Origin of the sequence: Mangrovibacillus sp. Mu-81 (assembly GCF_036867415.1) — a bacterium.
GTDB lineage: Bacteria > Bacillota > Bacilli > Bacillales > Bacillaceae_B > Rossellomorea.
The window spans coordinates 1-57,671 of sequence record NZ_JBAJHU010000006.1 but is presented as its reverse complement, the minus strand read 5'-3'; the positions used below and the strand labels follow the sequence as shown (position 1 = coordinate 57,671).

At 45.5% G+C, this 57,671-nt stretch carries 55 protein-coding genes and 1 riboswitch (1 of these 56 running past the window's edge); of the genes, 8 read left to right on the top strand and 47 right to left on the bottom strand.

All coding sequences use genetic code 11. The features are described 5' to 3' along the window. The 3 genes from rlmD to V6B33_RS13650 form a co-directional block, all read right to left on the bottom strand. Positions 1-652: the beginning of a 23S rRNA (uracil(1939)-C(5))-methyltransferase RlmD gene (gene rlmD, locus V6B33_RS13660; RefSeq protein WP_334218310.1), read on the bottom strand. Its footprint begins 722 nt before the window's first position; only the first 652 of its 1,374 coding nucleotides appear in the window; it begins with the start codon at positions 650-652; its stop codon lies beyond the left edge, outside the window. Positions 653-778: 126 nt separating this feature from the next. Further along, positions 779-1,153, bottom strand: a complete 375-nt coding sequence (locus tag V6B33_RS13655) for a hypothetical protein (RefSeq protein ID WP_334218309.1) — start codon at positions 1,151-1,153, stop codon at positions 779-781. After that, a complete protein-coding gene (locus V6B33_RS13650; RefSeq protein WP_334218308.1) occupies positions 1,153-1,458 on the bottom strand; it encodes an antibiotic biosynthesis monooxygenase family protein in 306 nt (101 codons plus the stop codon). Before V6B33_RS13650 ends, V6B33_RS13655 begins: the two co-directional genes overlap by 1 nt. A gap of 289 nt (positions 1,459-1,747) precedes the next feature. Between V6B33_RS13650 and V6B33_RS13645 the strand changes: the two genes are divergently transcribed. After that, a complete protein-coding gene (locus tag V6B33_RS13645; RefSeq protein WP_334218307.1) occupies positions 1,748-2,098 on the top strand; it encodes a hypothetical protein in 351 nt (116 codons plus the stop codon). 44 nt (positions 2,099-2,142) lie between these two features. On the opposite strand, the gene V6B33_RS13640 is transcribed toward V6B33_RS13645, so the two are convergent. Beyond that, positions 2,143-3,057 (bottom strand): diacylglycerol kinase, encoded by a 915-nt coding sequence (locus V6B33_RS13640; protein WP_334218306.1) that lies wholly within the window; start codon positions 3,055-3,057, stop codon positions 2,143-2,145. A 323-nt stretch (positions 3,058-3,380) separates the two neighbouring features. Here V6B33_RS13640 and V6B33_RS13635 point away from each other — a divergent pair, with 323 nt between their 5' ends. Then, complete coding sequence (locus tag V6B33_RS13635) at positions 3,381-3,836, top strand: DUF2269 family protein (RefSeq protein WP_334218305.1); 456 nt, start codon at positions 3,381-3,383, stop codon at positions 3,834-3,836. A 129-nt stretch (positions 3,837-3,965) separates the two neighbouring features. Here the strand turns inward: V6B33_RS13635 and V6B33_RS13630 are convergent, their stop codons facing one another. From V6B33_RS13630 to V6B33_RS13610, 5 genes are all read right to left on the bottom strand, one after another. Then, a complete protein-coding gene (locus tag V6B33_RS13630) occupies positions 3,966-4,763 on the bottom strand; it encodes an arylamine N-acetyltransferase (protein WP_334218304.1) in 798 nt (265 codons plus the stop codon). 276 nt (positions 4,764-5,039) lie between these two features. Then, positions 5,040-5,420 carry a helix-turn-helix domain-containing protein gene (locus tag V6B33_RS13625; RefSeq protein WP_334218303.1) on the bottom strand — a complete coding sequence of 127 codons (381 nt, stop codon included), beginning with the start codon at positions 5,418-5,420 and terminating at the stop codon, positions 5,040-5,042. Positions 5,421-5,671: 251 nt separating this feature from the next. Continuing rightward, a complete protein-coding gene (locus V6B33_RS13620) occupies positions 5,672-6,238 on the bottom strand; it encodes a thioredoxin family protein (RefSeq protein ID WP_334218302.1) in 567 nt (188 codons plus the stop codon). A gap of 432 nt (positions 6,239-6,670) precedes the next feature. Beyond that, positions 6,671-6,856 carry a hypothetical protein gene (locus V6B33_RS13615; RefSeq protein ID WP_334218301.1) on the bottom strand — a complete coding sequence of 62 codons (186 nt, stop codon included), beginning with the start codon at positions 6,854-6,856 and terminating at the stop codon, positions 6,671-6,673. Continuing rightward, on the bottom strand, positions 6,822-7,250 hold the full coding sequence (locus V6B33_RS13610; RefSeq protein ID WP_172249885.1) for a DUF4257 domain-containing protein: 429 nt from the start codon (positions 7,248-7,250) through the stop codon (positions 6,822-6,824). Before V6B33_RS13610 ends, V6B33_RS13615 begins: the two co-directional genes overlap by 35 nt. A 101-nt stretch (positions 7,251-7,351) precedes the next feature. Here V6B33_RS13610 and V6B33_RS13605 point away from each other — a divergent pair, with 101 nt between their 5' ends. Then, on the top strand, positions 7,352-7,504 hold the full coding sequence (locus tag V6B33_RS13605) for a hypothetical protein (protein ID WP_334218300.1): 153 nt from the start codon (positions 7,352-7,354) through the stop codon (positions 7,502-7,504). Between the two features lie 611 nt (positions 7,505-8,115). On the opposite strand, the gene V6B33_RS13600 is transcribed toward V6B33_RS13605, so the two are convergent. The 4 genes from V6B33_RS13600 to gatC all read right to left on the bottom strand — a co-directional run bounded on the left by V6B33_RS13600 (position 8,116) and on the right by gatC (position 13,277). Further along, positions 8,116-9,738, bottom strand: coding sequence for a M4 family metallopeptidase (locus V6B33_RS13600; protein ID WP_442915534.1), 1,623 nt, complete (start codon positions 9,736-9,738; stop codon positions 8,116-8,118). Between the two features lie 332 nt (positions 9,739-10,070). Further along, positions 10,071-11,501 (bottom strand): Asp-tRNA(Asn)/Glu-tRNA(Gln) amidotransferase subunit GatB, encoded by a 1,431-nt coding sequence (gatB, locus tag V6B33_RS13595; RefSeq protein ID WP_334218298.1) that lies wholly within the window; start codon positions 11,499-11,501, stop codon positions 10,071-10,073. Positions 11,502-11,513: 12 nt separating this feature from the next. Next, positions 11,514-12,974 (bottom strand): Asp-tRNA(Asn)/Glu-tRNA(Gln) amidotransferase subunit GatA, encoded by a 1,461-nt coding sequence (gene gatA, locus V6B33_RS13590; protein WP_334218297.1) that lies wholly within the window; start codon positions 12,972-12,974, stop codon positions 11,514-11,516. A gap of 12 nt (positions 12,975-12,986) precedes the next feature. Beyond that, complete coding sequence (gene gatC, locus V6B33_RS13585; protein WP_334218296.1) at positions 12,987-13,277, bottom strand: Asp-tRNA(Asn)/Glu-tRNA(Gln) amidotransferase subunit GatC; 291 nt, start codon at positions 13,275-13,277, stop codon at positions 12,987-12,989. Between the two features lie 234 nt (positions 13,278-13,511). On the opposite strand from gatC, the gene V6B33_RS13580 reads away from it, so the two are divergent. Next, positions 13,512-14,570: an AbrB family transcriptional regulator gene (locus tag V6B33_RS13580; RefSeq protein ID WP_334218295.1), complete on the top strand. Its 1,059-nt coding sequence runs from the start codon at positions 13,512-13,514 to the stop codon at positions 14,568-14,570. Here V6B33_RS13580 and V6B33_RS13575 read toward each other — a convergent pair. From V6B33_RS13575 to V6B33_RS13565, 3 genes are all read right to left on the bottom strand, one after another. Continuing rightward, positions 14,567-15,076 (bottom strand): YueI family protein, encoded by a 510-nt coding sequence (locus V6B33_RS13575; protein WP_334218294.1) that lies wholly within the window; start codon positions 15,074-15,076, stop codon positions 14,567-14,569. The two genes, V6B33_RS13580 and V6B33_RS13575, sit on opposite strands and share 4 nt — an antisense overlap. Positions 15,077-15,149: 73 nt before the next feature. Further along, positions 15,150-16,352, bottom strand: coding sequence for a hypothetical protein (locus tag V6B33_RS13570; protein ID WP_334218293.1), 1,203 nt, complete (start codon positions 16,350-16,352; stop codon positions 15,150-15,152). Positions 16,353-16,413: 61 nt separating this feature from the next. Next, a complete protein-coding gene (locus V6B33_RS13565; RefSeq protein WP_334218292.1) occupies positions 16,414-17,106 on the bottom strand; it encodes a hypothetical protein in 693 nt (230 codons plus the stop codon). A gap of 251 nt (positions 17,107-17,357) precedes the next feature. Between V6B33_RS13565 and V6B33_RS13560 the strand changes: the two genes are divergently transcribed. Further along, positions 17,358-17,492 carry a hypothetical protein gene (locus V6B33_RS13560; RefSeq protein ID WP_334218291.1) on the top strand — a complete coding sequence of 45 codons (135 nt, stop codon included), beginning with the start codon at positions 17,358-17,360 and terminating at the stop codon, positions 17,490-17,492. A gap of 161 nt (positions 17,493-17,653) precedes the next feature. On the opposite strand, the gene argF is transcribed toward V6B33_RS13560, so the two are convergent. The 16 genes from argF to V6B33_RS13480 form a co-directional block, all read right to left on the bottom strand. Further along, complete coding sequence (argF, locus tag V6B33_RS13555) at positions 17,654-18,592, bottom strand: ornithine carbamoyltransferase (RefSeq protein WP_442915533.1); 939 nt, start codon at positions 18,590-18,592, stop codon at positions 17,654-17,656. Between the two features lie 23 nt (positions 18,593-18,615). Further along, positions 18,616-21,699 (bottom strand): carbamoyl phosphate synthase large subunit, encoded by a 3,084-nt coding sequence (locus tag V6B33_RS13550; RefSeq protein ID WP_334218289.1) that lies wholly within the window; start codon positions 21,697-21,699, stop codon positions 18,616-18,618. Next, entirely contained in the window at positions 21,692-22,756 is a 1,065-nt protein-coding gene (locus V6B33_RS13545; protein ID WP_334218288.1) for a carbamoyl phosphate synthase small subunit, read from the bottom strand. The genes V6B33_RS13550 and V6B33_RS13545 overlap by 8 nt, the downstream gene beginning before the upstream one ends. A 68-nt stretch (positions 22,757-22,824) precedes the next feature. Continuing rightward, the gene (locus tag V6B33_RS13540; RefSeq protein WP_334218287.1) at positions 22,825-23,985 is read right to left on the bottom strand and encodes an acetylornithine transaminase; all 1,161 of its coding nucleotides are present in this window, start codon (positions 23,983-23,985) and stop codon (positions 22,825-22,827) included. After that, entirely contained in the window at positions 23,982-24,788 is an 807-nt protein-coding gene (argB, locus tag V6B33_RS13535) for an acetylglutamate kinase (RefSeq protein WP_334218286.1), read from the bottom strand. Before argB ends, V6B33_RS13540 begins: the two co-directional genes overlap by 4 nt. Continuing rightward, complete coding sequence (gene argJ, locus V6B33_RS13530; protein ID WP_334218285.1) at positions 24,751-25,983, bottom strand: bifunctional ornithine acetyltransferase/N-acetylglutamate synthase; 1,233 nt, start codon at positions 25,981-25,983, stop codon at positions 24,751-24,753. The genes argB and argJ overlap by 38 nt, the downstream gene beginning before the upstream one ends. 12 nt (positions 25,984-25,995) lie before the next feature. Next, on the bottom strand, positions 25,996-27,030 hold the full coding sequence (argC, locus tag V6B33_RS13525) for an N-acetyl-gamma-glutamyl-phosphate reductase (protein ID WP_334218284.1): 1,035 nt from the start codon (positions 27,028-27,030) through the stop codon (positions 25,996-25,998). 169 nt (positions 27,031-27,199) lie between these two features. Beyond that, a complete protein-coding gene (aceA, locus tag V6B33_RS13520) occupies positions 27,200-28,483 on the bottom strand; it encodes an isocitrate lyase (RefSeq protein WP_334218283.1) in 1,284 nt (427 codons plus the stop codon). A 427-nt stretch (positions 28,484-28,910) separates the two neighbouring features. After that, positions 28,911-29,171, bottom strand: coding sequence for a DUF3949 domain-containing protein (locus V6B33_RS13515; protein ID WP_334218282.1), 261 nt, complete (start codon positions 29,169-29,171; stop codon positions 28,911-28,913). A gap of 157 nt (positions 29,172-29,328) precedes the next feature. Beyond that, positions 29,329-30,483 carry a CamS family sex pheromone protein gene (locus V6B33_RS13510; RefSeq protein WP_334218281.1) on the bottom strand — a complete coding sequence of 385 codons (1,155 nt, stop codon included), beginning with the start codon at positions 30,481-30,483 and terminating at the stop codon, positions 29,329-29,331. Positions 30,484-30,498: 15 nt separating this feature from the next. Continuing rightward, a complete protein-coding gene (gene ligA / locus V6B33_RS13505) occupies positions 30,499-32,505 on the bottom strand; it encodes an NAD-dependent DNA ligase LigA (RefSeq protein WP_334218280.1) in 2,007 nt (668 codons plus the stop codon). Between the two features lie 168 nt (positions 32,506-32,673). Continuing rightward, positions 32,674-34,908, bottom strand: a complete 2,235-nt coding sequence (pcrA, locus tag V6B33_RS13500) for a DNA helicase PcrA (RefSeq protein ID WP_334218279.1) — start codon at positions 34,906-34,908, stop codon at positions 32,674-32,676. Positions 34,909-34,991: 83 nt separating this feature from the next. Then, positions 34,992-35,678, bottom strand: coding sequence for a heptaprenylglyceryl phosphate synthase (locus tag V6B33_RS13495; protein ID WP_334218278.1), 687 nt, complete (start codon positions 35,676-35,678; stop codon positions 34,992-34,994). Positions 35,679-35,832: 154 nt separating this feature from the next. After that, positions 35,833-36,135: a YerC/YecD family TrpR-related protein gene (locus V6B33_RS13490; protein WP_334218277.1), complete on the bottom strand. Its 303-nt coding sequence runs from the start codon at positions 36,133-36,135 to the stop codon at positions 35,833-35,835. Positions 36,136-36,156: 21 nt separating this feature from the next. Beyond that, complete coding sequence (locus tag V6B33_RS13485; RefSeq protein ID WP_334218276.1) at positions 36,157-37,188, bottom strand: DUF3048 domain-containing protein; 1,032 nt, start codon at positions 37,186-37,188, stop codon at positions 36,157-36,159. A gap of 44 nt (positions 37,189-37,232) precedes the next feature. Then, positions 37,233-38,972 (bottom strand): adenine deaminase C-terminal domain-containing protein, encoded by a 1,740-nt coding sequence (locus V6B33_RS13480; RefSeq protein WP_334218275.1) that lies wholly within the window; start codon positions 38,970-38,972, stop codon positions 37,233-37,235. 221 nt (positions 38,973-39,193) lie between these two features. Here V6B33_RS13480 and V6B33_RS22060 point away from each other — a divergent pair, with 221 nt between their 5' ends. Beyond that, on the top strand, positions 39,194-39,685 hold the full coding sequence (locus V6B33_RS22060) for a YgaP family membrane protein (protein ID WP_442915528.1): 492 nt from the start codon (positions 39,194-39,196) through the stop codon (positions 39,683-39,685). Positions 39,686-39,761: 76 nt separating this feature from the next. Next, positions 39,762-39,875 (top strand): EYxxD motif small membrane protein, encoded by a 114-nt coding sequence (locus V6B33_RS13470; RefSeq protein WP_334218274.1) that lies wholly within the window; start codon positions 39,762-39,764, stop codon positions 39,873-39,875. Here V6B33_RS13470 and purD read toward each other — a convergent pair. The 15 genes from purD to V6B33_RS13395 all read right to left on the bottom strand — a co-directional run bounded on the left by purD (position 39,853) and on the right by V6B33_RS13395 (position 56,128). Continuing rightward, positions 39,853-41,124 (bottom strand): phosphoribosylamine--glycine ligase, encoded by a 1,272-nt coding sequence (gene purD / locus V6B33_RS13465; RefSeq protein ID WP_334218273.1) that lies wholly within the window; start codon positions 41,122-41,124, stop codon positions 39,853-39,855. The two genes, V6B33_RS13470 and purD, sit on opposite strands and share 23 nt — an antisense overlap. Before the next feature lie 36 nt (positions 41,125-41,160). Beyond that, complete coding sequence (purH, locus tag V6B33_RS13460) at positions 41,161-42,696, bottom strand: bifunctional phosphoribosylaminoimidazolecarboxamide formyltransferase/IMP cyclohydrolase (RefSeq protein WP_334218272.1); 1,536 nt, start codon at positions 42,694-42,696, stop codon at positions 41,161-41,163. Positions 42,697-42,802: 106 nt separating this feature from the next. Further along, positions 42,803-43,378: a phosphoribosylglycinamide formyltransferase gene (purN, locus tag V6B33_RS13455; protein WP_334218271.1), complete on the bottom strand. Its 576-nt coding sequence runs from the start codon at positions 43,376-43,378 to the stop codon at positions 42,803-42,805. Between the two features lie 13 nt (positions 43,379-43,391). Then, the gene (purM, locus tag V6B33_RS13450) at positions 43,392-44,432 is read right to left on the bottom strand and encodes a phosphoribosylformylglycinamidine cyclo-ligase (protein WP_334218270.1); all 1,041 of its coding nucleotides are present in this window, start codon (positions 44,430-44,432) and stop codon (positions 43,392-43,394) included. 14 nt (positions 44,433-44,446) lie between these two features. After that, positions 44,447-45,868, bottom strand: a complete 1,422-nt coding sequence (gene purF / locus V6B33_RS13445; protein WP_334218269.1) for an amidophosphoribosyltransferase — start codon at positions 45,866-45,868, stop codon at positions 44,447-44,449. Beyond that, positions 45,844-48,078, bottom strand: a complete 2,235-nt coding sequence (gene purL, locus V6B33_RS13440; RefSeq protein WP_334218268.1) for a phosphoribosylformylglycinamidine synthase subunit PurL — start codon at positions 48,076-48,078, stop codon at positions 45,844-45,846. The genes purF and purL overlap by 25 nt, the downstream gene beginning before the upstream one ends. Next, positions 48,062-48,748 (bottom strand): phosphoribosylformylglycinamidine synthase subunit PurQ, encoded by a 687-nt coding sequence (gene purQ, locus V6B33_RS13435; protein ID WP_334218267.1) that lies wholly within the window; start codon positions 48,746-48,748, stop codon positions 48,062-48,064. The genes purL and purQ overlap by 17 nt, the downstream gene beginning before the upstream one ends. Next, positions 48,745-48,999, bottom strand: a complete 255-nt coding sequence (gene purS / locus V6B33_RS13430) for a phosphoribosylformylglycinamidine synthase subunit PurS (RefSeq protein WP_334218266.1) — start codon at positions 48,997-48,999, stop codon at positions 48,745-48,747. The genes purQ and purS overlap by 4 nt, the downstream gene beginning before the upstream one ends. Next, the gene (gene purC / locus V6B33_RS13425) at positions 48,987-49,712 is read right to left on the bottom strand and encodes a phosphoribosylaminoimidazolesuccinocarboxamide synthase (RefSeq protein WP_334218265.1); all 726 of its coding nucleotides are present in this window, start codon (positions 49,710-49,712) and stop codon (positions 48,987-48,989) included. The genes purS and purC overlap by 13 nt, the downstream gene beginning before the upstream one ends. A 108-nt stretch (positions 49,713-49,820) precedes the next feature. After that, positions 49,821-51,119, bottom strand: coding sequence for an adenylosuccinate lyase (gene purB / locus V6B33_RS13420; RefSeq protein ID WP_334218264.1), 1,299 nt, complete (start codon positions 51,117-51,119; stop codon positions 49,821-49,823). Next, entirely contained in the window at positions 51,116-52,276 is a 1,161-nt protein-coding gene (gene purK, locus V6B33_RS13415) for a 5-(carboxyamino)imidazole ribonucleotide synthase (protein WP_334218263.1), read from the bottom strand. The genes purB and purK overlap by 4 nt, the downstream gene beginning before the upstream one ends. After that, positions 52,263-52,742 carry a 5-(carboxyamino)imidazole ribonucleotide mutase gene (purE, locus tag V6B33_RS13410; RefSeq protein ID WP_442915532.1) on the bottom strand — a complete coding sequence of 160 codons (480 nt, stop codon included), beginning with the start codon at positions 52,740-52,742 and terminating at the stop codon, positions 52,263-52,265. The genes purK and purE overlap by 14 nt, the downstream gene beginning before the upstream one ends. Positions 52,743-53,055: 313 nt before the next feature. Next, positions 53,056-53,157: riboswitch (purine riboswitch) on the bottom strand. Between the two features lie 87 nt (positions 53,158-53,244). Next, entirely contained in the window at positions 53,245-53,445 is a 201-nt protein-coding gene (locus V6B33_RS13405) for an NETI motif-containing protein (RefSeq protein WP_334218262.1), read from the bottom strand. Beyond that, positions 53,442-53,972, bottom strand: a complete 531-nt coding sequence (locus V6B33_RS13400; RefSeq protein WP_442915531.1) for a DUF2179 domain-containing protein — start codon at positions 53,970-53,972, stop codon at positions 53,442-53,444. The genes V6B33_RS13405 and V6B33_RS13400 overlap by 4 nt, the downstream gene beginning before the upstream one ends. A 641-nt stretch (positions 53,973-54,613) precedes the next feature. Then, complete coding sequence (locus V6B33_RS13395; protein WP_334218260.1) at positions 54,614-56,128, bottom strand: DHA2 family efflux MFS transporter permease subunit; 1,515 nt, start codon at positions 56,126-56,128, stop codon at positions 54,614-54,616. Positions 56,129-56,288: 160 nt separating this feature from the next. Here V6B33_RS13395 and V6B33_RS13390 point away from each other — a divergent pair, with 160 nt between their 5' ends. Continuing rightward, positions 56,289-57,161: a TetR/AcrR family transcriptional regulator gene (locus tag V6B33_RS13390; RefSeq protein WP_334218259.1), complete on the top strand. Its 873-nt coding sequence runs from the start codon at positions 56,289-56,291 to the stop codon at positions 57,159-57,161. Positions 57,162-57,671 lie beyond the last annotated feature (510 nt).

Sequence of the window (57,671 nt, the reverse complement as noted above, 5' to 3'; positions counted from 1 at the left end):
GGACAACCATGACTTCACCTGTTGTATACGCGGTTCTGGTCATGATATGGCGGAGCGTCCCTTTATGTTTCTTTTCATCGTAAGGACGGATTCCCTGCTTTTCGCAGATATTTTTTACATGCTGGATCACTTCATCATTTTTTTCATATTGAATGATGCATTTATCCATGTCGATGATTTCATGACTTCTTTTCTGATAGAAGCCCGCAACAAAGCGCCCGTCCTTTTCACCGACCGGTACCTGTGCTTTATTTCGATATCTCCAAGGCTCTTCCATTCCGAGCACTTCATGGATCGTCACGGCTTGGAGCTTACCGATTCGCTGCATCACATCGCGCACATTCTTCTCTTTTGCCAGCAGCTGGCCTTCGTAAGTCATGTGCTGAATCTGGCAGCCTCCACATTCCCTGTAGATCGGGCAAGGCGGCTCCTGGCGATGGTGGCTTTCCTTCGTACGTTCCACCATCCGGCCGAAGCCGTAGCCTTTACCCGGTTTTACAACCTTTACCCTGCCTTCTTCCCCTGGAAGGGCATCGGGAACGAACAAGGGATAGCCGTCCACCTTTGTCACACCGTTACCGTCATGCGTTAAATCCTCAAAATATGCGTCATCTATATAATCATTCTTTTGAACAGGTGTTTTTTTACTCATAACGATCTTCCTTTTCTGCTTCCTAATTAAGACTCTACTGATTGTACCATACAAGGATGAACATGTTGAAATCCAGCTTCAAAACAGAAAACACCGGACACATTCCGTCTCCGATGCAGTTCTGCGTTATTCACTTTCCAGCTGATGTGCTAAATCATTCTCACGGATGGCCCTGATCCCGGCATTTAAATAATGCTGGAAATCATCAGTTTCTTCGCTGCCGCTTTCGGATAAGGCTTCCAGTATACAGACAAAGTTATCGATTAGATGATCGGATTTCATGCCTCTGCTGATCAACACATTGTTCAGCCATAGTGCATAGTCGATAAAAACCTTTTCATCGCCTGCAGCAGCCGTGGTCTGGAGGTAATTAAAATGATGGACATTGTCCTCGTAACATTTCTGCTTTCCCATCTCCCCGAAGCGTTCCTCGAGTTCCGGATAGCGCTCATACAGTCTCATTACCGCGCTTTCAATGACCGGTTTATATTTATTTTCCATCAGTAAGCCACCACCTTATACTTATCAATCGACGGGATGATTGATGCGAGTTCCTGGTCAGGATACTTTTTTTCAAGATCATGGATCCGCTTGTAATCCTCGCTTTGAACCCACTTCATGAAATGATCTTTCGTATCCCATTCCATATGCACGGTGATTTCCCCCTGCTTCTTTTCATTTTGCAGCAGCAGGAATCGCTGAAACCCTTCTGCTTCATCTACGAGCCCGGAACGTGAATGATAGATCGAGATGACTTCATCCGCCTTCTCATCAGGGACGACGAATGTTGAATGAACGATATACATGAAATCCACTCCTCCATCGACTTGTGCTTCCGACTTTCTTTTCCCCACTTTAACACAAGGACAGGCTCTGGGAAACAATCCTTCATGACTATTTCTGGAAGTCTTATGTTATCACTTGAAAAGAATCGAAGAGAGTTGCTAGTATAGAAAGATATTTTAAGAGAGACTAACTGAGCATCCTGTCAAAACTTACCTCGTTTCAAGAGTCGTACAAAAAATAGGGAATGCTGTACCTCATTCTTTCTTAAATTAATCTTAAAATAAGAACTATAAAAAGAAGGTAGATCATATGGAACCAGACATCTTAGTAAACCTGATCCTGGTAGGCAACGTATTTCTCGGTGTGCTTTTTACGTTGAAATCACGCCGCTGGTGGCTCCCTTATATTCTGATGGGGATCACCTTTTTAACTTTGACTATTGGATTCGGGCTGTCACTTGTATTGAACAAACAATCGATTCTGTCTTATTTGTTTGTATTTGTCGTTGGTCAGCTGATTTGGGCATTTGTCTTTGTGATCATCGCACATGTTCTTTCGTTCATTGTCAGAAAGGTGCCCTTCCGTCATAAACAGCAGATCGGCTGGGGGTTTCTTATCGGATTCCCATTGTCATTTTTAGTGTTTTTACTAATTCATTAAAAATATAAAAAGGAATGCCTGTTAAAATGGCATTCCTTTTTACGTTATAGCGCCTTATCTTCGGGACGTATCTTATCCACGGGGACAAATACATGAAGGTGGCGGTACAGGTTTTCAAATTCGGCAGGCAGGACGCCTCCCAGTTCGCCGTCCACGTTCAGCTGCACTTTTTCTTTGGCGTGAATCTTGATTCGGTTCGCTTGGGTGTAGATGACGTTCGGGTCCTTCACATGCTCTCCGCGTACGGCAAGTGTGGCGATGCGAATGAATTCAGCAAGATTTGTTTTCTTGAGAATCAAGAGAGAGAATAAGCCGTCGTTGATGGACGCATCCGGTGCGAGTTTCTCAAAGCCGCCGACCGAATTGGTAAGTCCGATCAAGAATAGCATCGCTTCACCTTCAAATAGTTTTCCGTCATATTCGATCGATACATCTGTCGGTTTGATGGAAGGCAGCATTTCAATCCCTTTCAGATAATAAGCAAGCTGGCCCATCATGGTCTTGAGTTTGCTCGGTACTTCGTATGTTAATTCCGTGATTCGGCCGCCACCCGCGATATTGATGAAATAGCGCTCATTCATGCGGCCGATGTCAACCGGTATGGATTCACCTTTTGTGATGACATCGATAGCCTGTCCGATATCTCTTGGTATGTGAAGTGCCCGCGCGAAGTCATTGGTCGTTCCCATCGGTACGATTCCCAGCTTCGGACGGTAGTCCTGTTCCGCCAAACCGTTCACAACTTCATTCAGCGTGCCGTCACCGCCTGCAGCAACAACAATATCATATTTACGCTCGACAGCGATTCGCGCCGCTTCTGTAGCGTCACCCTCACAGATAGTGGCGTGAACGGACGTTTCGAACCCTGCTTGTTCAAGTTTAATTAATACCTCGGCAAGATGCTTTTTGAAGAGCTCCCGGCCTGAAGTAGGATTGTAAATGATTCTTGCGCGTTTCATACCCCATCATCCTAATCTTTAGTTTAAATTCCCTGATCTCGGAGTTATGTTGTAATTCCATCTTTTAACATCATATTAAAATCAGACTGAACTTGCAATATTACGTAAGGTCCTTCTTTCATACATGCACATAGTGCCCTGGTTTCACCAATAAGCATCTACCGCTCAATATCATAACTCTTTTCATGAAAAAAATCTAATAAAATTACAGGCATTTCTAGAAGGTTTTATGACTTTTGCAGAAACCGTTCTTTCTTTTCATAAATATTCCACATGCTGCGTAATAATAAGAGAATTTAAATATCGTGTATGGGAGGTCATTTATGAGCGTATTGATACTGATCCACGTGCTTTCCGCCATTGTCGGAATCGGACCGACGTTCTTCGCCCACCTTTTGACGAAACCGAATAAGAATGTAGGGGAATTGCGCATTGCGATGAACTACATGAGGTTATTAGAATTCTTCCCAAAAATAGGCGGAAGTATTGCAGTTTTGACAGGGATTGCCCTGTTCCTGGTGGGAGAATACGGACCGTTCACTCAACTATGGCTTCTTGGTTCTCTCATTCTCTATATACTCATCCAAATCATCGTGATCGGCTTTATCACTCCTCCTGCAAAGAAGGTGAACGAATGGCTTGATCAGCCGGAAAACCTCGAGCTTACCGGCGCTCCTCCTGAAGAAATTCAAACCGCACTCGTAAGTATTTATCGACGATTCTATCTTGCTTCATCGCTCGGACTGCTTCTCTTTATCTTTATGATTCTTAAACCATGATTAGAGTAGTTCTTAAGGAGTGAAATTTGATACATTTCATGAGGCACCGCCCAAATCCATAGTGACGTTGGACGCCATACTCCATAACAAAAAAAGCCGCCAGGGAATGAACGAATCATTCAAGGCGGCTTATGAAAACAGTTTTATATTACGGTGTTCAAGAAATTGCAAGGAATCTTGAAGAGAGCTTGAGTCGAAGTGATAGACCTCCTGGATCATTTCTCTCCATTTGTCGAGGTCTCTCATTTGATATTCCCGGATATTGCGGTACGTCATGACCTTAAGCGTATGATTGCGGAGGAAGTAGCATTGATTCCCTTGAAAACGCACAGCTGTAATCCGTCTCATTGTGATGTTATCATCTGTATCAAGATAAGACGCTTCTATGTCCTTTATGAGATCTCCTTCCTCAAGGGGCACCCACTCGATCACTTTCTTCACGAATGATTTACCATTTGAACGGCGGTCCACCTCGAACTCAAACTGGTCACGCTGAGTAAAGATGATCTCTTCCCCGAACCCGTGAAGAAGATGTTTATGTCTGGCCTCGAGTTCTACCGGTTTCATGATGGGAGATCCGTATCCTACGTCGACGTATAGTTTTTTACCGCCGATGTTAATCATCAGCCCAAGATGCCCCGGGTTCACCCTTACATACCGGCAATCAAAGCCCAATTCCTTCAAGAGCCTTCCGAAGTTGATATTCAGGGTAAAGCATGTACCTCCCCAGCCTTTTGTATACAGATGATCTGTGAAATCTGCAAGCGAAGGGACATAGGAGCCCCCTTTTGAAAAATAATAAAATTTACTGAAGGTTTCATATGGAATCCGAATAAGATGCTGTTGAATCAATCGTTGTAAATAATTCATGGTAGGCTGCTCGATCTCCATGTTCAAGTAGTTTACGTATTTCTCTACAGCGTTCATTCAATCACTCTTTCTACTCCAAGCTATGTATATTATGATAATCCCGCAAGAATCGAGATTCAACCCAAGATTACAATGGCATTCTGCATCTCTTACTCTTTCCCCTATCATAAACCAAATCCCTCCCAAAACACGTTACGTTTTCATGTCAACTTCACATCCGCTTTAGCACAGTGAGGGACTGGACATTATCTGAGTAAAAGACTGTCCTTAACTCTGCTAAAAGGCAAGAAAAAAAGGCCGATCAAAGTGATGGCCCGGGAATAGGTCGGTGATTTAGTTTTTGACTCCAGCTGCGATGCGTTTTACATTCGTTTCTGCTGTTTTGGTCAGGTCTGGAGTAAATCCGTTTTTCATTCGCTCGTTTTCTTCTTTGAAGTAGGCTTGTACCTCTTCATCGAATTCGATTTCAATAAGATCACAAATATCCGTAATACGAAGAGCGATCATTATAGAAACAAGGTGAGCAACCGTTAATGATTTCTTCTTAAAATTCACTAATTCATTAATCGTAGCTACCCGTAAACCTGTCAAGCGATGCAAATCACCTTGTGTCAATCCTCTTTCACGGAGGATCTCTCCCAATTTAATGTGAATTTTATGGGGAAATTTATCCAGTGATTCTATGACAATCGTATTTGTTTTTTGGTGAATCATGATGCTTCAACTCCTCATCCTATACCATAGTACCGTGAATTACGTCATTCGTGAACCGGGAAAAAGTTCCAATCTAAAGGGCATTTTTTACCATCCCTTTTTTAATGGCCGTTTTCTTTGTTTCTTGAACACCGCAATCCACTATCGTTTACATAGACAAGGAAACTACACGATTGAATTTAAGCAATCAGCTGACAAATGCCCTTTAAAAAAAGCCGGAAGTCTAAAACCTCCTCGGCTTCCTTGAAACGTCACATCAATACTTTCTGTACCAGGGTTGTTTTAAGGCTTTCATACACTTCACTCCAGATGTTCTTGTCTTTTGTATATTGAGAGGTTAAGCGTTCTAACATTTCTTTTTGTTTATCCGGAAATTTCTCATGATCCTTCGGCGGTAATTTCGCTCTCTCATCATCGACGATCTTTTTCACCATTGGCGCCCTTGGGCCCCATACGGTCTTCTCTTCTCCATTTTCGTCAATGAAGATAAAGATCGGAATCGCTCTGGAAGTGCCGTTTGTGAGATATTGATCCATCAGCTCGAGATTGTCATCACGGAGAACCATTTTCACTTCAATATCAGCCTCTTCAGCGACTTTCAGCAGGATCGGGATGTTTAACATCGCATCTCCGCACCAATCTTCTGTAAGGACGATCACACGTAAAGATTCATCAGCAAGCGAAGCCAGTACTTCTTTATCCACCCGGGGAACCGTAAATTTATTTAAGATGGACAGTGTATTTTCTTTATGAGTCTTCATATATTCTAAATATTGACTTGGTGTCATTCCTTTGTCAAACCAGTCTTGCAAAGTCATGCTTACTCCTCCTTGAGTGCGTGTCTGAAAAAATGAAATTTGTTATCTCTCTATATCTTATTCATGTTCACTTCATTCCACAAGTATTATCCTTTTTCATTTCCTCATAAAATTCAATTGTGTGATTATGCCTGTAGGAATATAATATAAGAAAGCAGACCACCTGACAGTGCCGGGAGCCTCGCAGTCCGGTCCCAAACAGGTTGGATCATCACTCGCATTCCTTCAGTTTATACAGCTAACAAAAAAAGGAATAGCCATAACGGCTATTCATAAGTAGAATCCAGTGGGGGAATAGATTGTTCTTAACATAACCGTCCTATGCAAATATGCGCATCATACAGAATAACGAAAAGTATACTCTCACAAAAAAAGCTGACTCAAAAGTCAGTTTAATCCTCTCCATTTTGGTTAATGTATATGGTTATAGGATTATTTTTCAATTGAACCATCTTCAAAATGTGTGGAACTCTCTATTATCTGTGCCATTTTTTTGTAGTAGTAGTTCAGCTCGATTACACTTTCTGCCTCCTTCAGTCTTTTCATATAGTGATTTGCTTTCTCGTAATCTTCAGGCGGCAGTTCAACCTTGATTCTTTTTTTCTTCCACTTTGCCAACAGGTTTCACCTCATTGTGATTTGAAGATCCTCCCTTAGAGGTCAATTCGAGCTGATATTGTGATAGCTCTTGGATATAGGATGCTTTCGTGGTAGCCAGGTTTTGTTCAATTTTTCGGGTAATGACGGAACTTCCTCCGATTCCTGATAATAAACTAATGTAGATCGCATACCACATCGGGATCGTCTCTATGACTGGAAGTACAGAGAGATAACCTGCCAGAACGCCTATGATGATATCCTTTGTTGAGCCAAAAAGGTAGTGCTTCTCACCTTGGTCATCGACGAACTTCCTTGGAAAGGTGAAATGACCATTTTTGAAAATCAGAATATGTCCTAAGCCCCCGATACCGCCCATCAACATTGGCAACAAGATCACTTCAATTAAGGACATTCTATCCACCCTCTGGAATCATTTACTATTATTATACATTATTTACAGAATATTCAGAATAGATAATTGGACACATATTTGTCCACCAAAGGAGAGCCAAAATGAGAAAAATTGTGATGAAAGTCTCGTCTGTCGACAAACTTCGATTTCAAAACTATATGATGCAGCTAAAAGGTGCTGAATCAAAAGCGGAAGCCGAAACGTATTATCGGTTGGCAAAAAAGATATTGGAAAAAAGCAAAAAACAGGCTTAAAGGGTCTGCGTAAAATGCTGCATTCAGTTCTGCCGGCGTTTAGTTAGCAGGTCCATTTCATCCGTTTTTACGGATCTGACTTTATTTGTCTATGTATATCAGCCAGCGCGATCCGAAACTTTACCCATCAATTCCGTCAGTGGATGAAACTGAATATAAGTTGCGCATACCAAGTATTTTGTACTTGGTTTTTATTTTTGCTTTAGTTTTCATGGCCGGTGCTTCGATTGGGTGGCGGGATTTATTTAGAATGATTCTTGTAAGATCATATATTTTGAAAATGGATCATAAATTCTGAGAATGGATCGTACTTTTTCAAAACGGATCATATATCCTGAGATTGGATCATAACTCTCCAAAATGGATCAAAAACGATGATAAACAAGGAATTAGCCCCCCTGCTAAGATAAGAAACACGGTATCGATTTCTTTCTGCAGCCGCTTTTGTGAAATTTGATGCAATATAGTGAGTAATACGCGGAAAATTTGAAGTTGAACCGGCAATTTCCCTTTATACCGGGAACATCCGGCATTCCCGCCAGTTTCGCATCCCCTCTTCCCCATAAAAAAAGGAAGAGCCGAAGCCCTCCCATTTTTATTCTAACATTGGATTAATAAACACCCACTGCATCAAATGCAGCATTTACACTTGCCACTTCTGCGCTTCCAGAACCGTAGAGATCAGTCGCTGACTGAATCGCCGCTGAGCGAAGCTGGCTGAATGTTGAAGACGGAGTCAGATATTGAGTCAATGCACGATAGTAGATGTCCCCAACTTTGTCTGTTCCGATACCGGTCACCTTCACACCGTAGTGGGTACCTCCCTGGCTCAATAAATAAGCCGCTTTGTTTCCGATACCGCTGTTGATATGGACACCGCCGTTATCTCCTGTACCCGTGTATCTGACTGAATAGTGGTCCGGATCATTATACTTCGTTGGATCTGACATGGAACGCAGTGCATCGCCGCCTTGTCCTGGTGTGTAGATGTCTTCGCCGATCTCCCAATCTGGATTATTTCCAGTATGGTACTCAAGGAGAGTTCCAAATACATCCGACATCGATTCATTGATTGCACCTGACTCGTTTTGATAGATCAGGTCAGCCGTTGTATCTGTCACGGCATGAGTCAATTCATGCGCTACAACATCCAGTCCTCCGGATAATGGAGCGAATGTCGACCCGTCACCATCACCATATACCATTTGCTGCCCGTTCCAGAACGCGTTGTTATAGCTTCTTCCATAGTGAACGGTAGACTTTAAAGCTCCACCATTGCCATCATAGCTGTTGCGGTTATGAGTATCTAAATAATAATCGTATGTTTGTCCTGCATAATAATGAGCGTCCACTGCCGCTGCATCGTAGCTTGAGTTGAATTGATTGTCCGCATCTGACCAAAGCGATCCAGGCAGTCGCTGACGGTTACTCGCATCAAACGTAAAGACCCCGTCTCCTCTGGTATTATCCTGTAAATAGTAAGTAGAAGATGATAGATACGTATTCAGAGTTTTCGTATCACCGAGTACCCCTGTCCCTGAACCGACCGTGTCAGAGCCCGTCTCCCCCGGTCCGCCAGGTTTTCCGCCCTTTCCGTTAGCGTCATGGATTTCATTCACCTTATCTAAGATTTCTCCGCTCTCAGCGTCTATGAAGTAATTCCAATTACCAGGCTTTGGATCTAGGAAATTGTAGTTTACTAGATAAGCCTGATGGGCATTTCCATCTATTACATACACGACTGATTTGGATTTAGGCGCATATTCATACGCTGGCTCGCTGCCAATTTCGGCAATTAAATCCTTTTCCCCCGCTGCTGCTGCATCTTGTTTCGAAATGTTTTTCGCTGCTTTAAGAGATTGCTTGTCTGCAAGATTTGGAACCGGTGCACCGGATACCGCCGTCAATACTCCGTCATTGTTTACATGAGCCGTCATTACGGCACCGTACACCGGAGTTCCTTTATACATTTGCTGAACGCGCAGATATGTAAACCCTAGTTCATCTTTCTTTTTTTCTAGTACTTTGAAAGACTGAGACACATCTCCCTTGAATTTAAATACGTCTTGTTTTTGTGCGAGATAATTCATCACGATTTTTTCAGGTGCAATAGCTGAAGGCTTTGTCAGCTTTCCTGAAATAAATTGTGGAGCCCCGATCTTTTCATTGAAATTTATTTTCTGGCTTAAATCAGAAGCACCCAATGCCTCTGAGGAGAACACAGGGCTCATCATCAACCCTGCAGTTAAACTTAAAGCTACGACTTTTTTCTTCAATTACAACACCTCTTTTTTGGAATTTTCTAACTTTTAAAACTGTAGACATACTATAGTACAAGCCTGATTGTCTAGAATGAGGCAATTGACCCAAATAGTCTCTTATTCAACCCCGTGTCTCTACACCTACAAAAAAAGCAAGAAAATCATCCGTTTCAGGAAAACTTGAACTAAAAAGAGGCCGACAACTGCATCCTTTCATAACTTCCATTAAACCCCATAACAAAAAGCCCGTCCTTTCACCACTTTAAAGCAGTGAGGGACGGGCCTTCGAACTCAAGTTTCAGGTTTTAACGTTTCTGGATTTCCTGTTGTAATAGTTTGTTAACGAGCGGCGGGTTTGCCTGCCCTTTTGTCGCTTTCATGATCTGTCCGACCAGGAAGCCGATCGCACGGTCTTTACCGTTTTTGAAATCATCAATCGATTGTGGATTGTTATCCAGGGTTTCAGTTACGATCTTCAGAAGAGCTCCTTCGTCAGAAATTTGAACCAGACCTTTATCTTTTACGATCTGCTCAGGGTTTCCGCCGTTTTCAACAAGCTCTTTGAATACCTTCTTCGCAATCTTTGAAGAAATCGTACCTTTTTCAATCAGTCCGATCATACCGGCAAGACCTGCAGGTGTCAATTTACTATCGTGAAGCTCTTTTTGCTGAGCATTCAGATAGGCTGAAACTTCACCCATCAGCCAGTTTGATGCGAGCTTCGCGTCTGCACCTTCGCTGACCGTTTCTTCGAAGAAATCGGACATTTCTTTCGTTAACGTCAGAACCATCGCATCATATGCAGGAAGTCCAAGCTCCTCGATGTAACGTTTCTTACGTGCATCCGGCAGCTCAGGAATTTCTGAACGTATACGGTCCATCCACTCTTGATCGATGTGCAGGTGCAACAAATCAGGTTCAGGGAAATAACGATAATCGTCTGATCCCTCTTTTACACGCATCAGGATCGTTTTACCTGTCGATTCATCGAAACGGAGTGTTTCCTGTTGAATCAGTCCTCCGGATAGTAGAACCTTTTCCTGACGGACGATTTCATACTCCAATCCTTTTTTGACAAAGTTGAAGGAGTTCAGGTTCTTAAGCTCAGCTTTAGTACCAAACTGTTCCTGACCGATTGGACGAAGAGATATATTTGCATCGCAGCGAAGGGACCCTTCTTCCATCTTACAGTCGGAAACGCCTGTGTATTGAATGATGGATTTCAGTTTTTCAAGATACGCATATGCTTCTTCAGGTGTACGGATGTCCGGCTCAGAAACGATTTCAATCAAAGGAGTACCTTGACGATTGTAGTCGACAAGGGAATAACCGTCGCCAGAGTGAGTCAGCTTACCGGCGTCTTCCTCAAGGTGAAGGCGGGTAATGCCGATGCGTTTCTTCTCGCCGTTCACTTCGATCTCGATCCAGCCGTTTTCACCGATCGGTTTATCAAATTGAGAGATTTGGTATGCCTTCGGATTATCCGGATAGAAATAGTTCTTACGGTCAAATTTCGTATCCTCCGCGATTTGACAATTCAATGCCATTGCAGCTTTCATCCCGAACTCAATGGCACGTTTGTTCACCACTGGAAGTACACCGGGATATCCAAGGTCGATTACGTTCGTATTCGAGTTCGGCTCAGCTCCGAAATGATTCGGTGCCGGCGAGAACATCTTACTGTCCGTCTTTAATTCTACGTGGACTTCAAGTCCGATTACTGGTTCAAAGTTCATTGATTTCACCCCTTACAGTTGTGGTCTTTTTGTATGGAAGTCTGTAGCCTGTTCAAATGCATGAGCTACGCGATAGATTGTACTTTCGTCAAAGTGCTTTCCGATGATCTGCAGTCCAAGCGGCAGTCCGTTTGAAGAGAAACCGTTAGGAACAGAAATCCCCGGCACACCCGCAAGGTTAACCGGAATCGTCAGGATATCATTTGCGTACATCGTAAGCGGATCATCAATCTTTTCTCCGATTTTAAACGAAGGAGTCGGTGTCGTTGGTCCAATGATGACATCATACTTCTCAAATACATCTTCAAAGTCTTTCTTGATCAATGTACGTGCCTGCTGTGCTTTCTTATAGTAAGCATCATAGTAACCGGAGCTGAGTGCAAACGTACCAAGCATGATACGGCGCTTCACTTCGTCACCGAAGCCTTCCGCACGCGTCTTTTTATAAAGATCAAGAAGGTTATCCGCATTCGGCGTGCGGTAACCGTAGCGGACTCCGTCAAAGCGGGCCAGGTTTGCTGAAGCTTCAGATGAAGCCAGCAGGTAGTAAGTCGCTACGCCATATTTAGAGTGTGGAAGGGACACTTCTTCCCAAGTAGCGCCAAGGCTTTCCAATACTTTTAATGATGCAAGGACTGATTGGCGTGCCTCTTCCCCGACACCTTCACCAAGGTATTCTTTCGGAACGGCAATTTTCAACCCTTTAATATCCCCCGTCAATGCTTCCGCATAGTTAGGCACTTCAACGTTTGCCGAAGTGGAATCATTTGGGTCCAAGCCGGCGATTGCCTGCAATAGATACGCATTGTCTTCAACATTGCGTGTAATCGGTCCGATCTGGTCAAGTGAAGATGCAAATGCCACAAGACCGAAACGGGAAACGCGGCCATATGTCGGTTTCAATCCTACAGTACCTGTGAAGGCAGCCGGCTGACGGATAGATCCACCTGTATCCGATCCAAGCGAGAATGGAACTTCACCTGCTGCAACCGCTGCTGCAGAACCACCTGAAGATCCGCCCGGAACCGTTTCAAGATTCCAGGGATTGCTTGTTTTTTGATAACCTGAGTTTTCGGTGGAGGAACCCATCGCAAACTCATCCATATTCAGTTTTCCGATTGTAATGGTATCGGCACTATGTAATTTATTGATAACTGTTGCATCATAGATTGGATTGAAATTCTCAAGGATTTTACTTGCACACGTCGTACGAAGACCTTTTGTGACGATGTTGTCCTTGATTCCGATCGGCATTCCAAAAAGAAGACCTTTCGACTCATCCGTCCCAAGCTTCGCATCCATATCTTTCGCTTTCGCACGTGCATTTTCTTCATCTAATGTGAGGAATGCCTTTACTTTATCCTCAACAGCATCGATACGCTTGTATGATTCGTCCACTAGATCTGAAACAGAAACTTCTTTCGTATGTAAAAGCTCATGAAGCTCTGATAATTTATGATCAAATAATGACATGAGTGACCCTCCTTAGTCCAAAATCGATGGAACGCGTACTTGTCCATCCTGTTTGTCTGGTGCGTTCTTTAACACTTCTTCACGCGGAAGCCCTTCTACCGGCTTATCTTCACGCATTACATTCTTCATATCAAGCACGTGGCTAGTCGCTTCGACATTCTCTGTATCTAATTCATTCAGCTGCTCGGCAAATCCGATGATCGCATCCAATTGACTTGTAAACTTCTTCGCTTCGTCCTCTGTGATGGCTAGTCGTGCAAGGTGGGCAACATGCTTCACCTGATCTTCTGAAATTCTAGACATCCTCTTCACCTCCATAAAGTTTCGAACACTTGCAATACTATTGATAATACCAAAAATCGCGGTGTTAAAGCAATAGGCGAGGACTGGATGAAGGGGATTGTGCAACGTTAACCGGTATATGTACTGACTTCAACAAATGAAGCAAACTTATTTCCAAATCCGAAACAAAGAAGTTGCCACCTTCAACTAATTTCTATACCTTTAAAGTAGATAATAATAGAAAGGGTTTTCCATATGCGTGCGTTCCTCACAACATTTTTACTCGGTCTTGCAGGAGGAGGACTATTCACTCTGCTGCACGTCCCTCTGTCTTGGATGCTCGGTTCGATGGTATTCGTATTCGGCTTTCAAAAGTGGTCCCGACTCGATTTGCAATGGCCGCCTCTTCTGAGGGATCTCGGCCTGGTGATAGTCGGCTATGCCATCGGACAGTCGTTCAGTATGAAGACGCTCGTTGAAATCGGAACCCAGCTTCCTTCTATGCTCACCATGACCGTTGCTGTGATTGTCATTTCTGCAATACTCGCGTATCTGACAACAAAGTTAACAGGGATCAATCTCCAATCGACCATCACCGGCAGCATTCCGGGAGGGCTTTCCCAGATGGTGGTGCTTGGGGAAGAAATGAAGAATGTCGATCTCACCGTGGTGACCATCCTCCAAGTGGTCCGCCTGCTGTCCGTCATTTTCGTTGTTCCTTTTTTAGTGTTCAGTCCGCTGCTCGCAGATGACGGAACGGGTGCTTCTGCAGCGGGGACAGATGACCCTTCCTTTTTACATTGGAGTTTCATCCTTTTTTTAGCGGCAGCTGTCTTATCCGCCTTTGCTGCAAAAAAAATACACCTCCCCACCGCCTCCATGCTCGGACCGATCATAGTGGTGGGAGGTATGGTGATTTCAGGTCTTGATGTACCGGCGATGCCAGGCATGCTCATCATCCTTGCACAGTTATGTCTGGGGATTTACTTCAGCTTCATGCTCGATTTTTCTTCGGCAGAAGGATTATCCAGATTCATCCCGTTATCCGTCGTCACATCTCTTTGCTTACTGATAAGCTGCATCGGATTAAGCTTTATTTTAAGCAAATGGCATGACATCCCGTTCCTGACCGCCTTCATCAGCCTGGCCCCAGGCGGCATGGCTGAAATGGCGATTGTCGGCCAGTCGGTGAACGCCGATCTCTCGATTATCACCGGTTATCACTTGTTCAGGATTCTCTTTATCTTATTTATCATTCCGTTCTTCCTCAGATGGCTGTTCAAGTCTTCATACTTTCAGGCAAAGCAGCATTAGAAAAGCTTGTTTTTAATCTTGGAAAACAGGCTTTTCTTTTTTGGCTTAGCTTTATTGACCGGCTTGTCTGACTGCTTCATTACATAGATTTCTTCCTTATTGATTGCGTGATCGTATACGAGCAGTAACCCGATATCGGTTTGGGATTCTTTATTCGTCACCATGGAAAATGATATCCCATGCTGATTGGCGAGCTTTATATATTTTGTCAGATAGTTATAATTCATATTTCCATTTAAAAGGAGTTTCGCACCAGGATGTTCCTTCAGGCTTTCTTCCACCTGTTGATACACCTTTTTCTCCCTCACCTGATTTTGCGTCAGGGCAATGACAATCCGTTCCCGTAAGCTTCCAAGAAACTTTCGCCGTTCGTCAGGCTTCGTCTGTTTCTGACCGTACATACCATTTTCCAAATAATCATCAATCGTTGGCTTACTCACTTCGGCACCTCCGCGGATATTGGTGATTTTCCCTACACTATATGATTGCGGTTGTTCATTTGTCATTCTCCCCCATTTTTACTTATGCAAACACTTTCAGGCAACCGATAACACTTATGTAATGGAGGTGCCTGGGATCCTACCGAAAATGGAGCTTCGTCACCTCTTGATCTATTCCTGTCATTTCAAATTCCATAATATGAGGTGCTTCCCCATATGGGTTTTCCACCTTCACCTCCCACTTGTCTTGACCCTCTTCATTGATTTCGACAACTGGCGTTTCTTTCAACGCCTTCATATATTCTTGCTTTGATACTGATTTCTCCACACCATCTATCTTGAGGATGAATTCACCATTTTTTTCACTTCCGATATACTCTCCGACATGTTCTGTCAGCCACTGGTCAATTTGCGGGGAGATTTTTCTTGCAACTTCTATAACGGTTCCTGAATTCACTTCCAGTTCCCTTTCCATTACATCGAAAAGATAATGCTGATTCGTATCACAGTCGAAGAGCGTCCCATGTTCATCTATGGTCCCCTTCGTACCGCACACATCGACCACAATGGTATCGACCGGAAGCTCACTATCTTTGAGCTCCTTTTTCCCTGCGGTGTCGACGCGGAAGTTCTTCTGATCCCTTACTGCATAGCCCATCCGCTGTCCATCAGAGTTGAACTCGTAGTAGTTCATGCGGTCATCTTTCAACATTGGTTTTGTTAAAAGGTCAAATTGCGCCAGGACAAAATCAGCTTCAGTATAAGGAGATGTTCCCCATTGTTCCGCATCATATCTGCTTCTGTTCACTCTCACCGCTTCACCGTCCCCGGAAAGTCTTATCTTATAAAGGACGGTATAACGATTAGATTCATCGACCATCGATAAATCTAATCGTTCATACTCCCCTTGCTTATCAATGACCATTCTAAAATCAGTCAACTTAACACCATACTCATTCTCCACATCCAGTTCCTTCTTGACCTTCTTCCATTCTTCCAACAGACTCCCTTCGTAAAAGTTCGTCTGCTGCAGCGTCACGGTTCTCGGCCGCTCGTACCATTCCTTCTCAACGAACGGTATGATCACCGACAACATAAAGATCGTAAGCCCTAAGTAAGCAGCTCTTTTTTTACCCCAGGCATTGATTGGTATGTCGCGAAAGAACCACAGGAACACAACGAATCCCAAGGGCAGCTTCATCCTGTTTATTTCCACCATGAAGGCTCCAAGGATGGTATATCCCAAAAGCTTCATGAACAGGTATGGCTCTTCTTCGTCAGATTTATAGTATAGGTTGATGACAACAGCAATTGAAAGTATGAACAAAAAGAGTTCCACCAATTTCACTCCCCCTCTCAAAAGTCAATCCAGCATTCGCACTACAGCATAACTATTGCTGCTTTTAAGCACGTTTGGATAAGTTCGATTTCAATAAAAGCAATTCTTCTTCTGAAGAATCCTGGCCTCCATATCGTACCTTTTCATAAATTGGTATAATTTCATACGGTCCATCAATTCTTCTGAACCATTCATGAATCGTCTCATGTGGTCTTTTTTTCTGATAAAAAGGCAGCCCGCTTTCCCATTTCCTTACCACTTTCCTGGTTTGATGGAGTTCCAATGATAAGGGCTGCTCTTCACCAGGAAGAGTGTGAGAGGATTTCTCGGTCCTTCCCTCTTTACTCAGTACAAAGCTGTCTATTTGTCTGGTATTCTTTTTCTTTCTCTTTTTATAGTACTTGAATAATAGGAATATCAGTAAAAGCAGGATATAAGGGAATGGGGTCTTGGCGGACTCTTTCAAAGATTCCACCAGGCCCATGTTACTCTTGATGATTTCTTTCCCCCATTTCAACACGATGACTTCTTGTCTCCTTCCATCATCCGGGACCTCTTCATCTTCATCCACCTCTCTCCACTTTGGTATATAATCAATTACATTCACATCTGTCATATCGCCAAGTTTTTCTCCCTCGTCCTCTTTGTAGAAGGATTTTATCTTATCCGCTGCCAGCATGGACGTTCGCTCAATGACCATTCCGACTACTGAGATCAAAATAAGAAACACGAGACCGAAGAGGATCTTTTTCAGCATGATATCTATCAGCTCCTTTAATAAAAGGAAATTTATTACATGTATTAATTATAGCAGTGAAATACGGAGTTTGGGAGGAGATTCTCTCCCTGATTTTCATATATAGGATAGCAGTTGTGTGGATTCAATATGAAAAAGACACTTTCGTAATCTGAAAGTGTCTTTTTCTACCGTTATTATTGCTTTTTTAACAAAAACAGTGATGGAGTCGGTCCTGAGCTGGTTATGCTTCCATATTTGAATCTATCGGGATGTTTACATTCGTTAATCTTGTCGAATTGATTGATAATCTTGCCGTTCCGGGCATTATTCTTGCCGATAATTGTCTTTTTCTTGCCGGAAATGATGTTATTCTTGCCGAAATCACGTTTATTCTTGCCGATTAACATTAAATTCCAATTATCAGCTCAAAATTCCACTTATTCGCTTGATACTCAAATAATCTTCCACCGACAATCCTGCCAATCAACAAAAATTTATGCACTCATTTATCTATCCACATCGCTTATTTGCTGATGTGCCTGTTATCCGAACTTAGTACTTACAATTACCCGCCAAGCACCGACAACAAAATCGCCTTCTGCACATGCAATCGGTTCTCCGCCTGCTGGAAGACCGCCGATTTCCCGCCGTCGATCACTTCAGCGGTCACTTCTTCACCGCGGTGTGCAGGAAGGCAATGCAGGAATTTCACATCATCAGAGGCATGGGAAAGCAGGACTTCATTTACTTGATAAGGCTCAAACACCTGCAGGCGGTCAGATGTCTCCTCTTCCTGACCCATACTGGCCCAAACGTCTGTGTAGACGATATCGGCGCCGGCAGCCGCTTCCACTGGATCATACGAAAGTGTGAAACTCCCGCCGCTGAGCTGAGCGAGTTCAACGGTCGCATCGATTATCCCCTGTTCAGGCTCATAGCCTTTAGGACAGGAAACAACGACATCCATTCCAAGCTTAGCACACAGAATCATGAAGGAGTGGGCAACATTATTCCCATCACCAATATAGACTACCTTCAATCCGGCAAGTTTCCCTTTAAGCTCATAAATGGTCAGTACGTCAGCGAGCGCCTGACATGGATGGTACGTATCGCATAGTCCGTTGATGACTGGCACACTTGCATGTTCAGCGAGCTGGGCGACTTTTTCGTGTTCAAATGTCCGGATCATGATGGCATCGACGTAAGAGGAGAGCACCTTCGCTGTATCAGCGATTGATTCGCCTCTTCCAAGCTGGATATCACGGGAATTCAGGTAGATTGCATGGCCGCCCATCTGCAGCATGCCCGCTTCAAAGGATACTCTCGTTCTTGTGGATGATTTCTCAAAAATCATTCCGAGCGTCTTGCCTTCAAGTTTCTTAGAGACCGGATTCTTTTTCAGATGCTCTGCCATTGACAGGAGTTCATGCACCTCTTCTGTTGTATAGTCCAGCCATGTCAACAGGTCTCTTCCTTTTAAAGAAATCTGATTGAACGGTGACAGGACAGCATTTGATTTCGTCATGTTCACTTCACTCCTTGCATCGTTTTAGGTTTTGCCAATGGAATCGGAGCGACATCGGCTGCCTCCATACTCTTGATAAAAGCAAGCAGGGTCTCTTTTTCCGTGATGACGGCAACACCCGCTTCTAATGCTTGAATTCGTTTCTTCTTCATTTCCTCGGTATCCTTGTTGTTGAAATAGACTGCAGCTCCAGGTGAATCCACCCATTCACTAAAGCCGGTTTCTCCGGAAGTTTGATAAACTTGAAGACTGCCAATGTCTCCATCAATAAAAATAGTGCCTCCGCTCTGCACGTGATCATGCAGGGGTTCAAACACCTTGAATAACGCTGCTTCCACTGTCTGCCCAAGACACATCCCTTCCCCTGTCGATTTCATATTCGCTCCAAGGATGTGGTCAAGCTCAGGGAGGGCGTGAGAAGAAAAGACCGGATATTTCACGGCTGCGATTTCCAGCTCCTCACTCGTCGGTGCTTCGAACGAATCAATCTTCAGGTTCTCATTGCACAAAAGATCAGTCGCCATATCGATTAAAGAGAACCCGATGACCTTGCTGATGATCGGAACCGTACGGCTCGCTCTTGGATTGACTTCTAAAATGAATACCTCTTCCCCCTGGAGGAGGAACTGGATATTCATGATGCCTTTATACTTCAAAGCGGAAACCATTTTGCCTGCATACTTTTCAATATCCTTTTTGACTTTATCGGAAAGGGATTTGGCTGGGAAAATCGACATGCTGTCCCCGGAATGGACGCCGGCCCGCTCAATATGTTCCATGATTCCCGGTATATAGGCATTTTCTCCATCTGCCACCAGATCGATCTCAGCTTCCCCGCCCATTTTGAACTCATCTACCAGAATCGGGAAGTAGTCTTCATCCGCCCCCTGCAGCCATTTCTGCAGCTCTCCCGGCGTTTCCACCCGCACCATCCCTTTACCGCCGATAACATAGGACGGTCGGCATAGGAGCGGAAAATGTAATTCCTTCGCTGTTTCAAGGGCTTCCGATTTACTGTGGCAAATATCCCCCTTCACATGCGGGATCGATAACCCATCAAGTAATTGATAGAATCTGTCACGGTCCTCAACCGCATCAATCGTGTCCGAGGTGATCCCCAGCAGGTGAATGCCTTTCTCTTCTAAAAGCGGTGCAAGATTCAACGCCGTCTGGCCGCCGAACTGGACAAGGACGGTATCAATTCCCTCATGTTCTATAATTGATAAAAGGCTCTCCCCTGTGATCGGCTCGAAATACAGACGGTCGGCTGTTTCATAGTCTGTGCTGACGGTTTCCGGATTATTGTTGACGATGATCGTCTTATATCCGTGCTCTTGCAATCGTTTATTTGCTTTAACCGCACTGTAATCAAACTCCACTCCCTGGCCGATTCTGATCGGACCTGATCCGATGATGAGCGCTTTCTTCTCACCCTCCAGCGGCTGGATTTCATTTTCACCATAGTAGGTGGAGTAAGCATAGTTTGTGATTGCTTCGAATTCGCCGGCACATGTGTCGACCATTTTGAAGCTTGGTTTGATGCCATGCAGCTCCCTGAGTGCGGTGACTTCCCTTTCCTCACAGCCTGATAATCCAGCAATTTCACGGTCTTCGAATCTGAATTTCTTTGCTTGCAGAAGCAGGTTTTCTTCGAGATGTCCTTCTTTCAGTTTCATCTCGATGCTCAAAAGGTTTTTCAAAAGCGACAGAAATAAGAAATCGATTTTTGTGCCGGCATGAAGTTCATCGATACTATGTCCTCTTCTCATCAGCTCCACAAGTTGAAAGAAGCGGAGGTCCGTCGGCGTTTTGATTGCCTCCAGAAGCCTCTCATCCGCTAAAGCAGACAGACCTTCTTTCATAGAGAGGCCTTCCACTCCAATGTCCAGTGATTGAATCGCTTTCTGAAAAGCAGCCTCCAATGTCCGTTCAATTGCCATCACTTCTCCCGTTGCCTTCATCTTGGTCCCAAGACGGCGGTCTCCTTCCGGAAATTTATCGAACGGCCAGCGTGGAAACTTGACGACTACATAATCAAGTGCCGGTTCAAAGCTTGCATAGGTCGTTCTCGTCAACGGATTGATGATTTCATTCAATGTATAGCCGACAGCAAGTTTGACGGCGATCTTCGCAATCGGGTATCCGGTCGCCTTCGATGCGAGGGCGGATGAACGACTGACCCGCGGATTCACTTCAATGACATAGTATTGATTGCTGTCAGGATCTAAAGCAAACTGTATATTGCATCCTCCCACTACATCAAGCGCATTGATGATGTCAAAAGCCGCTGTACGGAGCATATGGAATTCCTGATCCCTGAGTGTCTGGGATGGCGCCACGACAATGGAGTCCCCGGTGTGGACCCCGACCGGGTCGAAGTTCTCCATGTTGCATACCGATATACAATTTCCTTTACAATCTCTCATCACTTCATACTCGATTTCCTTGAAGCCGGCGATGCTTTTTTCCACAAGGATCTGACGGATGGGGCTGGCTTTCAAACCTGTCTGGACAAGCTTGACGTACTCCTCTTCCGTCGCAGCGATTCCCCCTCCTCTGCCTCCTAATGTATAAGCGGGACGAACGATGATCGGGAGTGAAATTCTTTCAGCGAATGAAAGTGCTCCCTCTACATCTTCAACAATTTCACTTTCTGCCACTGGATGTCCGAGTTCGTTCATGAGTGTGCGGAATTTTTCGCGGTCCTCCCCTTTCTGGATTGATTCCACTGAGGTACCCAATAGTTTCACTCCGTATTTCTCAAGGATGCCTTTTTCATGCAATTCCACAGCCAGATTAAGGGCCGTCTGGCCGCCGAGGTTCGCAACCAGGCCATCTGGACGCTCCTTTTCGATGATGGAGGACACTGTTTTAACTGTAAGCGGCTCACAATAGACTTTGTCTGCATTTTCCGTATCGGTCATGATGGTGGCCGGGTTATGATTCACGAGGACTGACTTATAGCCTTCTTCTTTTAACACCAGGCAGCCCTGCGTCCCGGAATAGTCAAATTCCGCTGCCTGTCCAATGATGATCGGACCTGATCCGATGACAAGGATCTTCTGTATACTTGAATCTTTAGGCATAGATCTTCTCTCTCCCTGATTGTTTGATGGATTGATAGAATTCTTCAAAGATGTAAGATGCATCTTCAGGACCGGGCCGTGCCTCGGGATGGAATTGTACAGAAAGAATCGGTTTCGTCTCATGCTGCAGTCCTTCAACAGAACCGTCATTCACATTGAAAAAGCGCGGCTTGAGATGAGTTTCAACTAAACTCTCATCCTCCACCACATAGTTATGATTTTGGGAAGTCAGGTACACCCGGCCGGTTCCATGATCTATGACAGGGTGGTTCGCCCCTCGATGTCCGAACAGGAGCTTACGTGTGTCGCCTCCGAGGGCTAGTGCGATCAATTGATGACCCAGGCATATTCCGAGCGTCGGCAGCTTCAGGATATGCTCTTTCAGCTGCGGCATCAGAGCCGCCATTTCTTTCGGGTCGCCGGGACCATTCGAAATGACAAGTGCATCGGCCTTCAATGTATGAAGCAAGTTGATGCGGTCGTATGGGATGAGGGTTACAGAACAGTCCATTTTCACGAGACTCGAGATGATCGATTTTTTTACCCCGAAATCAAGTAGTGCAACATGGACGCTTCCAGTGCCGTAATAGGTGAGTTCTGAAGATGCCACTTGTGCGATCTGTCCCTTTCGTTTTCGGGTTGATGGCATCAGCGGTGAATGGCCGATACAGGCATTTTGGCTCCCGAGATCCCTGATCGTCTTCACCACCTGACGGGTATCCACCCCGGTCATATAAGGAATATCCCAATTATGAAGATAGTCCTTTAGCGAAGATGTCGCTTGATAATGGGAATAATCATCCGGACAATGAAGCATGATGACACCTTTCACCTGCGGAATTGCACTTTCACCATCACATTCATTCACTCCGTACTGACCGATCAGCGGATAGGTGAATACAACGATTTGATCCTTATAGGAAGGATCAGTGAGAACTTCCTGATACCCCGTCATCCCTGTAAAAAACACAATTTCCCCTTCAACGGGACCTTTGCTGCCATGGCCCAGTTCTCCTTTGAAAACTGTGCCATTTTCCAAACTTAAGTAGCCGGTCATAACCAATCCCTCCTTTTGTGTATTTTTATTATTTTTAAAGTATTTTTATACATTGGTAGCTAAAAAAATCAGCGGACTGCCTCTGTCTCATGAGCTTGCAAGGTTTCTATCAATATCCCCAGTGCTTCCTCCAGTTCAGCTTCGGTCACTGTCAAGGGTGGAAGCAGCCGGATGACATTCGGTCCTGCAGGCAGGGTCAGGAGTCCACTATTTCTTAGAAGTTCAATGGATTCCTTCGCTTCTGTTTCTAATTCAATCCCGATCATGAATCCTTTCCCTTTTACCTCTTTCACAGATGGTGACGGCTCGAGCTTCTCTTTAAGAGACCGAATAAAGGTATCAGATTTACTTTTTACCCCATTTAAAAAATCATCATCAAAAATTGTTTCGAGAGTCGCTTTCACTGCAGCCATCGCAAGAGGATTCCCTCCGAACGTGGAGCCGTGGGTGCCAGGTGAAAAGGTGGATACCAGCTCTTTTCTGCCAATCATTGCTCCGACCGGAAACCCGCTGCCGAGCCCTTTCGCGGCAGTGATGATATCAGGATTCAAACCGTGGTGCTGATAGGCAAACGGTGCACCGGTGCGTCCGATTCCCGTTTGGACTTCATCGATGATTAAGAGTGCACCGAGTTCCTCGCACTTTTTCTCCACTTCTTTCAAAAAGGTTTCCTTGCCGGGATTCACTCCGCCTTCCCCTTGGATGACTTCCACCATGATTGCTGCGATATCTTCACCGTCGACTTTAGCCAAGGTATCCTCATCGTTATAAGGAAGGTATTCAAAAGCGGGAAGCAGCGGTCCGAATCCGCTGTGGATCTTCTCCTGCCCTGTAGCGCTCATCGTCGCAAAGGTACGACCGTGAAAGGATTGCTTGAACGACAGGATCTTCGTCTTTCCAGTATGCTTTTTTGCCAGTTTTATAGCGGCTTCATTGGCTTCTGCCCCGCTGTTGCAAAAGAAGACGGCATCCAATCCGCTGGCAAGGGCGAGGAGCTTTGCGGCTTGTTCTTGCTGAGAAATCTGAAAGAGATTGGACACATGCCAGACTTTATTCAGTTGTTCCTCAACAGCCTTTTTGACGGGTACAGGAGAGTGCCCGAGATTACAGACCGCAATTCCGGCTATGAAATCCAGGTACGAACGTCCGGTGGAATCCTTCACTTTCGCTCCTTTACCCGCAACCAGTTCAATATCCAATCGGTTATACGTGGGAAATAGATAACTCATGAGACTGCAGCCACTCCTTTTCCGGTTATTTTTGTACCCAAAATCGTTCCGCTTTGGAAAATTGCCTGCTGCCCTCCGACTATCATCACTTCTTTCATACCTGGAGACAGAACGGACACCGCGGATTGAACTTTCGGAATCATCCCTCCATGGATCACCCCTGATTCGATCAATTGATCTATTTCTTTTGTTGTCGTTTCCTCGAGGAGTTCCTCTTCGTGTAAAATGCCTGGTACGTCGGTTACATAGAGAAGCTTTCCGGCCCCCAAAGCTTTTGCGATCGAGGCGGCGGCAAGGTCGGCATTGACGTTCACCTTCGTTCCTTCTTTTGTAAGTGCAAGAGGCGCGATGACAGGGAGATGTCCTGCTGAAATCATGTCGGTGAGTATGTCGTTCTTGACTTCATCAATTTCCCCGACCAGACCAAGGGATTCTTCGTCGATCAGAACCGCTTTTAGTAAACCCGCGTCATATCCGCACAGTCCGACCGCACTTATACCATGATGATTCAGCTGATTCGTGATGTAACTGTTTACCTTCCCCTTTAAAATCATTTCCGCCACTTCCAAAACGGCTTCCGTCGTCTTTCGCTGACCATTTAAGAACGTCGTTTCGATACTGAGCTTTTTGAGCATGCCTGTAATTTCCGGTCCGCCTCCGTGAACAATCACGACGTTATATTCGTTCTTCATTTCTATCAGACTTTCAAAAAAAGACGGGGATAGATTGTAAAGGATACTCCCCCCTAATTTGAGGACGAGCATGTCACGTTCTGTAGCTTGCATTGATTTTGACATAGTCATATGTTAAATCGCACCCCCAGGCTTTTCCTTGTCCGCTGCCCTCTTGTAAGGAAACGTGAATCACCACGTGCTCTTCCTGTTTCATATAGTCACTCACACTTTGCTCATTAAAAACCTGCGGGGTCCCTCTCGAGAAGACAAGTTCTTCACCAATGCATATGTCGCATCCCTGCGGCTGAAGGGTTGCCTCGCTGTGCCCCATTGCGCCTACGATCCTTCCCCAATTGGGATCGGCTCCATAAATGGCTGTCTTCACCAGATTCGAACCGACGATCTTCTTGGCAATGATGTTTGCTTCTTCAGGGGAATTGGCTCCTTTCACTCTGACTTCCACCAGCTTTGTCGCCCCCTCTCCATCCCTTGCGATCTGTTTTGCCAGATCTTCACATAAAAGAGTCAGTCCTTCCTGGAACAACACCCATTCAGGATGGTTTTCATTCAAAGGCTTATTTTCCGCTGCACCGTTCGCCATCACGATCACCATGTCATTGGTTGACGTCTCACCGTCCACTGTAATTTGATTAAACGTCGTGCCAATCGCTTTTTTCAAGGCACTTTGTAAGACAGGAGAGGAGATGTTGGCATCTGTGGTGATAAAGCCGAGCATCGTACCCATATTCGGATGGATCATGCCCGAACCCTTGGCAGCTCCTCCGATCGTAACGTTTTTTCCGTCAATTTGCATTTTTACACAGCTTGTCTTTTCGACCGTATCTGTTGTCAAGATTGCCTGCTGAAAGGATTTGGCACTATTGTAGTCTTTGTGTACCGCAATCTCTCTGCATCCTTTCTCCATTATCGCCATTGGCAGGCATTCCCCGATGACCCCGGTGGACGCAACCGCCACATATTCTTCCGGCAGTCCAAATCGCTGTGCAATCAGCTCTCGTGTCTTATAAGCATCCTTCAGGCCTTGTTCACCCGTACAGGCATTGGCGATCGCACTGTTTACAACCACTGCCTGCAGGATCCCGGAAGCAGCGATGCTTTCCTGCGTCACTTTAAGCGGAGGAGCCTGGAAGTGGCTTTTCGTGTAAACCGCTGCACTTTGGGCAGGTGTTTCACTGTACATCACCCCGAAATCCTTCTTCTCATAACGAAGACCGGTATGCATGCCTCCCGCCTTGAATCCTTTAGGCGTTACGATGCTCCCTCCTTCGACTTTCTGAACTGATTCTTTTTCCGCCACGTTCATGTTCTCTCCTCCTTATGGATAGATTGGATAATATTGAAGCCCGGCCGTTTCATCCAGCCCAAACATGAGATTCATATTTTGCACTGCCTGACCTGCGGCTCCTTTTATAAGATTGTCGATAACGGACACGATGGTCACCCTTCCCGTTCGCGAATCTACTTTTATCGCAATGTCGCAGAAGTTCGTGCCGAACACTTCCTTCGTACTTGGGTATTGACCGATTCGCCTGATCCGTACGAATGGACTGCTGTTGTAAAAATGTTGATAGAGTTCATGCAGCTCCTCTGTCGTCTGGGCCGTTTCAAGGGTTGCATAGATGGTCGCCATGATGCCGCGTGTCATAGGAATAAGATGAGTCGAAAAGGTGATTGGGGCCCACCCGGGATCCCAAAGCTTCAGTTGCTGTTCGATTTCAGGTGTATGCTGGTGCTCATGCACCTTGTATATCCTCAGGTTCTCCTGGGTTTCAGAAAAGTGACTGGAAAGTGATGCTTTCCGCCCCGCTCCGGAAAGTCCCGTCTTGGCATCGATGATCAGGGAATGGGGCTGGATCAGCTTCTTCTGAACTAATGGGGCAAGTGCCAGGAGGGATGCTGTTGGGAAGCAGCCGGGATTAGCGATCAGCTCCGCTTCTTTAATGACTTCCCGGTTGCATTCTGTCAGTCCGTAAACAGCCTCGTTTATAACGGCAGACTCTGCCGCCTTCCCTTTATACCATTTCTCGTACTCTCCGGGGTCCTGAAGTCGAAGGTCACCGGACAAGTCAATGATTTTTGCCTTTCCCTTTAATAATCCGGGTGTCAGCTCTTTGCTGACCCCTGCCGGCACGGCCAGGAAAACGACATCGAGCTGCTTCATCTCGTCAAGCTGTATGCCGCGGACCAGCTCATTTGATAACTCAGTCAAGTGGGGATATTGCTCGACATATGAATTTCCATTCAACGTTGATGAATATAGAATACATTTATCAACAGAGGGATGATTTGACAGGAGGCGGTGCAGTTCCACGCCTCCATAACCAGTAGAACCGACAATTCCAACATTCATTAACCATTCACCACACATAGTAGATTTAAATTAGGTCTAATTATATGACTGCATAAACATAAAATCAATAGTATATTTATTAAAATTTCACTTTCGTTCTTTTACCCTAAACAAAAAGCCCGCCCTGCGGCGCTTTAACGCACCGCGGGACGGGTATACATTTTTATAATTAAAATTGAGCTGCCTCTGTCGAGCCTTTCAACGCTGTGGTGGAGGAAGTTCCTCCTGAGATCACCATGGATACTTCATCAAAGTAGCCTGTTCCCACTTCCCGCTGATGGCGTGTAGCGGAATAGCCGTGTTTTTCACTGGCAAATTCAGCCTGTTGCAGTTCGGAGTACGCAGCCATGCCGCGGTCCCTGTAACCCCGCGCCAGCTCGAACATACTGTGATTCAGTGCATGGAAGCCGGCAAGCGTAACGAACTGAAACTTGTAGCCCATTTTGCCTAATTCGACCTGGAACTTTGCGATCGTCTCGTCATCAAGCTTTTTCTTCCAATTAAAAGACGGCGAACAGTTATATGCCAGCAGTTTACCTGGATGTTCCTTGTGGATCGCTTCTGCAAATCGGCGCGCTTCTTCAAGATCCGGTTCAGAAGTTTCGCACCATACAAAATCTGCATAAGGTGCGTATGCAAGGCCCCTGGCAATCGCCTGTTGCAGTCCCGCTCTCGTTCTGAAGAATCCTTCAGGTGTACGCTCTCCGGTTATAAATGGCGCATCATATGAATCTACATCACTCGTGATCAAATCCGCTGCATTGGCATCCGTACGGGCTACGATCAACGTCGGCACGCCCATCACATCCGCTGCAAGCCGAGCGGAAATCAAATTCTTCACAGAGGTTTGAGTAGGCAGCAGCACCTTCCCGCCCAGATGACCGCATTTCTTCTCTGAGGAAAGCTGATCTTCAAAGTGAACGGCTGATGCACCCGCTTCGATCATCCCTTTCATCAATTCAAATACGTTCAGCTGGCCGCCGAATCCCGCTTCTGCATCCGCTACGATCGGAACGAACCAATCGATCGATTCATCCCCTTCCACATAATGGACCTGATCCGCGCGCTGAAGCGCCTGATTGATCCGTTTCACAACAGACGGTACGGAGTTTGCAGGATATAGACTTTGATCCGGATACATCTGACCTGCCAGATTGGCATCAGCCGCTACCTGCCATCCGCTTAAGTAAATGGCCTTCAGTCCGGCTCTGACCTGCTGGACCGCCTGGTTTCCTGTTAATGCTCCCAGTGCATTGATATAGTTCTCCTCATGCAGGAGATTCCACAGCTTTTCAGAACCGCGTCTGGCCAATGTATGTTCAATATCAATGGACCCTCTTAAACGGATGACATCTTCCGCTTTGTAAGGTCTCGATACTCCATTCCACCTCTTATCCAGTTCCCAGCTTTCCTGTAAAGCTCCCGCACGATCATTCACATTGTTTTTAGTCATTGTCCATCTCTCCCTTTTCTTATTATTGAGGTCCGTCCCCCGTCAGTGTAAAGCGTTATTTCTATAAAGCTTAAGTACGCCATGGTGCCATTTGTCAGGGTGGGTATTATGTGCAGCAGTCTTGGATGGGTGAAAAATGGTGTATGCGGATAGTGCCAATGTTGTGGCTGGTACTGCAGTTCTCATTTGCCATTTTCAGTTATAACTGTTGATATTTTGTTTCATTGGATCATCCCTTGAATGAATAATGAGTGCATCACCTCTTTACTGTATTACCTTTGTTATAATACAGTTATTTTAACTTGTTTGTATTATATAACAGTAGATATTCTGATGGAACCTCTTTTTTGAAAAATCTCTTCGACAATTTTTGCAGAACAGTAAAAAACCCCTTGAAATATACACTTCAAGGGGTTTCGTTTCAAAGCTATTTTTGTTTGTGTTTTGCTTTGAAAATCAAATACGCTATCAGATTGGCAGGAAGAAACAGAGGATTGATTTGCGCATTCAGGTGGAGGAATTCTTCTCCGACCGGCATCTTATCATAAACCTCTCCGTGCTTTTGTTTCTTTTTCTCTCTTTCCTCTTCCATGGACTGGATATACCGATACTGAACAGGGATCATGATAAGCGTGATGACAAATAAAACTGCGGCCACAAGCAAGCCGTAAAATGATAATCCATCCACGATTATTCCCTCCTTTACTTACTATACGAACGAACATGGTGACGGTTTCGTTTTTTAACAGGAGACGGATCCAGTGAGTGTATAATCTAAAAAACCAATCCTGTTCAACACATACAGGATTGGTCCTCCAGGGAATGGATTCCCTTCTTCACACCCATCATTCATAGATGTGCATATACGTTTCTTTACTGCCTTTTTTCTTCACGACCAAAGCTTCAGGGCCGTATGAAGACTTTATCAGCAGCTCCACTTCCCAGCTTTCAGGTGCATTTTTACCGATCAAATTGGAAAGATACTGGGCAAATCCGATTGTTTCAGTCTTTCCATTAAAGGTGAGGGCAACCTCCAAATTCAGCTCTGTCAGCTTTTGATTTTGATAAAGGGCTTCGCCCGTTACGCCGGTGAAAACCGGGAAGTAATTTTCAATTTCCTTCTTCAGTTCATGGAATACCTTGTTGTCATTAGGATGATTCTCGGCAGCCTGAGGAGACGGGAAGATATAATATTCTTCATCGACGCCTTCCCAATTCTCAATTGTACTCGCCCCTGCCTGTACAGTGGTATACGCAAAAAATTCGCCAGGGACCACCTGCTGCTTCGGAGCCTGCTTGTATAGGGCGATCATGATGGGCACATTCTGGAGATCTTCATTCTCACGCATCCTCTTCAGAACTTCACCAGCCATCTTAGCGCCCTGCTCCTTTAATACTTCGTTACTGATATTCTTGACCGTTCTCGTTCCGTTTGAAAGATTGGTTTCATAATTGACGGAATTCAATGAAAGTGCGATGACGACGCCGCCAAGTGTAACTTTGTTGTCATCTTTCTTTTTCATCAGATAGTTATGCTCCACGATATGAGCCAAATAAATGGGCGCATCCTCTCCTTTGGTTTGAACAGGATTCAATCCAAGGTTCTCGCTTTCTTTCAGCCCTTTTTCATCAAGCTGTTCACTCGTGAACTTTCGCTGCAGCCAGCTGTCGACCATTTTCTTTGTTAAGAATTGCCCTTCTTTGAAGAAATATTCATTTGTGGAAAAACGATTTTGGGCAACCCTCAGCAGCCCATTCTCGATTTCATTAATATCGTATCGTGATCCAAGATCGTTCACGACAACACCGCGGGTTTTACTTGTATCATAAGGAAGCATGGTCTTATAATAATCGTTTGAAATTTGAAAGTTAGGAATGATCGCTTTCTTTGATTCGCTGTCCTGATTTTCCTGAACGACTTGATCCTGTTTTTCAAACGTCGGCGCACAACCGCCAAGTATCAACATGGCGGCTAATGCAGCCGATAGCCTTTTTTTCATTACTGTTTACACCTCTTATCGGTTAAGTTCTTCCATCAGCTTGTCCTCGTCCCAAACTTCTATTTCGAGTTCATTCGCCTTTGCGAGCTTGGACCCTGCGTCTTCCCCGGCAATGACAAGATCTGTTTTCTTGCTGACGCTTCCTGTCACTTTACCGCCAAGCATTTCGATTTTCTCTTTCGCCTCATTCCGGCTTAACCGCTCGATTTTTCCAGTCAGAACAATTGTCTTGCCAGCAAAGTATGAATCGACTTCACTTGCTGCCACCGGCTTGGGTCCTTTGTATTCAAGATTCACTCCAACATCTTTAAGTTCCTGGATCAGTTCTTTCACTTCGTCATTATCAAAATAAGCGACGATCGCATCAGCCATCTTCTCACCGATTTCATTGACATTCGTCAACTCTTCTTGAGTAAGTACCATCAACGCATCCATTGTGCCAAACTCCTGGGCAAGCGTCTTGGCGGCCTTAGCCCCTACATGGCGGATGCCTAATCCGAACAGCAGTTTCTCAAGCGAATTCTGTTTGGAAGCCTCGATTGCCTGGAGCAGGTTATCAACGGATTTTTCCCCCATCCGCTCAAGCTGCAGCAGCTGGTCACGCTCCAATTTATATAGATCTGCGACATCCTCAATCAATTGCTCTTTGAACAGCTGACTTATCACTTTCTCACCGAGTCCATCGATATTCATAGCGTTCCTGGAGACAAAATGAATAAGCCCTTCGCGGATTTGAGCCGGACATTTAGGGTTGATGCAGCGCAGCGCCACTTCACCTTCGAGCCTTACAAGTTCGCTTTCACACTCGGGACAATGAGTCGGCATGTTGAATTCCCGCTCTTCACCGGTTCTCTTTTCTTCCAGTACATTTACCACTTCAGGGATGATGTCTCCCGCTTTTTTGATGACAACATGATCACCGATTTTAATGTCTTTTTCCCTGATGAGATCTTCATTATGCAGGGAAGCACGCTGTACAGTGGTACCGGCAACCCTGACAGGTTCAAGTATCGCGGTGGGTGTCACCACTCCGGTCCGTCCGACGCTCAGTTGAATATCTTTTAAAATCGTAACGACTTCTTCAGCAGGAAACTTGAACGCTATTGCCCAGCGCGGACTTTTTGCCGTGGTACCGAGGGCTTTCTGCTGCTCCAATGAATCTACCTTGATGACAATCCCATCGATATCATACGCTAGATCAGGACGTTTTCCGGTCCAGCTTTCAACGTATTCCAGCACTTCTTCAATAGTAGCACAACGCTTGCGTTCAGGATTCGTTTTGAAACCAAGATGGTCCAGTCGATTCAGGCCTTCACTGTGTGAATCTATCCCTGTGTCACCAATGTCGGCAAGGGCATACAGGAAGATATCAAGGTTTCGGGAAGCGGCAATCTTAGTGTCCAATTGACGCAGCGATCCTGCAGCTGCGTTGCGGGGATTTGCGAACGGTTCTTCCCCTTTTTCTTCCTTCGCTTTATTCAAGGCTTCAAACGAACGCTTAGGCATAAAGGCTTCCCCGCGTACTTCAAAAGACAGGGGTTCTTTTATTTTCAGCGGGATCGAACGGATCGTTTTCAGGTTGGATGTAATATCTTCCCCGATCGAACCGTCCCCGCGCGTCGCACCTTGAACGAATGCCCCTTGTTCATAACGGAGGGATACCGCCAGTCCGTCGATCTTGAGTTCGCACACGTATGAGAAATCCTCGCCGACTGCCTGCCGGACACGCCGGTCAAAATCACGGAGGTCTTCTTCATTGAAGGCATTCCCCAAGCTCAGCATCTGACTGCGGTGCTCTACTTTTTCAAACGCATCGAGTATCGTCCCGCCGACTCTTTGAGAAGGTGAGTCGGAAGTTTTGAATTCTGGGTACTGATCCTCAAGATCAATCAGTTCTCTTAACAGCTGGTCATATTCCGAATCGGGCACTGAGGGTTTATCAAGGACATGATATTCATAATTATATTGGTTTAATAATTCATGCAGTTCCTGTACACGTTTTTCAGCCGATTGTTGATCCATTCTCACAACCCTTTCTTGCTAATCTTCCTGCTTTATTAAACAAGCGTTTAACTCTGTGAACGTTGATTTATAAACCTTTTTTCTTGTTAAACAAACGTTTGTTTAACTTTCGAAACCTCTGTCAAACATGTCGGGAGTTCGTTGTTTTACACTCCTGACAGGATTTTTTCAGGCTTTTTCAATTGGTGCGAACTTGGCCAGGAGGCGTTTGATGCCTGTCGGGCTTGGAAAGGCGATATCGAGTTCGACACTGTCGCCCGATCCTTTTACGCTTACGACGGTACCTGTACCCCACTTTTTATGGGCAGCCTTGTCCCCGACCTGCCAGGAGACGGCTTCTCCCCCGGTTGTCTTCTGGACCGGACGGGTGACCGGTTTCCGTGGTGCAGGGCGGGAAGGCGAGCCTCCGGCGGATCTGCCGTATGAAGAGGAGAATGGGCTGCTGCTCTTACTTTCTCCCATGACATCATCGAGGAGATCAGCAGGGATCTCCCTGATGAACCTTGATACAGGATTCATCTTCGTTTGACCGAAAAGCGTCCTCATCTGGGCATTGGTCATATAGAGCTCTTCTTCTGCTCTCGTAATCCCGACATATGCCAGCCGGCGTTCTTCTTCCATTTCGTCCTCTTCCATGAGGGAACGGCTGTGAGGGAAAACACCTTCCTCCATCCCCATCAGGAAGACGACAGGAAATTCAAGCCCCTTCGCTGCGTGAAGAGTCATCAGGATCACGGATTCCTTCGGCTGGTCATCTTCATCCAACTTATCGATATCTGCCACCAGCGCAAGGTCCGTCAAGAATGCGACCAGACTCTTATCGTCATTTGACTTTTCAAAGCTTTTTGTAACGGACAGGAACTCGTCCAAGTTTTCCAGTCTGCTCTGTGATTCAATTGATTTTTCTGCTTTCAGCATATCGGTGTAACCTGATTTCTCAAGGATTTCTTCTACAAGCTCTGTTACCGACAAGTACTCCTGCATTCCAGTATAGCCTTTGACCATCTCTTTAAATTCAATCACCGCTTTTGTGATTTTCGGACTCAATCCGATAAAATCAGCTTCCTCGAGCGCTGAGAACATCGAAATGTCATGATCCCCTGCATATCGCGCAATCTTATCAATCGAGGTCGCCCCGACTCCGCGTTTCGGTACATTGATGACACGCTGAAGGCTGATATCGTCATCCGGGTTCGCAATCAGACGCAGATAGGCAAGGATATCCTTGATCTCTTTACGATCGTAGAACTTGATCCCGCCGACGATGGAGTATTCAATATTCGATTTAAGCAGTACTTCCTCCATCACACGGGACTGTGCGTTTGTACGATAAAGGATGGCGAAGTCGGAGTACTTGCGTTTCCCGCTTTCCACCATCTCTTTGATTTTCCCTGTGACGAATTGGGCTTCAGACTGCTCGGTATCCGCTCTGTAATAAGAAATCTTTTCGCCATCATGATTCTCCGTCCAGAGATTCTTCGGCTTGCGGTTCGAGTTCTTCTGGATGACTTCGTTCGCCGCTTGTAAAATGCGCTTCGTCGAGCGGTAATTCTGTTCAAGCAGGATGACATTTGCACGCGGATAATCCTTTTCAAATGAAAGGATATTGGCAATATCCGCTCCCCGCCAGCGATAGATCGATTGATCGGAATCCCCTACCACGCAAAGGTTCTGAAAACGTGAAGCGAGCAATTTGACGAGCATATACTGTGCCCTGTTTGTATCCTGATACTCGTCCACGTGAATGTATTGGAATTTACGCTGATAGAACTCCAGCACTTCAGGGACCCGCTGAAACAGCTGAATCGTCGTCATGATCAGGTCATCAAAATCAAGCGCCTGGTTCTTGCGGAGACGCTTCTGGTATTCTGTATAAACGTCCGATACCACCTGATCATAATAGCCTCCCGTTGTTTTGGAAAACTCTTCGGGAGTGATCAGTTCATTCTTCGCCGAACTGATGGAACCGAGAATGGAGCGTGCATCGAATTTCTTGGGATCGATGTTTCGATCTTTCAAGATGGATTTGATCACGGACTGCTGGTCGGTCGAATCCAAAATGGTAAAATTCCGGTTCATCCCTATGCGGTCAATGTCCCGGCGAAGGATACGCACACACATACTGTGGAATGTCGAAATCCAAATATTCTCGGATACTCCCCCAAGGATGTTATTAATACGATCCTTCATCTCCCTGGCTGCTTTATTCGTAAAGGTAATTGCCAGGATATTATAAGGATTTACACTTTTTTCCACCATAAGGTACGCAATCCGGTGCGTCAGCACTCTGGTCTTACCGGATCCTGCACCTGCCATGATCAAGAGAGGACCCTCCGTTGCCTTCACAGCCTCTGCCTGCTCCGGATTCATTCCGTTCAATAACCGATCTGTCAAAAATTGCATAACATTTCCACCACCATAACGAACGTACGTTCTGTATTTATTTTCTATTATATCTCAAGGAGGAAGAAACCTCCAGTACGATTCTATCGTTTGACTGCCTTGACCGTTTTCAATGCTTCTTTCAAGTCTTCATAAACACTATTCCCAACGACAATCACGTCTGATACCCCGGCCATTTCCCTTGCCTGTTCAACCGTTTTAATGCCGCCGCCGTAGAATAGCTTTGTATTCTCAAGTGAATCTTTCACTTCCCTCACTGTTTCGGGATTCCCATAGGTCCCGCTGTACTCCAGATAAAAGATGGGAAGGTTAAACATTTTCTCAGCCATCATGGCATACGCAGCGGCGTCCTCGCTTGTCAGCTCCGTGTTCGCCTCCGTCACCTTTGCCGCTTTACAGTCACTATTCAATATACAATATCCTTCAACAAGGATTTCATCCCAATTCATGACCTCTCCGTATTCCTTTACTGCCTGATGATGAAGTCCCGTTACCCAATCGGTATTCGGGCTGTTCAGCACCATCGGAATAAAGTATAAATCGAACCCTGGAGTGATCGAATCTAAATTTGAAACTTCCAGTATACAAGGAACTGTGTAGCGTCTTATCCGTGCCATCAAATCAAGGACCTGTTCAAGGGTTACACCGTCCGTCCCCCCTACAATAATTGCATCGGTTCCAGATTCGCACACAGCTTCCAGCTCTTCATCATCTATGTGTTTATTCGGATCCAGCTTGAACACATGGCTCCAATTTTGGACATCATACATTCATCGTTCCTCCATTCATACATCCATCTAACGTATTATATCATGTGAAGAAGGGAGCCGCATTACCTCGTCATGTGTTAATAATTGAAATTTGATTAAGGCTTTCCAGTAAAAAATAAAAAACCGCTATCCAATAGATAACGGTTCAAAATGATTATTTTTCTTCCTTTTCATGAACACGGTCAAGTACAAGTTGATACGTATCGTTGCCGTAGTTCAAGCACCGCTTGACGCGGGAGATGGTTGCAGTGCTTGCTCCCGTTTCGGTCTCAATCTTATGGTACGTCTTTCCTTCCTGAAGCATGCGCGCAACTTCCAGACGTTGTGCCAGCGATTGGATTTCATTGATCGTACATAAGTCATCGAAGAACCGATAGCATTCTTCTAAATCCTGCAAGGAAAGAATCGCGTTGAATAGCTGATCCAATTCTTTCCCTCTTAGTTTATTTATTTGCATAAGTAGTCTCCTTTTCCTTCGCTATTCTTGATACGAGACAGATCCTGATAACCCGGGAGAGCTTGGTATGATGTTGATCCAGGTTGACCCTTTTCTAAGCGGGATTTGTTTGCCGTTTTCATAAGGGAGAATTCGTCCCTCATCATTCTTCCACTGAACTTCCCGGAGCTTTCCTTCCTGTATTAGGTAAGCATGGCCGCCGGATTGAAAATCGATCTCCCGTCTTCCGGCACTATCTATGATTCTATGCGGTGTTTCGGCAATAAGGATATTCTCGAGTAAAACGGGGTCTTCGGTATCATAATCGACGGTTTGTTCCCCATTTGAGTAGCGTTCGTATTTACCTTCGTCCTGATTGTATTCATAGACGACATCAAAAAGCGGGTTATTGAAGTAAGAAATCATGATGGAATCCGCTTCTTCCCCATCCATGGACTCTTCATTGGATAAGAAACGCAACGACTGTGGCGGTTGATCCATAACGAAATCGTTTTGCTCTGCCCCTTTTTTTATCTGTTCAAAAGAAATATATGAATTATGCGGTGCTTTCCTGAATGAAGCTCGTTTGAATAACGTACCATCGTACTTCATGCCATTCAAGTGATCGATTTCCCCGCTGTCAAGCTTGGCTTTGGCATCCGGGCTGTAGCCGTGGGCGATGTAGACACTGTCATACCCTTTGGCAAGGTCGATATAATAGTCCCTTGCACTCCGTACCGGTCCGATCTGCTCTGGCTGTTGACTTTGATAGATGGCCAGGAATCGGGTCACATCCCCTTCAGCGAGTACTTCATACACGATATCCGCTTTGGAAAGACCCGACTGCGGTCTTGCTTTTGGATGATTGTTCACCATGACAGCAACCGATCGGTCCGTTGACTCTTCTTTCATTTCTTCACCGGTTAGTGGTGACTGAAACTTCATTACATTTTCCGTGGATGCAGGTGCAGCTTTTTCTTCTTTTACAGGTGTCTTGTCTGCTTCTTCTTTATCAGAGCTGCACGCAGCGAGGGTCAGTGCACTTAGAAAAATAATAAGTGGCTTTTTAAGCATGAATCGTAACACCCCTATTTGATCTGTTTCTATACTTTCATATTTTAACGCATTATCGTTGGAAAGAGTACCGTTTTCTTCATTACATCATAGATTCCTTTTTGCGTCACCCGAATATAAGGCAGATGGGTGGACTGTAAAAAGAGCAGTGTGTAGATGGGATCTGAGAACCGATATCCTCTTTCTGACAGTAATGCCTTCATCCTTTTCTCTTCTTCAATCAGTTCAGGCATTTCTTTATCCGAGAGAAGGCCGCTGAGAGGAAGGGGGATCTCGTGCAGGATCTCACCATTCTCAGTGAGGACAATCCCTCCCCCGAGTTCTTTCATCCGATTGAATGCCGCTATCATGTCAGGTTTGCTTTTTCCGATCAAGATGATGTCTCCCGTGTTGGAGTATGAGGACGCAAATCCTTTCACTCCATTCGAAAAACCTTTCAGCATCGTGCTGATTCTCCATTTCCCTTCCCGGTCCAACAGCATAAGGAACGATTGATCATGGTCTTCCGACAGCTCATTAGTGGATGGATTGATGCTGATTGAATACGGCTTGGTGATCACATCGTTCACCATTTCAATTCCAAACGGCATGGAGAATTGAAGATCATCGTGCGATACATCCCAGTCCAGTGTTAACGGAGCGAATCCATTCTCTTTCCAGTGAATCGTCTCATCATGGTCGACAGGATGGCTGTTCCTCTGCACCCACTTACCTTTTGACAGGACCGATACCGGTGTCGGATCTTCTTTACTCCTCAGGAAGTTGATATTGGCCACTCTTCCAGTAGCTATCATTCCATGAAGGTGTGTTAGATTATAGTAGTTTGCAGCATTATAACTGGCCATATTATATGCTTCGATCGGTGAAATGCCTTTGTCTATGATCATCTTTATTAATACATTCAAGACACCCTTCTCATGAAAGGCAGGTGTTGAACCATCCGTTGTAAGAAGGATCGAATCATAGTGATCGATGCCCATTTGTTGAAGACCGTCAAGCAGGATGGGCAGGTCGGGACGGATCGATGAATGACGGAGCGTCACCGTCAATCCCTGGATCAGCCTCTTATATACATCCTCGCCGGTCATCGATTCATGATCTCCGTCAATTCCAAGCAGTCCAAGCTTAGCGATGGTCTTATCGGATGAACCAGGTAAATGTCCCTCGACGATCTTCCCCATTCTCTTGGCTTCCTGCATCCAATGAAGGATAAGGTCGTCGCCTTCGAGAAGCCTCGGCCATGCTGTCAGCTCTCCCCCCTGTACGACTGCATCATGTTCCAGCCATGACTTCACATCCCCGTTTGAGAATGTCGTTTCTTCATGCACCATTTCGGTCTGTGAATCAAATCGTGTCCACCAATACATCGAATAAGGCAGTTTATTGAAATCCCTCAATAAAGAAAACGCTTTCTTTTTTTCCAATTGCAAAAACATCATAAGATTATCATTCACAAATGTAGTTGTTCCTGTTTGGGATGCATATTTGGAAAATGATTGGGGATTATAAAGCTGAAATGGATGTACATGCGGTTCTATATATCCGGGAACAAGGTAGAGTGATGCACAGTCTACAATTTCACATTCCCTGTTGACATCCGGGAGCCTGTCACCTGTGTAAACGATACGGTCTTCATACACCCAGATATGTCCCTGCACCCATTTCTTTAATGTTGAATGAAGGTATGTTGCATTTTTCAAAAGGATGGTTGGAGATCGCTCTCCGTCGAGAACCTGTACATGTTCCCTAAGTTGTTTGTTCTTCCATCTGTAGCGCTGTTCCAAGGCGAACACTCCTCTGGTGGAATGGTTGTCAGTTTTATTTAAGGTCTATCTTTAATGGATAAATATTATGCAAAAAGCTTTGTAATAGCCCTTACTATTCGCTTATAGCGATTTACTTTTCCAAAAGAAAGGGCTTTCATTTATGTTAACATATTTTGTCTTTTAACGCATTAAAGGTTTACAACAATAATGTGAATTTTCGATTAAGGAGGAGTTTACAAATGAAAGTTTCATCAAACATTGGGATCATCAATGCTTTAATCCGCATCACATTGGGCTTCACGATTCTGTCTTGGACAACGGCCAAACTCGTTAAACGGCCATGGAGAGATTCCTATCTCGTCATGGCGATGATCGGGGCCATGAAGGTGGCCGAAGGAATCCTGAGGTACTGCCCTGTCACAGATCTCCTGGACAAGAGCGGGGATAACGATGACAAGAAAAGCTCACGCGGTTTCGGGGGGTTGAAAGGAATGGATATGTTCAATGTCAAGGATATGTTGAAATCAAACAAGAAGAGTAATAATTCCACCGGCTTAAACAGTCATGACAATGATCAAAACACCACTGCGACGAAGACTTCAAAGAAGGACTCCGGCTTCAATCCAGAAGATCTGTCCAATAAGGAAGTCCAGGAAGCACTGAACGGCGACCCTGGCAAACCATCAAGCAAAACGAGCAGCTTCGATAACCAGGGATTCACACAAATTTAAGCATGGGGGACGGCCATTATCTAATACTGGCCCGTCCCCCGTCACTTACGTATTCTATTCTAAGGAGATGCTAATTATGTTTTTCGAGTATCTGACTGATATGTCTTATGTGTTATTTTCGCTGATCGGCGGAATTATCGCAATTGCGTATGTGTTCATCCGCAGAACTAGGAAGAGACGTGTCCGATAGCCTTCTTCCCGATATCATTTCTATAAAAGAGACCCTTCCATTGCAGCTTGTTTATATGTTCATAAACAGAAGCATAGGCTTGTTCAACTGTATCCGCTTCGGCAGCGATCAACATTACCCTGCCACCGTCAGAAACCAGTTCCCTTTCTTGATTAAAAGCTGTTCCGGCATGATAAATGAGGGCTTCCTCACTTAGATTCTTTAGGTCTGGCAGTCGTATGCCTTTTTCATAACTCCCAGGATACCCTTCAGATGCAAGCACCACACCTAATACGGCATCCTCCTTCCATTCTAAATCCACTTTACGGTCTTCCAGCAGATCATGAATGACCATCCCAAAATCGGAATTCAAACGAGGGAGCACCACCTGTGTTTCAGGGTCCCCGAATCGCGCATTGAATTCAATCACTTTCGGACCGTCTGAGGTAAGCATGAGTCCCGCATAGAGAATGCCGGTGAATGAACGGTCTTCTTTTACCATCGCTTCAGCAGTTGGTACCAGAACGGTTGATACGGCTTCTTTCACAACTTCTTCCGAAATATGCGGCACTGGCGAATACGCACCCATTCCACCGGTATTCGGCCCCTGATCTCCATCGAAAGCCCGTTTATGATCCTGGGCGATCACCATCGGATATACCTTCTCACCCTGTACAAAAGCCATCAGGGAAAATTCTTCCCCCACCAGACATTCTTCCACCACTACTTTCACAGAGGCATCCCCGAACTTTTTATTCAGGAGCATTTCCTGCAGGGCCTGAATCGCTTCATCTTCCGTCTCTGCGACAACGACCCCTTTTCCGGCAGCCAGCCCGTCCGCTTTGATGACAATCGGTGCCCCGGTTTCCTTGATGTAAGCGGTGGCTGCATCGATGTCTGTAAACACTTCATAAGCAGCGGTCGGGATCTCATATTTCTTCATTAGCTCTTTCGAAAAGGATTTGCTTCCTTCGATGATGGCTGCGTCCTTCGTTGGCCCGAATACCTTCAAACCACGCGACTGAAACTCATCTGCAATTCCTTCAAGCAATGGATTTTCAGGACCAACGATCGTAAAATCTATCCCTTTCTCCATTACTGCGGATATCAATGCTTCGCTGTCTGTTTCATTCACCGGTATCAACTCGGCAACTTCGGCAATCCCGGGGTTTCCCGGTGCGCAAAACACTTCCGTCACACTTTCACTCTCAGCCAGCTTCTTCGCGATGGCATGCTCACGTCCGCCGCGCCCAATCACAAGTACTCTCATTAAAAAGCCCCCTTATAACATCAGTCAACCAAATCCTTAATGTTTAAAATGACGAACCCCGGTAAATACCATTGTTATTCCGTATTCATCCGCCTTCTTGATTGAGTCTTCATCACGAATCGATCCGCCCGGCTGGATGATTGCTGTAACACCTGCTTTGGCTGCTGCTTCCACGGTGTCATCCATCGGGAAGAAGGCGTCCGAAGCCATGCTGGATCCTACGGCTCTTTCGCCCGCTTGTTCAATGGCGATCTTGGCTGCACCGACACGGTTCATCTGCCCAGCACCCACGCCGATGGTCATTTGTGAATCGGTCAGGACGATGGCGTTTGATTTTACGTGTTTCACTACTTTCCAGCCGAGTGTCATGCTTGCCCATTCTTCCGCATTCGGCTCGCGTTTCGTCACGACTCTTACATCGGCATCATCAAGTGTGAAGGTATCATCGGATTGGACAAGAAGTCCGCCTTCCACGGTCGTGATTTTCTGCTCAACTTTATTGGTGGATTCGAACGGCACCGTCAATAAACGGATGTTCTTTTTACTTGAAAGGATTTCAAATGCTTCGTCACTGAAGGACGGCGCAATGACGATCTCCAGGAAGATTTCATGAAGCTGCCTGGCCGTTTCATCGTCAACCACCCGGTTCAATGCCACGATGCCGCCAAAGATTGAAGTCGAGTCAGCTTCATAGGCTTTGGTGTATGCTTCGTTGATCGTCTCACCCACTCCGACTCCGCAAGGGTTCATATGCTTGACAGCGACTGCTGCAGGCTCGGTGAACTCTTTGATAATTTGAAGGGCTGCGTTTGCATCATTGATATTATTATAAGACAGCTCTTTGCCATGAAGCTGCCTTGCCATCGCTACTGAAAATTCAGAACCAATCGGGGCACGATAAAAAGAAGCCTTCTGGTGAGGATTTTCCCCGTAGCGCAGACTTTGTTTCAATTCATATGTCAACGTGACGCGCTCTGGATTCTCCTCACCTGATACGTCTGTCATATACTCCGCGATATACGCATCATAAGCTGCCGTATGGCGGAACACTTTCGCCGCAAGCTTGCGGCGGTTCTCATGAGATACTTCCCCATTCAGCTTTAATTCCGCGATCACATTATCATAGTCCAATGCATCGACCACAACCGTCACATACTCATGATTCTTGGCAGATGCCCGCAGCATCGTCGGTCCGCCGATATCGATGTTCTCAATCGCTTCATCGACTCCGACATTGGGCTTTGCGATCGTTTGCTGAAAAGGATACAAATTCACACAGACAAGATCGATCCCTTCGATCCCCTGCTCTTCTAGCTGCTGACGGTGTGACTCCTCGCCGCGCTTTGCAAGCAGGCCGCCGTGAATGGAAGGATGAAGAGTTTTCACCCGGCCTTCAAGGATCTCTGGAAAACCTGTTACGTCTTCCACTCCCATGACTTCCACATCATTTTGAAGGAGCAGCTGCTTCGTTCCCCCGGTAGAAATGATTTCGTATCCCAACTGCTTTAACTCTTGTGCGAATTCCACGATTCCACTTTTATCTGACACGCTGATTAACGCTCTTTTTTTCACTGTGGCTCCTCCTCTAACTGCTCACTAATTATCAGCCTTTCCCAAGGCCTGTCCCTCAACACGTTACCACACTACCACAATAAAGCAACTGCCATTTCAGTACTTATCAGTAGCCTGTAGTGAGGAAAAGGTGGTTCAGGGTGGTGCGGTATAGATGGTGTTCGACATGCTGGATTTTGTCCTGGAGTGATTGTCGCGTCTCCCCTGTTGTCACACGGACTATTTCCTGCGCGATGATTTCACCTGTGTCCATCCCGGCGTCCACGAAATGTACCGTCACGCCCGTGATTTTTACGCCGGCTTCAAGAGCCTGTCCGATTGCATCCTTCCCCGGGAATGCAGGCAGGAGCGACGGATGGATGTTCACGATCCTGCCCCCATAGCCTTCAAGCAGGGTGGGGCCGATCAGCCTCATATACCCTGCCAGCACAATGAAATCCACCCCTGCGCTCTCGAGCTGGTGTAAGATCTCCTGTTCGAATGCTTGTTTGTTTTCATAGTCCCTTGCCCGGAACACAAAAGCGGGGATTCCTGCTGACTCCGCCCTGTGGATGACAAAGGCACCCGGCTGATCGCAAACTAAAAGCCTGACGTTGGCTTTCAGGGTACCAGCTTTAAAAGCATCAACCAATGCTTGAAAATTAGTTCCGCTTCCTGAAGCAAAAATGGCAATCTGTCTCATGACTAAGCCTCCATTACTGACTCGGTTTTTGTACGAATTGTACGCCTTCTCTGTTCGAAACCTTACCGATGATGCAGGCTGCTTCTCCCTGTTCTTTCAGGTAACCGACGATGGCTTCGGCTTCACTTTCGTTGACTGCCAGCACAAAACCGATTCCCATGTTGAAGATGTTGTACATTTCTTCCTGAGGGATGCTACCGTACTGCTTAAGCGCCGCAAAGATATCCGGTATTTCCCAGCTGCCTTCCTCAATGACAGCTCCAAGTCCGTCAGGCATCATCCGGGGGATATTCTCGATGAATCCCCCGCCGGTTATATGCGACATGCCGTTAACTGTATACCGGTTTAAGACTTCCAGCACCGGTTTCACATAAATTCTGGTCGGTGTAAGCAGCGCTTCCTTTAGTGTGGTTTTCAATTCCGGTAAAGATTCGTCCAAAGAAAAAGCATGATCTTCAAAAAAGATCTTCCGTACCAAAGAGTATCCATTACTGTGTATACCACTCGAGCCCAGTCCGATTAACATATTTCCTTCAGAAATATTTTTCCCGGTGACAATTTTTTTCTTTTCGCACGCACCTACCGCAAAGCCGGCAATGTCATACTCATCATCTGTATACATTCCCGGCATTTCCGCCGTTTCTCCGCCGATCAATGCACAGCCGGCCGATTCGCATCCGTCCGCAATCCCTTTTACAATACCTTCTATCTTTTCCGGCAGAGCTTTCCCGGTTGCGATATAATCCAAGAAATAAAGCGGCTCCGCCCCTTGAACGACGATATCATTCACACACATCGCGACACAATCGATGCCGATCGTATCGTGCCGGTCGGCCATGAACGCAAGCTTCAGCTTCGTCCCGACTCCGTCCGTACCCGATACAAGAACAGGTTCCTTCAAACCGAGCTGTGATAAGTCAAACATACCTCCGAAGCTTCCCAGCTGCCCGAGTACGCCTTCGCGTGCCGTCCGTTTCACATGTTTCTTGATCCGTTCAACCGATTCATATCCTGCTTCTATATCTACGCCTGCCTGACGATATGCATTTGCCATCTCTTGATCTCCCCCTATTTCACAAGCTCTTTTTCATGCGGATGAAGAGTATCCGGGTAGATTTCCGTCGGATACTTCCCGGTGAAGCACGCAAGGCACTGACCACGGTTCTCCGAAGAATCATCACGTCCGATCGCTTTCAATACTCCATCCGTACTAAGGAACGTCAATGAATCCGCCCCTATGATTTCACGCATTTCTTCCACTGAATTGGAAGAGGCGATCAATTCTTCATGAGTGGACGTATCGATTCCATAAAAACATGGATTCTTGATCGGCGGCGAACTGATGCAGACATGCACCTCTTTCGCTCCCGCTTCCTTCAGCATGCTGACAATCCGCCTGCTCGTCGTTCCGCGAACGATGGAGTCATCGACCATCACGACCCGTTTTCCTTCCACCACTCCTCTAACCGGTGAAAGCTTCATCTTCACACCCTGCTCACGAAGCGACTGGGATGGCTGAATGAACGTCCTTCCGACATAGCGGTTCTTAATGAGTCCCATCTCATATGGAATCCCCGATGCTTCCGCATAACCGATCGCACTTGAAATACTGGAGTCAGGAACCCCTGTGACAACATCCGCTTCAATTGGTGCCTCTTTCGCAAGCTCCATGCCCATCCGTTTACGGGCTGAATGGACGTTGATGCCCTGGATATTGCTGTCAGGTCTTGAAAAATAGACATATTCCATCGTACACATTGCATTGTTATTTGAAAAACTGAACCGTTCAGATGTGATCCCTTCATCATTGATGATCACAAGCTCCCCCGGTTCGATGTCCCTTACAAATTCAGCTCCAACGATATCGAAGGCACAGGTTTCTGAAGCCACACAATAGGCATCCCCTATCTTAGCAAGTGATAATGGACGGAGACCATGGGGATCAAGCGCCACCATCATCTCTGTTTCTGTCATGACCAGGAACGCGTACGCCCCTTTCAACATCGTCAGCGCATTCTTCACCCGGTCCTTCAACCGGGAATACCCGCTTCTTTTGATCAGATGTGCGAGAACTTCCGTATCTGAACTTGTTTGGAAAATGCTCCCCTGCCCCTCAAGCTGATGCTTTAAGGCGTTCGCATTGACCAAATTTCCATTGTGAGCAAGCGCAAGCCCTCCGCTCTGGGAGTTGAACAGAAGGGGCTGAACGTTTTCATAGCCCCCGCCTCCAGCCGTCGCATAGCGGACATGACCGATTGCGCCGAAGCCTGTCAGCTTCTCGATCGACCCTTCCTGGAACACTTCCGTTACGAGCCCTTCCCCTTTGTGGCCCCGTAAGCTTTCACCGTCTGAAACAACAACCCCGGTGCCTTCCTGTCCACGGTGCTGCAAACTGTGAAGTCCGTAATATGTGATTTGAGCGGCGTTCGGATGACCCCATATCCCGAACACGCCGCATTCTTCATTTAAACCTTTGATTTCAGCAGGCATGGAATCGCTCCTCTCCAGGCTGTTTCAAGTTCCCCGACTGACGCTTGTACGAGAACTTCGGCTTTGCGGGTTGCGATGGTGAGTTCTCCATCTTTCTTTACCGCCCCCACAGACTTTGCTTCTCCTACCAGTTTTTCAAACTCTTCCCGATTTTCGGGTTTCACAGACACAAGGAATCGAGATTGTGTCTCACTGAACAGGTCCGATACATGACAGTCACCGTTAACGATGATTTCAGCACCTAATCCGTTCGTACCGAACGTCGATTCCGCAAGTGCGACAGCCATCCCGCCTTCCGCGATATCGTGGGCAGAAGCAACCAATCCTTTTTGGATTGCTTCCAACACCTGCATCTGACGACGAAGCTCGATTTTCAAGTCAATGGATGGCGCCTGTCCGAAGATTTTCCCTTCCGTCAGCTTCTGCAGTTCACTTCCTCCGAATTCCTCACGTGTTTCACCGATGACATAAATCAGGTCCCCGGCTTCTTTAAAGCTTTGAGTCGTAATATGATCTACATCTTCAACAAGACCGACCATGCCGACGACCGGTGTCGGGTAAACAGCTGTACCCATCGATTCGTTATAAAGAGATACGTTCCCGCCGATGACCGGTGTGGAAAGCTCGCGGCACGCTTCGCTCATTCCGTCCACAGACTTCTCAATCTGCCAGAAGATTTCAGGTTTCTCCGGGTTTCCGAAGTTCAGGCAGTCTGTGATCGCAAGCGGGATTCCGCCTGAACATACGATATTCCGGGCCGCTTCGGCCACAGCGATCTTCCCGCCTGCTTCAGGATCCAAATACAGATAGCGTGAATTACAATCCGTTGTCATCGCCAGCGCTTTTCTCGTACCGCGCACACGAACAACCGCCGCATCGGATCCGGGGCTGACAACCGTGCTGGTTCTGACCTGGTGATCGTATTGGTCATAGACCCATTCCTTGCTTGCTATCGTCGGCTGCTGCAATAAAGAAAGCAGCGTTTCTTTATAGTCATCAACTTGTGGCACCGGCGTTTCCATCGCTTGAAACTCTTTATAATAAGCCGCTTCTTCAGATGGTTTATGGTAGACAGGTGCTTCCTCCGCAAGTGCATCCACCGGGACATCCGAAACCACTTCCCCTTTATGAAGGAGGCGAAGCCGCTTATCATCCGTTACCTTCCCGATCGAAACCGCTTCTAAGTCATACTTTGAAAACAGGTCGACAATTTCCTGTTCACGGCCTTTTTCCACGACGATCAGCATGCGTTCCTGCGATTCAGACAGCATCATTTCATACGCTGTCATGCCTCTTTCACGCTGGGGTACCAGATCAAGGTTCATTTCGATTCCGGATCCGGCCTTGGACGCCATTTCAGCAGATGAACTGGTCAAACCAGCCGCCCCCATATCCTGAATCCCAACAAGTGCATCGTTCTTGACCAGCTCAAGACATGCTTCGAGGAGTAATTTTTCCATAAACGGATCTCCCACTTGGACGGCAGGGCGTTTCTCTTCAGACCCTTCATTCAACTCCTCTGAAGCAAATGTCGCACCATGAATCCCGTCACGTCCGGTTTTCGCACCGACATACATAACGGTGTTGCCGACACCGTGTGCCTGCCCTTTTTTAATATCCTTATGATCGATCAATCCGACACACATTGCGTTGACGAGGGGGTTTCCTTCGTACGACGCGTCGAACTGGACTTCCCCTCCGACCGTCGGGATGCCGATGCAGTTTCCGTAGCCGGCGATACCTGCTACTACTTCTTTAAATAGATACTGAACACGAGGAGAATCCAGCTCTCCAAAGCGTAAAGAGTTGAGGAGTGCAACAGGTCTCGCTCCCATCGAGAATACATCACGTATAATGCCCCCGACACCCGTTGCAGCCCCTTGATAAGGTTCAATCGCTGAAGGATGGTTATGACTTTCGATTTTGAACACCACTGCCTGATCATCGCCGATATCAACAATCCCAGCTCCTTCTCCAGGTCCTTGAAGAACACGTTCGCCCGTTACCGGAAATTTTCTCAAAACAGGCTTGGAATTTTTATAGCTGCAGTGCTCTGACCACATGACCGAGAATAGCCCGGTCTCCGTATAGTTCGGTGTTCTTCCCAAGATGTTTTCCACCATTGAAAATTCTTCGTCTGTTAAGCCCATTTCACGATAAAGTTGTTCTTCTTTCACCTTAGATGCGGTTGGTTCAAGCATTAACGACATGTTTTTCCCTCCAGTGTTTGACAATCGATTGAAAGAGTTTCTTCCCGTCTTCACTACCTAATAAAGTATCCATCGCACGCTCCGGGTGAGGCATCATGCCGAGGACATTTCCGCGTTCATTCGTGATTCCCGCTATATCTGCCACACTTCCATTCGGGTTATTCCCGCTGTAGGTGAACACGATTTGATTGTTCTCCTTCAGCTTCCCAAGCGTTTCTTCATCACAGAAATAGTTCCCTTCACCGTGGGCGATCGGTATTTGAATTTCCGCATTTTTTTCATAACTGCACGTAAACATCGTTTCATTGTTCTCAACCGTTAAAGGAACGGTCTTACAAATGAACCTCAAACTGTCATTCCGGCGCATTGCCCCTGGTAACAGACCTGATTCCAGCAGAATCTGAAACCCGTTGCATACACCTAGCACAGGCTTGCCTTGTTCTGCCGCTTTGACGACTTCTTTCATAACGTTTGAAAAGCGTGCAATCGCTCCTGAACGGAGGTAATCCCCATAGGAGAATCCGCCGGGCAGCAGAACGGCATCATAGTTTTCAAGCGAAAGATCATCATGCCAAACGTAATCTGCTTCTTCTCCGATTTCATCTTTGATTGCATGGTACATATCAATGTCACAGTTTGAGCCTGGAAACACAATCACCGCAAACTTCATTGAGCCACACTCTCCTCGATCTCATATCGATAATCCTCGATCACAGGGTTAGCCAGCAGGCGGTGGCACATCTCTTCAACGGCCGCCTCCACATTTTCGACAGTCGACGGAATAGTAAGCTCCATATATTTCCCGACACGCACATCTTCAACAGACTTGAACTCCATTGAATGAAGGGCTTGCTTAACGACACTTCCTTGAGGATCCAATACACTTTCTCTTAGCGTGATGTAAACTTTTACTTTGTACATAAGTCATTTCCTCCTAAGCGTTCTAAAATAATTGAATATACTTCTGTTAAACTGCCTAAATCTCTTCTGAAGACGTCTTTATCAAGCTTCTGTCCCGTATTTGCATCCCATAACCGGCAAGTATCCGGCGAAATTTCATCCCCAAGCAGGATCTTTCCGGAACAGTCTTTCCCGAATTCCAGCTTGAAGTCCACTAAAAGGACTCCTGCTTCTTTAAAAATCTCTTGAAGAACTTCATTTACCTGGACAGCCCTCTCTCTTAATACGGCACGCTCCTCATGTGCAGCAATCTCTAAATAGTCAATATGATCATCCGTGATCAGCGGATCCCCCAGGTCATCATTTTTATAATAAAATTCGATGATCGGCTTCGGCAGCGGAGTGCCTTCTTCTATCCCAAGCCGTTTCGAAAGACTGCCTGCCATCACATTCCGCACGACCACTTCGAGAGGGATGATGTCCACCCGTTTGACCAGTTGCTCATAATCGGATAATTGCTTGATAAAATGACTGTCGATTCCCTTTTGTGCAAGCTTTGAAAATAGCAGACTTGAAATCTTATTATTCAAAACCCCTTTACCATCTATATCCGCTTTCTTCTCCCCGTTAAAAGCAGTGGCGGAATTCTTGTACTGAATCCAAACGACTTCTTCATCGCTCGTGGAGTAAATTTGTTTCGCTTTTCCTTCATATAAAAGCGTCCCTTTTTCCATACGAAATCCCCCTGTAATCATAATTTTTACAATCTTCAGTCTATATTCGGATAAAAAAAGGGAGGGATTCTTATAAAAAACCCCTTCCCTATCTATTTGTCGAAGTTCCTATTCCACCAATCCGCAGCGTTCAAAGATAGTATCAACATGCTTCAGGTGATAGTTATAATCGAAGCAGTCATCAATTTCTGCCGGAGCAAGCTTGGAAGTGATGGTCTCATCTTCTTCAATGAGCGACCGGAACGGAACCTGTTTCTCCCATGCTTCCATTGCTTTCGGCTGAACCGTATCATACGCTTCCTCACGCGTCATGCCTTTATCGATCAAGGCAAGAAGGACGCGCTGCGAGTAGATCAATCCAAGCGTACGATCCATGTTGCGCTGCATATTCTCCGGGAATACCGTCAAGTTCTTCACGATATTTCCGAAGCGGTTCAGCATGTAATTAAGAGCGATCGTCGCATCCGGCAAAATCACACGTTCAGCAGATGAATGGGAGATATCGCGCTCATGCCATAGCGGCACATTTTCATAAGCTGTCATCATGTACCCTCTGATCACACGCGCCATCCCGGTCATGTTCTCTGAACCGATCGGGTTACGCTTATGAGGCATAGCCGATGAGCCTTTTTGGCCTTTTGCAAAGAACTCTTCCACTTCACGCGTTTCGCTCTTTTGAAGGCCGCGCACTTCAACTGCAAACTTCTCGATGGACGTCGCAATCAAAGCAAGTGTACCCATGTAGTGGGCGTGGCGGTCACGCTGGAGTGTTTGAGTTGAAACAGGTGCAGGCGTGATGCCCAGCTTTTCACACACATATGATTCAACAAATGGGTCGATATTCGCGTACGTTCCGACAGCACCGGAAATCTTACCGAACTCCACACCGTCGGCAGCTGCTTTAAAACGTTCGACGTTACGCTTCATTTCTTCATACCAGAGAGCAAGCTTCAATCCGAATGTTGTAGGTTCAGCGTGGACACCATGCGTTCTTCCCATCATCACCGTGTGCTTATGCTCAATTGCTTTGTTTTTCAAAATCTCGACGAAACGCTCCAAGTCCTTCAGGATGATATCGTTCGCCTGTTTTAGTTGGTAAGAAAGAGCCGTATCCACTACATCCGTTGAAGTAAGACCATAATGTACCCATTTTCTTTCTTCCCCAAGTGTTTCAGAAACCGCTCTTGTGAAAGCCACGACATCATGACGGGTTTCCGCTTCGATTTCTTTGATGCGCTCGACATCGAAGCCGGCATTTTCACGAATCCTTGCTACATCTTCTTTAGGAATGTCGCCGATTTCTGCCCATGCTTCACATGCCAGAATTTCCACTTCAAGCCAAGCCTGAAACCGATTTTCCTCTGTCCAAATCGCTCCCATTTCCGGGCGTGTATAACGTTCAATCATTTCATTCGTCCTCCGATCTTTTCCTGCACGTTCCAAATCCCCGCTTCATTCACAGCAGCCATCGTTTCTTCGGCATCGTCTGTTAGAATGGTGACATGTCCCATCTTCCGTTTCGGCTTCGGCAGATCCTTGCCGTACAGATGGATGAACCAGTCCGGGTGACTTGGAATAGCATTCATTATAGGGTCTATATGCTCTCCTAATAGATTAACCATCACAGCGTCCTTTAATAAGGAAGGCTGTACAAGCGGCCAGTTACAAATCGCTTTGATATGCTGGTCGAATTGAGAGGAGTCGCACGCTTCAATGGAATAATGTCCCGAATTATGTGGTCTCGGCGCCAGTTCATTAATGTAGATCGAGCCGTCTTCCGACAGGAACATTTCAATGGCAAGCGTCCCGACCAGATCAAGCGTCTCACTGATCTTCTCCGCCATTTCAATCGCTTTTCGTGAAGTTTCATCGCCGATACGCGCCGGAGCAATCGTTTCATGCAGAATATTATCGACATGAATATTCTCCACTACCGGGAAATGCGTATGTTGTCCATCAGGATTCCTGGTCACTATGACTGATAGTTCTTTTTGAAAAGGGATCCACTTTTCCAGCACGCATGGTCCGTTTTCCAAAAGCACTGCAGCATCATTCACTTCCTCCACTCTTCGAATCACGAATTGCCCTTTGCCGTCATATCCGCCCCTGGATGTTTTCAGAACAGCTGGATAGCCAAGCTTTTCTATATTATCATAGATGTCTTCTTCCTGTTGAATCACAGCATAAGGTGCCACTTCAACACCTGCGAGCGTCAATGCTTCCTTTTCCTTGATCCGGTCCTGCGTGATGCGGATCAATTCAGCACCCTGCGGGAGATACGCTCTGCCTGACAGCCATTTCAAAGCGTCGTAGTCGATGTTCTCGAATTCGTAAGTGATCACATCCGATGCTTCGGCAAGGCGGTCCAATGCCTCATATTGATCAAATGGTGCGGTAATCACCAGGTCTGCAACCTGTGCACAAGGTGAAGATGGTGAAGGATCCAGGACCGCTATCCTAAATCCGCTATGTCTAGCAGAGAGAGCCATCATCCGTCCAAGCTGTCCTCCGCCGATGATTCCTATTGTCTGTCCCGGTAGGATCGTCTTTTTATTCAAGGTCATCACTGCTTTCCAGCACCTTCTCTCTTAACGCTTCCCGTCTGTTTTCTAACGTGTCTGCCAATTGTTTATCATCAATGGATAAGATCTGGGAAGCCAGCAGTCCCGCATTAGTCGCACCAGCCTTCCCGATTGCCACCGTCGCTACCGGCACTCCTCCCGGCATCTGGACGATAGAGAGAAGCGAATCCATTCCATTCAATGCCTTCGATTGAACCGGAACCCCGATGACAGGGAGAGTCGTTTTCGCTGCCACCATCCCTGGGAGATGGGCTGCACCGCCTGCCCCTGCAATGATCACCTTTATTCCTCTATCTCTTGCCGATTCTGCGTATTCGAACATATAATCAGGTGTTCTGTGAGCCGATACCACACGCTTTTCATACGAAACCCCGAGCTCATCCAGAATGTCACATGCGTGCTTCATTGTTTCCCAGTCTGATGTACTTCCCATAATAACCGCTATCATAATCCCGATGGCACCTCCACTCGTATTCTTCCACATAAGCTCTTTTCGCACCCTTTGTTGCTATAAACAAGAAAATAACGAATTGTACCTCTCCGTGTCTTTTTTAATTTTGATTTCGAAAAGAGCACCTGCACGCCCTTTATTCAACTTCTTAGATCTAGTACGGAAAGCAACAATCTTTGAGAAGATTCTCCACAAAAAAATACCCGGATCAATTGATCTCTGCATAATGAGAGAAAGCAATTGATCCGGGTATTTTAACCGTACAGAAAGAGAGCCCTTCCAGTCAGGGTCTTTAAGACGCTTCTACATCCAGACATTCACTTTCCCTCATAGTCCGGCCGTTTACGGCAGCCAGGTAGAAACTTACGGGCCATATTCCCATTATTATATGAGGGTATTCGATTTATTTGTCTTCATCATAACGCTATTCCACAGCACTGTCAACGAATAATCGAACGATTTTAAATGTCTGAAAATTAATGTTCGGATTTTACCGAAATCACTCTTCTATTTTCTTTCCTTCGAATACAATTGTCTGTCTAACAGGGACAACCTCTGTTTTCCCGCCGTCCTTCTGCTCTTCAAAAACAGGCTTCTCCATCCTTCTGACGGGCATATAACCTGCATCTTTCATGCGGTCCAGACAATCACTGATTGTTTCATTCTCCTGCACTTCAAATAAAAGCTTCTTTTTACTCATATATTGATTTTTCCTTTACGTATATTTCGAACGGCCTTCACCCAGAACCCGCCGTGAATCGTTTTCGGTTCATATGCAATGATAAACGCTTTGGGATCAAGCTCTTTAATCGTTGCATACAACTTCATCTCATATTTTCGCGGAGTCAGGATCTGCAGCGCCATTCGACTTCCTTCCAGTCCATTCGCTTCCCAGTTCGTCACACCGTACCCTTTGGAACGGAGCTGGTCCGGGAGTGCCCTGTCATATTCCTTCGTTATGACATTAACCGTAATATACCCCAATGCGAGCTTCTCTTCAATCTTCATCCCCACTACAACACCAATGCCATAACCAACGGCATACGCAATCAGGTTCTGGATCTCATTCAGGTTATCCAGAACAAGTCCAAGACCCACAACATAAATGACCACCTCAAATGTACTCACGAATGCCGCAACATACCGGTAGCCCTTCAGCGTCAGAATCATTCTTATCGTAAAAAACGACACATATACAATATTTATCACTAAAATGATCAAGACCATCATGACACTATTCTCCAACAACTTGTCATTCCTCCTCTGTCATACAAATACCCAAATTAAGTATTAATTCTACTAAAAAACAAGTAAAAGTTGAACCATTATCCGAAAAATATCCGATGGACCGACAGTGACAATTTATAGAAAAAAACAGCTCTGTTAGTCTTTTTCCTAATTCGACAGGTAGAAAACTTATTTTATAGGTGGTGAATCGATTTTCTCATCAAATTCTAATCTACCTTTAATAGTTTTCACGTTTTAACCGTTTATCATTAGACTTGCTTATGAATAAAGATTTCACTCCTTTGCAAGAGGAAGCGCCACTTCCTTCGTGTTTAAATCTTTATAAAATGAGGCTCATTCTAAATTTCTTTATTTGGGGACAAAAGCTTGCTGTAGCTTTTGTCTATTTTTTTGTTTCTGTATGTAACGCCGCTGTTTGTATCCGCTGAAAAGTTGAAAATAAAGTACAAAAGTTGAAAAATATGCATGAAACTTGAAAATATAGGGCTTATTCACATTCTGGAGAGGCGATCATTCACCTTCAACGCTAACATAGTATCCGAAAAAAAGAGGTTCAACGACATTCCTGATGAAACTCATTCAGGTGTATCGTTGAACCTCAAACTATTTATAATTACTAGTTAAACTGTTGCAGGCTTGGATGCGGGTTTATTGTTTTTGTTTTCGATTTTATTCACAGCATCCGAGCTTGTGTCAACACGTTTCACAAATAAAGCCAGTATTAGCGCAATGATATTCATACCTAAAGCTACGTAGAAGGAATACTGAATCCCCGCTAATAATGACTGCTGCGTCAATGCAGCTGTCGATGCCTCAGTGATCGTCGCGGGATCAACCCCGCTCATCAGACTTTCGCCTTCCGTTTTCGCGACAGAGTTCATAATGGTTATGAGGATGGCTGTCCCGATTGAACCAGAAACTTGCTGCGCTGTATTGTTGACTGCAGTTCCATGCGGGTTCAATCGATTAGGCAGCTCATTCAAACCATTTGTCATGATCGGCATCATCACCATCGACATACCAAACAGACGCAAAGTATAAATCAGAATGATGTGTGCGTAACTGGTATCCAATTGCAAATGAGCCAGCATGTAAGTCGAAATGGCTGTAATGCCAAGACCAGTCAAAGATAAGAGACGCGGACCGAACTTATCAAACAATTTACCGGTGATCGGTGACATGATTCCCATGATGATCGCACCCGGCAGCATCATCAGTCCGGAATCCAAAGGTGAAATACCCCTGACGCTTTGAACATACGCAGGTGTCAAAATCATACCCGAGAACATAGCAACCGCGTTGACGATCGCAATCACAGATGCAAGAGCAAACATCGGATACTTGTAAACGTGTAAATCCAACAGCGGCTCATCGATCTTAAATTGGCGGACAATGAATGCGATCAAGGCGATTCCGCCTGCAATCAATGTCGTCAAAACAATCGGATCCGTCCAGCCATCTGAACTGGCCGTACTGCAGCCGTATAATAATCCCCCGAATCCAATACAGGACAAAACAAGAGATAAGTAATCAAGTGTCGCATTGCTGTTTTGTTCCATGACATTCCTGAACTTCCAAACAGCCAACAATAAACTGATGACCGCTAAAGGAAGGATCATTTCAAACAGCAACCGCCAATCGTGATGTTCCACGATGTAACCGGACAGCGTAGGTCCGATTGCCGGTGCAGTAATCATGACCAGACCAAAAATCCCCATCGCAGCACCGCGTTTTTCACGCGGGAAGCTGACTAACATCACGTTCATCAATAATGGTCCCATCACGGAAGAACCCGCTGCCTGAACCATGCGGCCCGTGAGTAATAATCCAAAATTCGGTGCAAATGCTGCTAATGCAGTTCCTAATGTAAATATCACCAGCGATGTAATGACCAGACTTCGATTCGAAAAGCGCGTAATTAAAAATGCCGAAGCCGGAATCAAGATACCACTGACCAGCATGTAGCCTGTAGCCAGCCATTGGACTGTAGAGTAATCAGCTATCTCCAGATCAACCATGATGGATGGCAAAGCCACATTCAATAAAGAGTTATTCAAAAACGCCACGAAAGCTCCAATGAATAGTATCACAAGCATTAGATACGGTGGTTTTTTATGTTGTAAAGCAGAATCCATTTCCTCATCCCTTTTACTTTTTTCATTTTATTTTGCTACCCGAATTATTTTATACCGATAGTTCAAAAAAAGCAACACTTTTATACTCATTGTATAAAAGTGTTGTGTTTCCAGTACAAAAAATCTATACTACACTATAGAGTAGAGACTGGAGGAAGGTATGACAAATCGTAAAAGGAAAGTAGCAGACATAGCATTATCGTTATTCATAGCGAAGGGATTTCAACAAACTTCAATTCAGGAAATCATAGAAAAAGCAAAGATATCAAAAGGTACGTTTTACAATTATTTTTCGTCAAAAAATGATTGTATCGCAGATATTTTAGAGTATCTCCGTTATGACACAAGCCAACAGCGCATCGCCATGCAAATCGGCAAAGATAATCAAGACCGCGAAGTCTTTATCGAACAAATCACCATTTTAATGAAACTGAACGAAGAACGAAATTTAAGCGTTCTATTTGAGGCGATCTTGTCTTCGAATGAAGCAGAGCTGAAGAAATTGGTGATGCAGCACCGTATATATGAAATGGATTGGCTCTCCAACCGTTTCATAGAAGTAATGGGCGATGAAATCAGGGAAGTATCATTTGAAGCAACCGTCATGTTTTACGGCATGCTGCAATACCTGTTATTTACAATGCGGGTGACCAATACAACCTATTCATTAAAACACCTGGCAGACGTCGTTCTGTCCTACATCGAGCTGATCATCCCATATATGTTGGAAAATGACAGCTCAGTTCTGAGTCATTCAGCCATAGATTTATTGCAATCGAATATCAATAAAAGCACAATAACCCTATCAGATATCTTGAATCGCGCTGCCGAGCTGCAAAAGCAACACACATTCACTGTAGAACAACAGGATCTGCTGGATGCCATCATGAGCGAATTACAATGTGAACGCATCCGTAAGAGTGTACTCAATCCATTATTGAAACCTTTCAAACAATTATTCAACAATACAGACACGGAAATGCACGCTCACAAATTCACAAATATGGTATGGTATTACTTGAAATCAATCTAGCAAGTAGATAATTTATAAAGGAAAGCTGCCGAAATCAGGCAGCTTTTTATGTGTTTTCATAGGTTAGCAGTTGGAGAATTAGACGAGTTGTTGATGGTTGGCTGTTTTCTAAAAGATTGTTGCTTTACGTCCATTATCCAAGAGTTTGAATGAAGTGCGTGCACGTGCTCTTTTCGAACTCAAGCTTAGGAAGCTGCGGGATGGCTCGGCATCGACTTTAATCTTCTGGATGTGCACGCCGTTCGATAATATATTGCCTAGAATGATAATATGACCATTGTGTGATAATATGGCTACCGTTTTGATAAAACCCTAATAAGTATGATAATAGCTATTTTAGATTCGATAATAAAAGTCCGATTTTCGAAAATAAACTTTCAAATGTTGATAATAAAATCTTCATTTTAGATAATAAATGGCTGCTTCCTGCAATCGAGCCTTGACTGAAATGTGGATTTTGGAGTTGAATGGAGGCATGTTCAAGGAATTTAAACCTTTCATTCCTGTCTT

Coding starts and splice junctions, on each gene's coding strand:
- V6B33_RS13630 (WP_334218304.1), bottom strand. CDS start 4,763: ATGAACGCTGTAGAGAAATACGTAAACTACTTGAACATGGAGATCGAG.
- purE (WP_442915532.1), bottom strand. CDS start 52,742: ATGATAGCGGTTATTATGGGAAGTACATCAGACTGGGAAACAATGAAG.
- V6B33_RS13620 (WP_334218302.1), bottom strand. CDS start 6,238: ATGACTTTGCAAGACTGGTTTGACAAAGGAATGACACCAAGTCAATAT.
- purL (WP_334218268.1), bottom strand. CDS start 48,078: ATGTCGTTAATGCTTGAACCAACCGCATCTAAGGTGAAAGAAGAACAA.
- purM (WP_334218270.1), bottom strand. CDS start 44,432: ATGGCAAATGCATATCGTCAGGCAGGCGTAGATATAGAAGCAGGATAT.
- V6B33_RS13510 (WP_334218281.1), bottom strand. CDS start 30,483: ATGAAAAAAAGGCTATCGGCTGCATTAGCCGCCATGTTGATACTTGGC.
- V6B33_RS13550 (WP_334218289.1), bottom strand. CDS start 21,699: ATGCCTAAAGATTCAAGTATACAGAAGATCCTTGTCATCGGATCAGGT.
- V6B33_RS13640 (WP_334218306.1), bottom strand. CDS start 3,057: ATGAAACGCGCAAGAATCATTTACAATCCTACTTCAGGCCGGGAGCTC.
- V6B33_RS13400 (WP_442915531.1), bottom strand. CDS start 53,972: ATGGTCTTGATCATTTTAGTGATAAATATTGTATATGTGTCGTTTTTT.
- V6B33_RS13610 (WP_172249885.1), bottom strand. CDS start 7,250: ATGTCCTTAATTGAAGTGATCTTGTTGCCAATGTTGATGGGCGGTATC.
- V6B33_RS13600 (WP_442915534.1), bottom strand. CDS start 9,738: ATGATGAGCCCTGTGTTCTCCTCAGAGGCATTGGGTGCTTCTGATTTA.
- V6B33_RS13580 (WP_334218295.1), top strand. CDS start 13,512: ATGCGTGCGTTCCTCACAACATTTTTACTCGGTCTTGCAGGAGGAGGA.
- V6B33_RS13390 (WP_334218259.1), top strand. CDS start 56,289: ATGACAAATCGTAAAAGGAAAGTAGCAGACATAGCATTATCGTTATTC.
- V6B33_RS13560 (WP_334218291.1), top strand. CDS start 17,358: ATGTTTACATTCGTTAATCTTGTCGAATTGATTGATAATCTTGCCGTT.
- V6B33_RS13490 (WP_334218277.1), bottom strand. CDS start 36,135: ATGCAAATAAATAAACTAAGAGGGAAAGAATTGGATCAGCTATTCAAC.
- V6B33_RS13575 (WP_334218294.1), bottom strand. CDS start 15,076: ATGACAAATGAACAACCGCAATCATATAGTGTAGGGAAAATCACCAAT.
- purN (WP_334218271.1), bottom strand. CDS start 43,378: ATGAGACAGATTGCCATTTTTGCTTCAGGAAGCGGAACTAATTTTCAA.
- argC (WP_334218284.1), bottom strand. CDS start 27,030: ATGAATGTTGGAATTGTCGGTTCTACTGGTTATGGAGGCGTGGAACTG.
- pcrA (WP_334218279.1), bottom strand. CDS start 34,908: ATGCAATTTTTGACAGATCGGTTATTGAACGGAATGAATCCGGAGCAG.
- V6B33_RS13485 (WP_334218276.1), bottom strand. CDS start 37,188: ATGCTTAAAAAGCCACTTATTATTTTTCTAAGTGCACTGACCCTCGCT.
- V6B33_RS13605 (WP_334218300.1), top strand. CDS start 7,352: ATGAGAAAAATTGTGATGAAAGTCTCGTCTGTCGACAAACTTCGATTT.
- purQ (WP_334218267.1), bottom strand. CDS start 48,748: ATGAAGTTTGCGGTGATTGTGTTTCCAGGCTCAAACTGTGACATTGAT.
- V6B33_RS13645 (WP_334218307.1), top strand. CDS start 1,748: ATGGAACCAGACATCTTAGTAAACCTGATCCTGGTAGGCAACGTATTT.
- gatB (WP_334218298.1), bottom strand. CDS start 11,501: ATGAACTTTGAACCAGTAATCGGACTTGAAGTCCACGTAGAATTAAAG.
- V6B33_RS13650 (WP_334218308.1), bottom strand. CDS start 1,458: ATGTATATCGTTCATTCAACATTCGTCGTCCCTGATGAGAAGGCGGAT.
- purB (WP_334218264.1), bottom strand. CDS start 51,119: ATGATTGAACGTTATACACGCCCGGAAATGGGAGCGATTTGGACAGAG.
- V6B33_RS22060 (WP_442915528.1), top strand. CDS start 39,194: ATGAAAGTTTCATCAAACATTGGGATCATCAATGCTTTAATCCGCATC.
- ligA (WP_334218280.1), bottom strand. CDS start 32,505: ATGGATCAACAATCGGCTGAAAAACGTGTACAGGAACTGCATGAATTA.
- V6B33_RS13545 (WP_334218288.1), bottom strand. CDS start 22,756: ATGACCGGCTACTTAAGTTTGGAAAATGGCACAGTTTTCAAAGGAGAA.
- V6B33_RS13470 (WP_334218274.1), top strand. CDS start 39,762: ATGTTTTTCGAGTATCTGACTGATATGTCTTATGTGTTATTTTCGCTG.
- argB (WP_334218286.1), bottom strand. CDS start 24,788: ATGACTATGTCAAAATCAATGCAAGCTACAGAACGTGACATGCTCGTC.
- V6B33_RS13655 (WP_334218309.1), bottom strand. CDS start 1,153: ATGGAAAATAAATATAAACCGGTCATTGAAAGCGCGGTAATGAGACTG.
- V6B33_RS13635 (WP_334218305.1), top strand. CDS start 3,381: ATGAGCGTATTGATACTGATCCACGTGCTTTCCGCCATTGTCGGAATC.
- gatA (WP_334218297.1), bottom strand. CDS start 12,974: ATGTCATTATTTGATCATAAATTATCAGAGCTTCATGAGCTTTTACAT.
- purS (WP_334218266.1), bottom strand. CDS start 48,999: ATGTACAAAGTAAAAGTTTACATCACGCTAAGAGAAAGTGTATTGGAT.
- aceA (WP_334218283.1), bottom strand. CDS start 28,483: ATGACTAAAAACAATGTGAATGATCGTGCGGGAGCTTTACAGGAAAGC.
- V6B33_RS13405 (WP_334218262.1), bottom strand. CDS start 53,445: ATGAGTAAAAAGAAGCTTTTATTTGAAGTGCAGGAGAATGAAACAATC.
- argJ (WP_334218285.1), bottom strand. CDS start 25,983: ATGAACGTGGCGGAAAAAGAATCAGTTCAGAAAGTCGAAGGAGGGAGC.
- V6B33_RS13565 (WP_334218292.1), bottom strand. CDS start 17,106: ATGCTGAAAAAGATCCTCTTCGGTCTCGTGTTTCTTATTTTGATCTCA.
- V6B33_RS13395 (WP_334218260.1), bottom strand. CDS start 56,128: ATGGATTCTGCTTTACAACATAAAAAACCACCGTATCTAATGCTTGTG.
- gatC (WP_334218296.1), bottom strand. CDS start 13,277: ATGTCTAGAATTTCAGAAGATCAGGTGAAGCATGTTGCCCACCTTGCA.
- purD (WP_334218273.1), bottom strand. CDS start 41,124: ATGAGAGTACTTGTGATTGGGCGCGGCGGACGTGAGCATGCCATCGCG.
- purF (WP_334218269.1), bottom strand. CDS start 45,868: ATGCCTGCTGAAATCAAAGGTTTAAATGAAGAATGCGGCGTGTTCGGG.
- V6B33_RS13495 (WP_334218278.1), bottom strand. CDS start 35,678: ATGTATGATGTCCAAAATTGGAGCCATGTGTTCAAGCTGGATCCGAAT.
- purC (WP_334218265.1), bottom strand. CDS start 49,712: ATGGAAAAAGGGACGCTTTTATATGAAGGAAAAGCGAAACAAATTTAC.
- V6B33_RS13540 (WP_334218287.1), bottom strand. CDS start 23,985: ATGAGTTATCTATTTCCCACGTATAACCGATTGGATATTGAACTGGTT.
- V6B33_RS13625 (WP_334218303.1), bottom strand. CDS start 5,420: ATGATTCACCAAAAAACAAATACGATTGTCATAGAATCACTGGATAAA.
- purK (WP_334218263.1), bottom strand. CDS start 52,276: ATGACCTTGAATAAAAAGACGATCCTACCGGGACAGACAATAGGAATC.